Annotated in this window: 41 protein-coding genes and 1 pseudogene (1 of these 42 running past the window's edge); 17 read left to right on the forward strand and 25 right to left on the reverse strand. The window is 61.0% G+C overall.

The features are described from left to right. The 9 genes from AC5RK6_RS06655 to trpD all read right to left on the reverse strand — a co-directional run. The coding region (locus AC5RK6_RS06655) for a BspA family leucine-rich repeat surface protein (RefSeq protein WP_493926381.1) at positions 1 to 1,439 on the reverse strand (1,439 nt) is incomplete at its 3' end. A 621-nt stretch (positions 1,440 to 2,060) separates the two neighbouring features. Then, positions 2,061 to 3,386 (reverse strand): hemolysin family protein, encoded by a 1,326-nt coding sequence (locus tag AC5RK6_RS06660; RefSeq protein WP_320757532.1) that lies wholly within the window; start codon positions 3,384 to 3,386, stop codon positions 2,061 to 2,063. Positions 3,387 to 3,929: 543 nt separating this feature from the next. After that, a complete protein-coding gene (locus AC5RK6_RS06665) occupies positions 3,930 to 4,199 on the reverse strand; it encodes a DUF3017 domain-containing protein (protein WP_320757533.1) in 270 nt (89 codons plus the stop codon). A gap of 80 nt (positions 4,200 to 4,279) precedes the next feature. Further along, a complete protein-coding gene (locus AC5RK6_RS06670; RefSeq protein ID WP_320757534.1) occupies positions 4,280 to 5,683 on the reverse strand; it encodes an alpha/beta hydrolase in 1,404 nt (467 codons plus the stop codon). Positions 5,684 to 5,750: 67 nt separating this feature from the next. After that, entirely contained in the window at positions 5,751 to 7,124 is a 1,374-nt protein-coding gene (locus AC5RK6_RS06675; RefSeq protein WP_320757535.1) for a cell division protein PerM, read from the reverse strand. 141 nt (positions 7,125 to 7,265) lie between these two features. Beyond that, complete coding sequence (gene trpA, locus AC5RK6_RS06680) at positions 7,266 to 8,063, reverse strand: tryptophan synthase subunit alpha (protein ID WP_320757536.1); 798 nt, start codon at positions 8,061 to 8,063, stop codon at positions 7,266 to 7,268. After that, the gene (gene trpB / locus AC5RK6_RS06685; protein WP_320757537.1) at positions 8,056 to 9,288 is read right to left on the reverse strand and encodes a tryptophan synthase subunit beta; all 1,233 of its coding nucleotides are present in this window, start codon (positions 9,286 to 9,288) and stop codon (positions 8,056 to 8,058) included. The genes trpA and trpB overlap by 8 nt, the downstream gene beginning before the upstream one ends. 2 nt (positions 9,289 to 9,290) lie before the next feature. Then, entirely contained in the window at positions 9,291 to 10,154 is an 864-nt protein-coding gene (gene trpC / locus AC5RK6_RS06690; protein WP_320757538.1) for an indole-3-glycerol phosphate synthase TrpC, read from the reverse strand. Beyond that, on the reverse strand, positions 10,147 to 11,166 hold the full coding sequence (trpD, locus tag AC5RK6_RS06695) for an anthranilate phosphoribosyltransferase (RefSeq protein WP_320757539.1): 1,020 nt from the start codon (positions 11,164 to 11,166) through the stop codon (positions 10,147 to 10,149). The genes trpC and trpD overlap by 8 nt, the downstream gene beginning before the upstream one ends. Positions 11,167 to 11,823: 657 nt before the next feature. Between trpD and AC5RK6_RS06700 the strand changes: the two genes are divergently transcribed. Genes AC5RK6_RS06700 through AC5RK6_RS06715 form a run of 4 tightly spaced genes read left to right on the forward strand, consistent with a single transcriptional unit; the run spans position 11,824 to position 15,596 of the window. Continuing rightward, positions 11,824 to 12,789 carry a metal ABC transporter substrate-binding protein gene (locus tag AC5RK6_RS06700; protein WP_320757540.1) on the forward strand — a complete coding sequence of 322 codons (966 nt, stop codon included), beginning with the start codon at positions 11,824 to 11,826 and terminating at the stop codon, positions 12,787 to 12,789. Between the two features lie 3 nt (positions 12,790 to 12,792). Next, positions 12,793 to 13,542 carry a metal ABC transporter ATP-binding protein gene (locus tag AC5RK6_RS06705; RefSeq protein WP_320757541.1) on the forward strand — a complete coding sequence of 250 codons (750 nt, stop codon included), beginning with the start codon at positions 12,793 to 12,795 and terminating at the stop codon, positions 13,540 to 13,542. A gap of 12 nt (positions 13,543 to 13,554) precedes the next feature. Further along, the gene (locus tag AC5RK6_RS06710; RefSeq protein ID WP_320757542.1) at positions 13,555 to 14,628 is read left to right on the forward strand and encodes a metal ABC transporter permease; all 1,074 of its coding nucleotides are present in this window, start codon (positions 13,555 to 13,557) and stop codon (positions 14,626 to 14,628) included. Next, positions 14,625 to 15,596, forward strand: a complete 972-nt coding sequence (locus AC5RK6_RS06715) for a metal ABC transporter permease (RefSeq protein ID WP_320757543.1) — start codon at positions 14,625 to 14,627, stop codon at positions 15,594 to 15,596. Before AC5RK6_RS06710 ends, AC5RK6_RS06715 begins: the two co-directional genes overlap by 4 nt. Here AC5RK6_RS06715 and AC5RK6_RS06720 read toward each other — a convergent pair. After that, complete coding sequence (locus tag AC5RK6_RS06720) at positions 15,535 to 18,171, reverse strand: UvrD-helicase domain-containing protein (protein ID WP_320757544.1); 2,637 nt, start codon at positions 18,169 to 18,171, stop codon at positions 15,535 to 15,537. The genes AC5RK6_RS06715 and AC5RK6_RS06720 overlap by 62 nt on opposite strands. Before the next feature lie 140 nt (positions 18,172 to 18,311). Beyond that, entirely contained in the window at positions 18,312 to 19,691 is a 1,380-nt protein-coding gene (locus AC5RK6_RS06725) for an aldehyde dehydrogenase family protein (RefSeq protein ID WP_320757545.1), read from the reverse strand. 92 nt (positions 19,692 to 19,783) lie between these two features. Between AC5RK6_RS06725 and AC5RK6_RS06730 the strand changes: the two genes are divergently transcribed. After that, entirely contained in the window at positions 19,784 to 20,557 is a 774-nt protein-coding gene (locus AC5RK6_RS06730; RefSeq protein ID WP_320757546.1) for a DUF981 family protein, read from the forward strand. 183 nt (positions 20,558 to 20,740) lie between these two features. On the opposite strand, the gene pflA is transcribed toward AC5RK6_RS06730, so the two are convergent. The 3 genes and pseudogenes from pflA to guaA all read right to left on the reverse strand — a co-directional run bounded on the left by pflA (position 20,741) and on the right by guaA (position 26,009). Then, positions 20,741 to 21,619, reverse strand: coding sequence for a pyruvate formate-lyase-activating protein (gene pflA, locus AC5RK6_RS06735; protein WP_051278118.1), 879 nt, complete (start codon positions 21,617 to 21,619; stop codon positions 20,741 to 20,743). Positions 21,620 to 21,622: 3 nt separating this feature from the next. Further along, positions 21,623 to 24,013, reverse strand: a pseudogene (gene pflB / locus AC5RK6_RS06740) (formate C-acetyltransferase). Positions 24,014 to 24,431: 418 nt separating this feature from the next. Continuing rightward, positions 24,432 to 26,009, reverse strand: a complete 1,578-nt coding sequence (gene guaA, locus AC5RK6_RS06745; protein WP_016443034.1) for a glutamine-hydrolyzing GMP synthase — start codon at positions 26,007 to 26,009, stop codon at positions 24,432 to 24,434. Between the two features lie 155 nt (positions 26,010 to 26,164). On the opposite strand from guaA, the gene pta reads away from it, so the two are divergent. Beyond that, entirely contained in the window at positions 26,165 to 27,859 is a 1,695-nt protein-coding gene (gene pta / locus AC5RK6_RS06750) for a phosphate acetyltransferase (RefSeq protein WP_435730681.1), read from the forward strand. Between the two features lie 70 nt (positions 27,860 to 27,929). Further along, a complete protein-coding gene (locus AC5RK6_RS06755; RefSeq protein WP_320757548.1) occupies positions 27,930 to 29,105 on the forward strand; it encodes an acetate/propionate family kinase in 1,176 nt (391 codons plus the stop codon). Between the two features lie 170 nt (positions 29,106 to 29,275). Here the strand turns inward: AC5RK6_RS06755 and AC5RK6_RS06760 are convergent, their stop codons facing one another. The 3 genes from AC5RK6_RS06760 to AC5RK6_RS06770 form a co-directional block, all read right to left on the reverse strand. After that, a complete protein-coding gene (locus tag AC5RK6_RS06760) occupies positions 29,276 to 31,123 on the reverse strand; it encodes an FAD-binding protein (protein WP_435730680.1) in 1,848 nt (615 codons plus the stop codon). Between the two features lie 459 nt (positions 31,124 to 31,582). Continuing rightward, complete coding sequence (locus AC5RK6_RS06765; protein ID WP_087070574.1) at positions 31,583 to 33,283, reverse strand: sodium:solute symporter family protein; 1,701 nt, start codon at positions 33,281 to 33,283, stop codon at positions 31,583 to 31,585. 3 nt (positions 33,284 to 33,286) lie between these two features. Then, entirely contained in the window at positions 33,287 to 34,306 is a 1,020-nt protein-coding gene (locus AC5RK6_RS06770) for a Gfo/Idh/MocA family protein (protein ID WP_087070573.1), read from the reverse strand. 141 nt (positions 34,307 to 34,447) lie between these two features. On the opposite strand from AC5RK6_RS06770, the gene AC5RK6_RS06775 reads away from it, so the two are divergent. The 6 genes from AC5RK6_RS06775 to AC5RK6_RS06800 all read left to right on the forward strand — a co-directional run bounded on the left by AC5RK6_RS06775 (position 34,448) and on the right by AC5RK6_RS06800 (position 40,461). Beyond that, a complete protein-coding gene (locus AC5RK6_RS06775) occupies positions 34,448 to 34,816 on the forward strand; it encodes a GntR family transcriptional regulator (protein WP_026428239.1) in 369 nt (122 codons plus the stop codon). Continuing rightward, the gene (locus AC5RK6_RS06780; protein ID WP_087070571.1) at positions 34,813 to 35,694 is read left to right on the forward strand and encodes an ATP-binding cassette domain-containing protein; all 882 of its coding nucleotides are present in this window, start codon (positions 34,813 to 34,815) and stop codon (positions 35,692 to 35,694) included. The genes AC5RK6_RS06775 and AC5RK6_RS06780 overlap by 4 nt, the downstream gene beginning before the upstream one ends. Next, on the forward strand, positions 35,687 to 36,592 hold the full coding sequence (locus tag AC5RK6_RS06785) for a hypothetical protein (protein WP_087070570.1): 906 nt from the start codon (positions 35,687 to 35,689) through the stop codon (positions 36,590 to 36,592). The genes AC5RK6_RS06780 and AC5RK6_RS06785 overlap by 8 nt, the downstream gene beginning before the upstream one ends. Before the next feature lie 101 nt (positions 36,593 to 36,693). Beyond that, a complete protein-coding gene (ald, locus tag AC5RK6_RS06790) occupies positions 36,694 to 37,833 on the forward strand; it encodes an alanine dehydrogenase (protein WP_087070569.1) in 1,140 nt (379 codons plus the stop codon). Between the two features lie 4 nt (positions 37,834 to 37,837). Further along, on the forward strand, positions 37,838 to 40,033 hold the full coding sequence (locus AC5RK6_RS06795) for an NAD(+) synthase (RefSeq protein ID WP_087070568.1): 2,196 nt from the start codon (positions 37,838 to 37,840) through the stop codon (positions 40,031 to 40,033). After that, positions 40,030 to 40,461: a GNAT family N-acetyltransferase gene (locus AC5RK6_RS06800; RefSeq protein ID WP_087070567.1), complete on the forward strand. Its 432-nt coding sequence runs from the start codon at positions 40,030 to 40,032 to the stop codon at positions 40,459 to 40,461. The genes AC5RK6_RS06795 and AC5RK6_RS06800 overlap by 4 nt, the downstream gene beginning before the upstream one ends. 61 nt (positions 40,462 to 40,522) lie before the next feature. Here the strand turns inward: AC5RK6_RS06800 and AC5RK6_RS06805 are convergent, their stop codons facing one another. The 4 genes from AC5RK6_RS06805 to AC5RK6_RS06820 all read right to left on the reverse strand — a co-directional run bounded on the left by AC5RK6_RS06805 (position 40,523) and on the right by AC5RK6_RS06820 (position 44,689). Further along, positions 40,523 to 41,638, reverse strand: coding sequence for a GuaB3 family IMP dehydrogenase-related protein (locus AC5RK6_RS06805; RefSeq protein ID WP_087070566.1), 1,116 nt, complete (start codon positions 41,636 to 41,638; stop codon positions 40,523 to 40,525). 147 nt (positions 41,639 to 41,785) lie between these two features. After that, positions 41,786 to 43,039, reverse strand: a complete 1,254-nt coding sequence (locus AC5RK6_RS06810) for a lipid II:glycine glycyltransferase FemX (protein ID WP_087070565.1) — start codon at positions 43,037 to 43,039, stop codon at positions 41,786 to 41,788. Positions 43,040 to 43,162: 123 nt separating this feature from the next. Beyond that, complete coding sequence (locus AC5RK6_RS06815; RefSeq protein WP_087070564.1) at positions 43,163 to 43,819, reverse strand: response regulator; 657 nt, start codon at positions 43,817 to 43,819, stop codon at positions 43,163 to 43,165. Between the two features lie 36 nt (positions 43,820 to 43,855). Next, the gene (locus AC5RK6_RS06820) at positions 43,856 to 44,689 is read right to left on the reverse strand and encodes a sensor histidine kinase (protein ID WP_234984479.1); all 834 of its coding nucleotides are present in this window, start codon (positions 44,687 to 44,689) and stop codon (positions 43,856 to 43,858) included. A gap of 183 nt (positions 44,690 to 44,872) precedes the next feature. On the opposite strand from AC5RK6_RS06820, the gene AC5RK6_RS06825 reads away from it, so the two are divergent. Together AC5RK6_RS06825 and AC5RK6_RS06830 are read left to right on the forward strand one after the other, a co-directional pair. Then, positions 44,873 to 45,622 carry an ABC transporter ATP-binding protein gene (locus AC5RK6_RS06825; protein WP_159455009.1) on the forward strand — a complete coding sequence of 250 codons (750 nt, stop codon included), beginning with the start codon at positions 44,873 to 44,875 and terminating at the stop codon, positions 45,620 to 45,622. A 94-nt stretch (positions 45,623 to 45,716) separates the two neighbouring features. After that, positions 45,717 to 46,379, forward strand: a complete 663-nt coding sequence (locus AC5RK6_RS06830; protein ID WP_143231863.1) for a hypothetical protein — start codon at positions 45,717 to 45,719, stop codon at positions 46,377 to 46,379. Positions 46,380 to 46,849: 470 nt separating this feature from the next. On the opposite strand, the gene AC5RK6_RS06835 is transcribed toward AC5RK6_RS06830, so the two are convergent. Next, positions 46,850 to 47,146, reverse strand: coding sequence for a hypothetical protein (locus AC5RK6_RS06835; protein ID WP_087070560.1), 297 nt, complete (start codon positions 47,144 to 47,146; stop codon positions 46,850 to 46,852). A gap of 126 nt (positions 47,147 to 47,272) precedes the next feature. On the opposite strand from AC5RK6_RS06835, the gene AC5RK6_RS06840 reads away from it, so the two are divergent. After that, complete coding sequence (locus AC5RK6_RS06840) at positions 47,273 to 47,959, forward strand: exonuclease domain-containing protein (RefSeq protein WP_087071180.1); 687 nt, start codon at positions 47,273 to 47,275, stop codon at positions 47,957 to 47,959. Positions 47,960 to 48,180: 221 nt separating this feature from the next. On the opposite strand, the gene guaB is transcribed toward AC5RK6_RS06840, so the two are convergent. From guaB to glmS, 3 genes are all read right to left on the reverse strand, one after another. Further along, entirely contained in the window at positions 48,181 to 49,689 is a 1,509-nt protein-coding gene (guaB, locus tag AC5RK6_RS06845) for an IMP dehydrogenase (protein ID WP_026428247.1), read from the reverse strand. Positions 49,690 to 49,963: 274 nt separating this feature from the next. Beyond that, positions 49,964 to 52,639 carry a 5'-nucleotidase C-terminal domain-containing protein gene (locus tag AC5RK6_RS06850; protein WP_087070559.1) on the reverse strand — a complete coding sequence of 892 codons (2,676 nt, stop codon included), beginning with the start codon at positions 52,637 to 52,639 and terminating at the stop codon, positions 49,964 to 49,966. Positions 52,640 to 52,743: 104 nt separating this feature from the next. After that, positions 52,744 to 54,810 carry a glutamine--fructose-6-phosphate transaminase (isomerizing) gene (glmS, locus tag AC5RK6_RS06855; protein WP_234984478.1) on the reverse strand — a complete coding sequence of 689 codons (2,067 nt, stop codon included), beginning with the start codon at positions 54,808 to 54,810 and terminating at the stop codon, positions 52,744 to 52,746. 353 nt (positions 54,811 to 55,163) lie between these two features. Here glmS and AC5RK6_RS06860 point away from each other — a divergent pair, with 353 nt between their 5' ends. After that, on the forward strand, positions 55,164 to 57,671 hold the 5' portion of the coding sequence (locus AC5RK6_RS06860; protein ID WP_159455008.1) for a LamG-like jellyroll fold domain-containing protein. It continues 474 nt past the right edge of the window; only the first 2,508 of its 2,982 coding nucleotides appear in the window; it begins with the start codon at positions 55,164 to 55,166; its stop codon lies off the right edge, out of view.

Genomic DNA, 57,671 nt, shown 5'->3' on the forward strand with positions numbered 1-57,671 from the left:
TATGGGGTCGTGGTCACAGTCCGGGTTTGCGTGACTTTCCGGGTATTACAGTCCTTGGCACCATCAACCCAACTACTTGTCTCTATGTTCGGCTCGGGTTGCTGACCTGGAATTCCTTTAACAACTACGACGGAAGGAGTGAACCTGAAACCATACTCCGAAGCCTTCTCTGGAATTAGGCCGAGGGTGCCCTGCGTAATCGGGTATTCCCCGGGAGGGTCTCCAGGCTTATAGGTGGTGGAAAGCTCCCCTTGAAGATTAGAACGCTCAGAACCCGGATTTGTACGATATGTGAGAGGCGGTAGCGGATCACCCACATTGAGGAAAATAGGATTAGCACTAGCCGCAATAAATGGGTCAGGACTAATAATATAAGTAATAGGTTTAAAACCGGAAGGTGCGACGCATTGCCAAATAAATACGTCGGCCCCGGTGCCTATTACGTTCCTACAGAAGCTTTCATCGTCTACCTCCGCGAGAACTGCCACACCATCAATTTCTTCGTATACATTGAATCTCGTTTCTTCGTCGAAAATAAAAAAATCACCCTTACTGTTAAACTCCGCAATTATCCGATCTTTAGCAGTTTCCGAGAAGCGTACTGTGGTCTTCCCTTTAGTATTAAAGGCGTACCGTATCCCCTCGTAGTTTCGGTAGAAGCGCTTCAGTGGCCATTTTGCTATATCGAGATATGAAGCCGAAACCGCACCACGAAACATCTCCCTCATACTCCGAATGTTCGGTAGCTCCCATTTACTAACGTCGGGGTCGGCAGAAACAGCATCTCTAAACATCGATTCAGCATTTACTACATTTTTCGTATCCCAATTATTAACGTCGGGATTAGCCACCGCTGCCTTCTTAAACATTGACGATAAATCGCTTACGCTTCCAGTTTTCCAGTTACTAACATCTGGATTGGCCTTTTGCGTGTATGCGAACATACCTCGCATCCTGATGACGTTCTCCGTATTCCAGTTACTAACATCCGGATTTGCGATAGCTGCTTCCGAAAACATTCGACTCATATCGGTCACAGCGCTGGTATTTATACCGGAAGTCGGAAAATCTATCTCCGCAGAGACACATTTAGAGAAAAACGAGCTAGAGTTTGCCGGAAAACTAATTTCCTTATTACGATCCGGCGTGAAAACTATTCTTTTGGGCTCCGTTTCGCCACTCGTGTTACAGTGCCGTTCTTTCAGATCCATCCACTGTTTACGGTCGAGTTCACCATGGCCGGCGACGGTGAGTGTTTTTGTGGTGGAATCCCATGTGGCGGTGAGGTTGGGGCCGACGGGGTACCTGCTGCGCTCTGTTGCGCGTATTTCTCCCCCATCTGGAGTATCGGGTGACGCGAGGCTAGGAGCGGCTACCCCCCCCCCCGCTAAAACAGCAAGCGCGGCAATAACAGCAGCCGCTCGTTTGATCAGCTTCACTACTAACCCCTCACCAATTGATACCGTTACAGGCAGATCTCCCACACCCGTCGCGAAACCATTTTCACGTTCAATAAGGAATAGGAATGAATACGACCGCATAGTCGCTTTCTTGATTTACCTTAGCTAATTTCTACAGCTTTCACCACGTGTCACATTCAGGATAATTCCAGCACCAACCATGTAGTAGTCAGACTTTTCAGCTTATTTACGCGGTAATAGATAGCTACTTGTGACTAAAGTCTCGAGTGAAACGTCTTTTGTAACCAAAATTCAACCGAGCTGAAACGAGCCCACTATAGCTCGATTACCCGCCGAATACGCCGTCGATTTATACATAATAATTAGTTTTCTATACATTCCGACAGTAACTATTTCTATCTATTATTTTTACTGTCGCGAAAATTAGAAACGCGCATAACTCCGTAAAAATGGTATTTTTTACTTTTCTACACTTAGGTTGCAAGACTGCAAGTAGCTCCGTGAAGGTATATCCAGGATTCAACAGCACCGCTACCGCGAGCGCCGGGGGGCGAGCCACCGTCAGCCACCGTGCGATTCCCGCTTCCCGTACGATTCCGCTCGCGCGGGATCCGCTAGTGCTGGCGGCACGGCGGCAGGCTACCGCCCGGCTTCGCTGTGGCCTTCCATCCGGGCCATAGCGATATCCTCCGATTCGGTCACCTGGTCTACCCGCACCCGGTCAATGCGCCGCCCGTCCAGAGATTGCACAGTGAGCTCCACCGCGCCCAGGCGGGTGGAATCGCCCACCTTGGGCATGCGCCCCAGCTGGGCGATGATGTAACCGGCCAGGGTATCGAAAGGCCCTTCGGGTAGCTCCACCCCGAGCATTTTGAGCACTTCGGGGCGGGTGGATAGCCCGTCCATATCCCGCACTCCCCCGTGCACCTGCACCTTGGGAACCTCGCGGTCGTATTCGTCGCGGATTTCGCCCACGAATTCTTCCATCACGTCCTCAATGGTGACGATGCCGTCCGTACCGCCGTATTCATCCACCACGATGGCAAGGTGAGCATGGGCTTTCCGCAGATCCGAGAGTGCTTCCAGCACATCTTTACCCGTCGGGAAGAAGGTCACCGGGCGCACCAAATCGCTCACCCTTTGAGCCGTGGGAGCGGGAGCGAGCATATCGCGGATGTGAAGGAAGCCGATTACGTCGTCGTCGTTCCCACCCCGGCGCACCGGATAACGCGAGTGCTCCAGGGCCGTAACGAGGGGGCGCGCGTCATCGAGGGAAAGTTCCGCGTCGAGGAATTCCACTTCGGTACGCGGCGTCATGACCTCCTGAACGGTGCGGTCCGAAACGGATAGCATCGAGACGACCATATCGCGTTCCTCGGTCCCGATTGTTTCTTGGCTGGCTACAAAGGCACGCAATTCCGCCACGCCCATTTCTTCGCGCTGCTCTTTCGGGTCGCGGCGCAGCAGCCGCAGCACCCCGTTGACGCTCGCGCCCAGGAACCAGATGACCGGGCGCAGCACCGCGGTAATAAAAGCGAGAGGCCGGGCAGCCACCGTGGAGATCGTTTCCGCCGATTGCAGGGCGATGCGCTTGGGCACCAACTCCCCGAACACAATGGAAATATAGGAAATCACGAGCGTGGTGAGTACAAAAGCCAGAGTGGTGGCCCCGTTTTCCGACATCCCCCAGGCGCGGAACGTAGGGGCGATCTCCGGGGCGATGGAGGCCGCACCGAAGGAGGCGGAGAAGAACCCGGCCAGGGTTACGCCCACTTGAACGGCGGAAAGGAACCGGTTGGAATCCGCGGTCAGGCGCTGGATAGTTTTCCCGGAGGGGGAATTTTCCGCCATTTCATCGATTTGTGTTTGCCGCAGGGAGACCAGCGCGATTTCCGAAGCGGCAAAAAACGCGCCGATCAGCGTGAAAACAATAACCCAGATGATGTTCATAGCTAAGGGACTCACTCCACCAGTATGGACGAGCCCGCGCACACTAGCCCCACCGCGTCTCAGAAACAAGCGGCAAGCGAACACGCGGGAGAGGTGGCGCCCTTCCCGCGAGAGCCTCATGAATCTCACATACTTCACTAGTCACACCCAGCAGCTGGGGAGAGGGCATCTGTTTTCAGAACTGTACTTCTCTTGTCGTACATGCGCAGTACATCCAGGAAAAACATACCCTCCTCGCCGGCGCGGCGGCGGAGATGGGGTAAGTCGCCGGCGCGGCGCGAGGCCTTGATCGGCGTTTCAGCACGGCGATCCAGCGCAGTCGTCCAGATCTGCGGGTCAGGCGAGGCGGTCCGGCTAGGCACAGTGTGAGTCCGGGCCATCGCCTCCCGCAGGATGTGCATAAGAGACACAAAATCGCCCTGAAACGGTACTCTCGCGCACACTTTGTTTTCGGGCACGGTTCATGCAGTTCCGGACCGGATCAAAGCCAAGGACACGCAGTCATGAGATCCACTTTTGGCTATTAGCCCTGTGCACCGGGGCGCTGCGGCGTCGTTCTTAAATAACGGGAGGCGTGAGGGCGAAACGCGCCAGGAAAAAGAGTGCTGCGGCGAGGAGAAGGAGGGTGGCGGCGTCCGTGATGCGCGAGCGCACCGAGGGGACGTAGCCGGTGGGCAGGGTCAGGCGCGCCACCGCGAGAACCACGAAGCTACCCGCGAGCGCGAGGATGGCCACGTGCGGATCAGCAAGGAAAGCCAGGGCGATAACGATGCCGATCCAGGCCGCGCAGGCCCAGTAGACCACCGGGTGGGAAAAATGCGCATTCACATCGGCCAGTATATCCCGAGCTCGTGCGGTTATCCGCGGCCTGCGCATAAGGCCCGCCCAGCGCGGAACGCCGCCCGACGCTACATGGTGAAGAGATGGAAGAAGGCACCAATAAAGCGGATGTCCTCAACCGTATGTGTTTTCAGATTGACGGTGAGGAGCAGGGCCACGATCCCCCAGGCGACCGTGAGGCTCACCCAGGTCCAGCGCCGTATCCGGTAGCGCCCCTTGCCGCGCGGCAGGGCGTGCCGGCGGGTCTGCACCGCGTGCCGGGGCACGTAGAGGGGGCGGCGCACCAAGCTGCGCCCGCGCACAACGCTTCCGGCTGCCAGAAGTGCGAAAATCACATAGGCGCCGGCAACGGTTGTTTTTTGGGTCATCCAACCGCGGGTGGCCACCACGCTTTTCGTTCCGCCCGCCTGATCACCATTCCACCAGTCCAGCGCCCCGGGGAGCTGTTTTTTCCACGTATCCCAGGAATGCCCGCCGTTCGGGTCGAGGTGCACGGTGGTTTTCAGGCGCGGGTTATCGACTTCCTCCACGCCGCGAGCCAGTTCCACCGGGTCGTTATCGGTACGGGTCCCGGTGAAGTACATGGATTGCGGCCAACTCGCCTTTTTCATGAGATTGCTGACGGTGAATTGTTCGCGCAGGCCGGGGGCTTGGGTCAGGCCAATAACCGGCACGTTGTACCCGGAAAAGGAAATCACCGAGGCGAACGTTTGCGGATTGTAAAGCCCGAGCACCGGCGCGCACCAACCCCCGTAGGAGGCCCCGGCAATGGCCCAATCGCGCCGATCGGCAGAAACCGAGAAATTCTTGCGTACCATCTGCACGACGTCGCGGTTCACCCAGGTTCCCACCGCGGGCCGCCCGGATAGATCCACGCAATCGGGTTGTTGGTTATCAACATTGAGGGAGGGAACGACGACGATAGTATCCGGCGCGCTCGCCGGCATTGTATGTTCCAAATCCAGCACGCCCGGGATTTTCTCCGTCTGGGAGGGGAATCCCTGGATCATAACGATCACCCGGTAGGTACGGTCCGGGGAATAATCCGGGGGTAGGTAGACCCATACGGGCAGTTCGAGGCCGGACTCAGGGCCGCGGAAGACCGTGCTCACCACCCCACCTCCGGCGGGGGTGAAATCGGTTTTCCATTCCTTCCCTTCGGGCATGGGGATCTCACCGGATTGCCCAGCGTATGTGGGCAGCTCGCTCGTTACTGCGGTCACGGATGCCTTGCCCCCACTTTTCGTGAAAATGGTTTTGACATCGCTCCACGTGCTCGCGTACTGCAAGTTGAGGTTCATCCCCACCCCAATAGCGACGACGCCGCATACCGCCGATATCACCATGGCGAACACCGGAATCGCGGTAGCCAGGCGACGGGTGCGCGGGATAGTGCGCACCCCCAGCGCCAGGAAGGCCAGCGAGCACAGGCCGGCAGCTAGGAGCGCCCCGTGCGTATTGGGTTGAAGCATAGGTAAAATTTTAGGCCGCTCAGGCGGAACCGCGCGCCATTATTTCACTCTATACCCAGCTCTCCTGTTATTTTTCCTCACTTTTCCCACTCTCTTCCCAGTCAGCGGCAGCGGGCTGGGAAGTTGCGGCTTCCGAAGCGGTCGTGGCGGTAGGAGCAGTGGGTGCGGTGGTGACGGCCGGTGCGGCCGGCACGGCCGGTGTGGCCGGCGCCGTGGCTGCCGTGGGCGCGCTCTCCCCTCCCCGTGCTTCGGCACCGGAGGGCGTTACCGTGACCGCGGAAGTAGGCTCTGTGAAGTGGGCGGCGTCGTCGTGCCCCGTCGCAGTGGTGCCACGCAGGGCGCGCCGCACCCGGTAACGCTCCCAGCAGGCGCGCACCCACGTCCAGAAGTCACGCGCCCCGTAGCCGAGGGCGAAGGGTAGCAGCACCGTGAGCGCCACGCAGCCGGTGAGGAGCGGGGCATCTGTGCCCACCTCCAGCATGCGGCCCGGGCCGATCCCGCCGGTGGCGAATTGCCCGGCCAGGGCCACAATGACCAGAAGTTCCAAGGCGCCCACCGCGGCGCTCACCCACTCGCGCGGGCGCAGCGAGCGGATAACACCCCATGTCAGACCGATGAGGATGGGAATGATGAGAAGCCAGGCGGGGCGCAGCGCCGGATCGGGCAGCAGGCCGAAAACGGGAAGGCCGGGGATGGGAGCAAAACTACCTCCCAGGGCCGAAAAGACGGCTCCGCTGCCCACCGTGAAACCAGCACCGGTCACGTAGGCCAGTGCCCATACCGCCAGTGCGGGGGCGAAAAGCAGCTGGGTGAGAGTGAAGAGAATGGTGCCGGTGAGATCGGTCAGGTAGGCGGCGTGCAAGGCCCGGACCTGCCCGAAACCAAGCGCCAGCGCGATAAGAACCAGGAGGAGGCTTACCGCGCCCAGGGTAGCGGCCAGCGGCGCAATGAGGCGCCAGCCGCGTTCGAGGATAGCTACGCCGGGCCAGGCCGGCCGCTCCAGCCAGGCGCATTGGCTAGCGAGGAAACCGAGTACCGCGCCTCCCACGAGGGCGTGAAGCAGGGAGGATTGCGGGAGGGAGAAGAGGCAGATCACCGCGGCGCTTCCCGCCCCGCTCAACGTTGCGATAGCAACGTCCCACCAGTCTTCCACCACGATGGCACGCAAGAAACGCACCGTGAGCCAAGCGATGAGCGCAGTGAGGAGCAGCGGCATGAGGCCGATATGCCCACCCGCGGTTACCAGCGGTGAGCCGAGCGCGAGCAGCCACAGGGAGCCGCCCAGGCGCGCAGCGCCCTGCCAGGTCACATCTCCGAGCAGCGGGGAGGCCGCGGTGAGGGTGTAGCCGAGCAGGCAGATGAGCACCACCGTGATCCAGGTGAGAACCACGGGCTGGATAACAGCCAGAGCGAGCGCCACGCGGCGCGAATACGTTAACATCCCTTCCATGGTGACGCGCGGAGCGGGCCGGGCCGCGGAAGAGAGCCCGGCGTGTTGCTCACCGCACTGTCCTCTCGCGGCCGCTGCGCGCACCCGGACCTTCGCTCCGCCACGCGCACCGGCGTTCTCACTCCACGCTGCCTAGCCCAGCGCTCCCTTGAGTTCACTCACCCGGCTGGCAATATCCGCAGCAATCTCCTCCGCGCTGTTTCCGGCGGTGGCCAGTTCGTGAATACGGGAAACCAAGGCCGAGCCCACAATCACGCCGTCGGAGAGGGCGCCCATACGCGCGGCTTGCTCCGGGGAAGAAATCCCAAACCCGATTGCGCACGGGGTATCGGTGACCGAACGAATCTTCTCCACGATGGCACCCACATCGGTGGTGATATTCGAGCGCATGCCCGTCACCCCCATGGAGGAAACCACATAGAGGAACCCGCGCGCCGCTCGCGCAATCGCTGCAATCCGATCCTCGGAAGTGGGCGCGATTAGCGAAATAAGATCCACGTTGTGGGGCGCGAGTGGTGCTTCGAATTCGTCCTTTTCTTCAAAAGGCACATCGGGGAGAATCACGCCGGAAACCCCCACCTCCGCGCAGCGACGCGCGAAACGCTCCGGGCCGTAGGAGAAGACCACATTGGCGTAGGTCATAATGACGAAAGGGCACTCCAGATCCGGGCGCACCTGGCCGATCATCTCAAAAATTTTGTCCGTTGTAGCTCCCCCGCGCAGCGCACGCTCCGAGGATGCCTGGATGACGGGGCCCTCGGCGGTCGGGTCGGAGAAAGGCACGCCGAATTCAATGAGATCCGCACCGGCCCGGCCGGCTGCTCGAATGATCTGCGCCGTCGTACCTAAATCCGGATCCCCGCAGGTAAAGAACGGAATAAAAGCTTTGCCACGGGAAAAAGCCCGGGCGATGGGTACCTGTTTAGTCATGGATATCTTCTCCCCGGTAGCGCGCGATGGCCGCGACGTCCTTATCCCCGCGGCCCGAGAGCGTGACAATGATAATTTTGCCCGGCATCTCCGGGGCGATTTTCATGGCGTGCGCAAGAGCGTGCGCCGATTCAATCGCGGGAATAATCCCCTCGGTACGCGAAAGATACTCGAAAGCGCGCACTGCCTCCGCATCGGTGACCGGAACGTATTCCGCGCGCCCGATATCGTGCCAGTAGGCGTGCTCGGGGCCGATCCCCGGGTAATCCAAGCCAGCAGAGATGGAATACACCGGGGCGATCTGCCCGAATTCATCCTGGCAGAAATACGATTTCATGCCGTGGAAAATACCTTCGGTGCCGGTGGCGATGGTGGCGGCGGTATCCGGGGTATCCACGCCCCGCCCGGCCGCCTCCGCGCCGATGAGACGCACGCCCGCATCATTCACGAAGTTATAGAAAGAACCGGCCGCGTTCGAGCCCCCGCCCACGCAGGCGATGACCGCATCGGGCAGGCGCCCCTCGGCCTGGAGAATCTGGGCGCGTGCCTCGCGGGAAATCACCGCCTGGAAGTCACGCACGATCGTGGGGAAAGGATGCGGACCCATAACTGAGCCGAGGCAGTAGTGGGTGTCACTCACTCGGCCCGTCCATTCGCGGAAAGCCTCGCTAGCGGCATCCTTGAGAGTGCCGGTCCCCGATTTGACGGCCACCACGTCCGCACCCAGCAGCCGCATCCGATAAACGTTAAGGGCCTGACGGCGGGTATCTTCCTCACCCATGAACACCACGCACTCCATGTTGAAGAGCGCCGCGGCCGTGGCGGTGGCGACCCCGTGCTGACCGGCCCCGGTTTCCGCGATGAGGCGGGTTTTGCCCATTTTCTTCGCGAGCAGCGCCTGTCCGAGCACATTATTGATTTTGTGGGCGCCGGTGTGGTTGAGATCCTCACGTTTGAGGTAGATCTTCGCTCCCCCGAGGTCGCGCGTCATCCGCTCCGCGTAGTAGAGGAGGGAGGGCCGCCCCGCGTAATTATTGAAGAGCTCGGTGAGTTCGGCATTAAATTCCGGGTCATCACGGTAGTGCCGGTAAGCGGCGTCCAGTTCTTCGATAGCCGGCATAAGAGTTTCGGGGATGAACTGCCCGCCGTGGATCCCGAAACGACCCGGGCGCTCAGGGGTGCCGGTTTCCGGCGCGGAACTTCCCATCGTGTGTTCTGCGGTCATGATTACTCTTTCTCCTGTGCGGGGGCGACGACGCGCGCCGCGGCCTGGCGCCACTGGGCCAATACACCTACTTTATCCGCGCTGCGCATGAGAGCCTCCCCCACGAGCACCGCGTCGGCACCGCCGGCCGCGAGCGCCTCCACATCCGCGGCCCCGCGCACCCCCGATTCAGCGACGACGAGCGCTGTGCTATCGATACGGGTACGCAACTGACCCACCGTGGCCAGATCCACCGAAAAATCTTTGAGATTGCGGTTATTAATACCGATAATGCGGGCGCCGGCAGCCTGGGCGGAATCAATTTCCGCGGCGTCGTGGGTTTCCACCAGGGCTGAAAGCCCGAGGGAATGCGCCAGCTCGAGGTACTCGCGCAGAGTCGCGGTATCCAGGAGCGAGCAGATGAGCAGCACCGCGCTGGCTCCCAGCACTTTCGCTTGGTAGATCTGGTAAGATTCCACCACGAAATCTTTGCGCAGGCAGGGCGTGGTCACGGTGCGCGCAATCTCCTCCAGATAGCGGTCCGAGCCGAGGAACCATTGCGGTTCGGTCAGCACGGACATCGCCTCTGCCCCGGCTGCTTCGTAAGAACGGGCGATATCGAGGTAGGGGAAATCTTCGGCAATAATTCCCTTCGAAGGCGAGGCTTTTTTCACCTCGCAAATGAAACTGAGTCCGGGGCCGCGCAGGGCGGCCTCGAAGGGGAAACTGGCCGGATCGCTCCCGAGTGCGGGCGCGGCGGCAGCGGGTGCGGGTGCCGCGGCGAGCCCTTCGGCGAGTTCACGCATGCGAGCCGCGGGTATCTGTTCTTTATCGCGGGCCACTCGCTTCCGGGTAGCGGCGGCGATCTGCTCCAAAATATTAGGCACGTGAAGCCTCCACGAATTCGTCGATCTTGCGGTAGGCACTACCGTCGTCAATAAGGTCGCCGGCCATATCCACGCCCGCGGCGATGGAGCGGGCCTTGCCGGCGATATAGAGACCGGCGCCAGCATTAAGCTGAACTACATTGCGCTTGGGGCCGGTGATGTTGCCGGAGAGGATATCGCGGGTGATCTGGGCGTTTTCTTCCGGGGTGCCACCGAGCATATCAGCCGGGGTAGCACGGTTAAAACCAAACACATCCGGGGACATCTCGAAGGTGCGGTATTCCCCGTTCCGTACTTCGCAGACCGTGGTGGGTGCGGAGAGGGAAATCTCATCGAGCTTGTCCTGGCCGTAGACCACGAGACCGTGATGGACACCCAGGTCATTGAGGACGCGGGCGAGGGGTTCGACGAGGTATTCGTCGTACACGCCGAGGACCTGGTATTCGGGGTGGATCGGGTTGGTGAGCGGTCCAAGGATATTGAAGACGGTACGGAAACCGAGTTCTTTGCGGATTCCCCCCACGTTCTTCATGGACTTGTGGTAGAGCTGGGCGAACATGAAGCACATACCCACCTCATTGAGGAGGCGCCGGCAGGTATCCGGATCCTGGTTGATATTCACCCCGAGGGCTTCCAGGCAGTCAGCGGTACCGGAAAGCGAGGAAGCGGCACGGTTGCCGTGCTTGGAGACCTTAACTCCCCCGGCGGCCAGCACGAACATCGAGGTCGTGGAGATGTTGAAGGAATGGGCGTTATCCCCGCCGGTGCCCACGATTTCCAGGGTGGGGAAGGGTACCTCGAAGTAATCAGCGTGCTCACGCATGGCGGTGGCGCAGCCGGAAATCTCATCGGTGGTCTCTGCGCGCGCATTCTTGGTGGATAGCGCGGCCAGGAAAGCTGCCGTTTGGGTGGGGGTGCTTTCCCCGCCCATGATCTCATTCATAACGGTATAGGCCTCGTCGTAGGTGAGATCCTGCTTGGAGACAACTTTAATAATGGCTTCTTTAATCATGACAACTCCGTACGTGTGGAAAGACTTTTGGACTGCATTTTTCTGGACTGCGATGCTAATCGGGCTGTACCAAGTTAAGCGGGCTGTGCCATCGCCCCCTGGCGGCTTTCCACCAGCGGCAGCGCAGCTGCGCGTGGGTGGAGGTAGAAAATGTGGTGGTAGCCAAGCGATACGTGGATATCACATCGGGGACATGGTGCTCAGGTAGATGCGGTAGGTCCCGGTGCACGGGATTCTCCTCTCAAGTGGTTGGGGCGGCGTGGTTGCGCCGCAGGACGCGCTTCTTAGGCGCGCCACCATCGCCAGGCCGCACCGGCCCGGACCCGTACCTTGAGATCCTGCTGCATAGCTGTGAGCTTAGCCCACCCCGAACATAGCCCCCACCCCGGTCCATCATGCGGACAAGCAAGGGCGAAGATGAGCTAGCGACGGCGGCGTTCCACTACAAGCGAGCCACGGTGCCGCACCTACGCGAGCCGGACCGCAGCTACCAGGCACGCAATTATCATTATTGACTTTTCACCCAGCGATTCCCGGGATTTTTCGCGATGTTTCGCAGATTCACCCTAGTGCTTTATGCGTGCATCAGTTAACATATTCGAGTCCCGAGTAAAGAAACCCATACCTTACATGCTTTCGTGATTGAAGAAGGACACCATGAAACATTCTGTTAAGTTGGCCGCGATTGCCGCGGCCGGGGCTTTGGCACTCGCATCTCTAACCGGCTGCGCTACCGAAAATAAGGGCGCATCCGATTCGGCTTCCTCCGACTCCTCAAAGGCCGCGGGCCTGTCGGTGGTGGCAACAACCGGTTACCTCGAGGACGTTATTCGCAACGTCGCCCCCGAGGCTAACGTAACCACCCTGGTCAAGCCCGGCGGTGATCCTCACACCCAGGAACTGACCACCCAGGATACCCAGGCCATTGAAAAGGCCGATCTTGTAGTGTGGACCTCCCACGATATGGAACACAAGATGATGGGCCAGCTTGAGAAGCTCGGTGACCGCCAGATCGCGGCCGCCGAAGCTATCCCGGAAGCTAAGCTCCTCCCCTGGGAAGAAGACGGCAAGATCGAAGGCCACGATCCGCACGTGTGGAACTCCCCGGAGAACTGGCAGTACGTGGTGACGGCCACCGCCGCCAAGCTCGGTGAGATCGACGCTGCCAACGCGGATCTCTACAAGGCCAATGCGGAAAAGTACAACAAGAAGATCGCTGCGGCCGCTGAAGAAGCCAAGGCAAAGTTCGATAAGATCCCGAAAGAAAATCGCGTACTTATCACCGGGCATGACGCCTTTAACTACCTGGGGGCTTCTTTCGGTATTGAAATTCACGCCACCGATTTTGTTTCTTCCGAATCGGAAATGTCCGCGGTGGAGCTCAACGAGCTCGCCACCCTCATTGCCGAACGCAAGGTCCCGGTGATCTTCCAGGACAACCTCAAGAACCCGGAAGTCATTAAGCACCTCCAGGACGCCGTGCGTGAAAAGGGCTGGCACGTTAAAGTCTCGGATAACGAGCTTTTCGCTGATACCCTCAGCTCCGAAGCCCCCACGAATACCTACCTGGGTGCTTTCAAGTACAACGTTGACTCCATCGTCAGCGCGCTCTCGCAGAAATAGGTGATGTTGATGGGATCCGCTACCACGCTGGCCTGTCAGATTGACCACCTGAGCGTCGCCTACCAGGATATGATCGCGGTGAGCGATGTTTCGCTCCGCGTCAGTCCAGGCCAGGTGGTGGCGCTTCTCGGTCCGAACGGCGCGGGGAAATCTACCGTCATGAAGGCTTCCCTGCGTCTCGTTCCCGCTCTCGCCGGGGAGGTCACCTTCTTCGGCGAACCTCTCCCCCGGGTACGTTCACGTCTTGCGTACGTGCCGCAAACCGCCACCGTGGATTGGGATTTCCCGACCACGGTGGGCGACGTCGTGCTTATGGGCACCTACGCCCAACTCGGCTGGCTGCGCCGGCCGGGCGCGCGCCAACGCGAAGCGGCTGCCGCGGCAATGGAGCGCCTGGGGATTTCCGATCTTGCTCACCGCCATATTAACGAGCTCTCCGGTGGCCAACAGCAGCGAACCTTCGTGGCACGTGCCCTGGCCCAGAACGCTGAGCTCTACCTCATGGATGAACCCTTCGCGGGCATTGATATCACTTCCCAGCAGGCGATTATGACGCTGTTGCGCGAACTCGTAGCTGAGGGGAAGACCGTCATGATCGTGCATCACGATTTGCAAACGGTTCCTGATTTCTGCGATAGCGTGGTGCTGCTTTCGAGCGGCAAACTGGTGGCGAGCGGGAGCGTGGAAAAGGCCTTCACCGCGGATAATATTGCGCGGGCGTACGGCCTTTCAGTGGCGCTCGAACGCAAGTGAGGGCACGGGGCAATGATTGATTTTATTTCCCCGCTGGAATTGTGGGGAACCTACATTTTCCGCACCATGCTGATCGGCACCACCCTCATCGGGGTGTTTTCCGGGGTGGCGGGCTGCCTGCTTTATTTGCGCCGCCAGTCACTGGTTTCCGATGTTATCGGGCACAGCTCCATTCTCGGTGTTGTTGCCGCGTTCACCGTGGCGACGCTGCTGGGCACTGATGGGCGCTCGATGGTGGTCCTAGTTCTCGGGGCGAGCGCGGCGGCGATGTGCGCCGTCGTTCTCACCAATATCATCGTGGCGCATTCAAAAGTGAAGCCGGATGCCGCCATGGCGATCTGCCTCTCGCTGTTTTACGGGGGCGGGATGGTGTGCCTGCGCCTACTTACCCATTCTCACCTGCCCAATCGCGGCGGGATCGACAGCTACATGTTTGGGAATGCGGCGAATGTACGCGCCGGGGACCTGGTGACCATCACCGTGTTTGGGCTGCTCACCGTTGCCGTTATCCTCGCTTTCTTCAAAGAAATCAAATTGGTAACTTTCGACCCGGTCACGGCACAATTGCAGGGTTTCAGCCCGCGGGTGCTCACTCCGCTCATGCTGGTGCTCGTCACCATCGCCATCGTTATTGGGATTAAGGGCGTGGGGCTTATTCTCATGGTGGCTTTCGCAATTATGCCGGCCGCGGCCGCGCGCCAGTGGACGCACCGCATGTCCTCGATGATGGTGCTGGCCGGTATTTTCGGTGGGGTTGCGGGCGCGGCGGGTGCGTACCTATCCGTGTGCCTGGGGAAGGTTCCCACCGGCCCCGTTGTGGTCATCCACCTTTTCGTTATTTTCGCCTTGTCTTTGCTGGCCGCGCCGCGCCGCTCCATCGTGGTGGTGGCATTGCGTCAGCGGCGTTTGCGTGAAGATCTAGTGGCGCGGGCACGCGCTGCTACCGCGGATCCGGTTACGGGAACGGTAACAGCCACCGCAGCGGTGCAAAAATCGGCGACGACGCCGGCGCCTGCGGCGCCGGCCGGTGTGGCAGCGCCCGCTGGTGTGGCAGCGCCCGCTGGTTCGGAAAGGAGTGAGCGATGAGTTTCATCGTGGCAGTGATGTTGCTTGCGGTGGTGACCGCGGTAACCTGCGCACTTCCCGGGGTTTTCCTGGTGTTACGTGGCCGGTCCATGCTGGTGGATGCGATGTCCCACGCGGTGCTCCCGGGAATTGTTATCGGCACAATTCTTTCCGGTTCCACGCATTCCCCGGTGATGGTGGTGTGCGCGGCGCTCATGGGTTTGGTGGTGGTGCTGGGTGCCCAGCAATTGGACCGCACCCGGTTGCTGACCGGGGATGCCAGCCAGGGCGTGATTTTCCCGGTACTTTTCGCCCTGGGTATTTTGTTGCTCTCGACCACACTTTCCCACGTCCATATTTGCCAGGACACTGTGCTGACCGGGGATCTCAATCTCATGGCCCTCAGCCCAGAACATATCATTATCGGCGGTTATGATATCGGCCCGCGCACCATGTGGCAGCTGCTCGCGGTGTGCGCGCTCAACGCTATTTTCATCGCGGTGTTTTTCCGGGTGCTCAAAACCGATACCTTCGACAGTGATTTCGCGGCGACCATCGGGTTCCCGGTGCGGGCGGTGGAGCTGGGGCTCATGATGCTGGTCTCGCTGACCGTGGTGGCAGCTTTCAACGCCGCGGGGGCGATCCTCGTGATCGCTCTTATGGTGGTTCCGGCCGCCACGGCGATTCTTTTCGCCCGCTCGCTGCGCCACCTTCTGGTTCTCACCATGATTATTGCGGTGGCTGAAGCGCTCCTTGGTTTCGTGCTGGCCCTCTACCTGGATTTGGCTACCTCGGCGATGATGGCTTTCACCGACGGGGTGGTGTTCTTGAGCGCGCTGGCCTGGCGCAAGCTAGGCGGGCGAGCAGCGGCGCGCAGCCACCGCCGCACCCTGAGCGTACCGGCTAATACCGCTGTGCCCCTTGGGGCTACCGGGGTTGCTTCTCCACTTTCGTCAAGGGAGCGAAGCGCAGCATCAAACGTTTCGTGACCGAGCCGAAAGCTACCTTCGCGGTGGTGGACTTTCCCCGGCCTTCAAAGCCGAGGATGGTCCCCCGCCCGAAGGAGCGGTGCTCTACCGTGTCACCTACCGCGAAGCCTTTGGTATCCGGCACGGTATCTGCCGCGCCGGCGGAGCTACCTGCGGCGCCCGCGGACTTTTCCGAAGCACCTGCGGCGCCCGTCTGTGGGCCAGCCGCGTTAGCCACGTTGCTTTCCGAGGAATCTGCTTGAGAAGCCGAGTTCGCGGCGGCGGGTACCCCGAGTTTCCCGGGTTTAAATTTGCCCGAACCGATAACTGGTCCAGCGTCGTCGTCAAAGAACGATGCGGAGTGCCGCTGCCGACTCCCCCACCCGTATCCAGAACCGATACCGGATCCGATGCCGGCCCCGCGCACGAGATCCTGAGAGGACTGTTCCCGGCGCCAGTCAATAAGTTCGGGCGGGATTTCTTCAATGAAACGCGAGGGCGGGAATTCCTGAGGGGCGCCCCAGGAGGAGCGCGCTGCTGCCCGCGATATATAAAGGCGTTCGCGTGCACGAGTGAAGGCCACGTAGGCGAGACGGCGTTCCTCAGCCAATTCGCGCCGGTCATCCAGGGAGCGCATATGCGGGAAGGTGCCATCTTCCAGGCCGGTCACGAACACAACCGGGAATTCCAGACCTTTCGCGGTGTGGACCGTCATGAGGGTGGTTTCCCCTTCGGATTCGCTACCTTCGGGAAGCCGATCCGTATCTGAGACCAGCGAAATCTGGTCCAGCCACTCCCCCAGCCCAGCATCCGGATTTTGGGCGGAAAATTCCACCGCGACCGCGTGTAATTCGGCCAGGTTTTCCACCCGGCTGAGATCCTGCGGGTCTTTGGATTCTTGTAGCACGGCCAGGTACCCGGATTCGTCCATGAGGTAATCGAGGATATCCGCGGGTTTACCGCCGGACTCCGCTTCAGCGCGGGCCTGTTCCAGGATGCGGGCCAGAGCGGCGACGGCGCTGCGGGCCCGGGCCGTCAGCCCCGCAACCTCACCACGCTCCGGGTGAGGATTGGCCACATCCGCTACCGCAGCGCCGAAGGAAATATTCCAGCGTTGGGCATGGGTGGCCAGATGGCCCTGTGCGGTATCCCCCACCCCGCGTTTCGGTTCGTTAATAATGCGGCGCAGCGAGACGGTATCATCCGGGTTCGCCACCGCGTGCAGGTACGCGAGGGCATCCTTGATTTCTTTACGTTCGTAGAAGCGGGTACCGCCGATCACCCGGTAGGGAATCCCGGAGCGCACGAACATTTCTTCCAGGGCACGCGCCTGGGAATTGGTGCGGTAAAACACAGCGACATCCCCGTAGCGCACCCCGTTATCATCCCGGAGCCGGTCAATTTCCGTGACAACGAAATGGGCTTCATCGCTTTCCGAATCGGCCACGTAGCCGGTGATCTTTTCCCCGCTACCCGAATCCGTCCACAGTTTTTTGGGCCGGCGCCCTTCATTGTGGGAGATCACAGCATTGGCAGCCGAGAGAATATTTTGGGTGGAGCGATAGTTTTGCTCCAGGACCACGCTGGTGGCATCCGCGAAGTCCTTCTCAAAATCCTCAATATTGCGGATAGTGGCCCCGCGGAAGGCGTAAATGGACTGATCGGCATCGCCCACCACGGTGAGGGAGGAGCGTTCCGGGCCTTGCCCGGCGAGGGTGCGCACCAGAACATACTGGGCGTGGTTGGTGTCCTGATATTCATCCACCAAAATATGGCGGAAACGCGTGCGGTAGCGTTCGGCAATATCCGGATGGGAGGTGAGCACCTCCACCGTACGCATAATAAGATCATCAAAATCCAGCGCATTGGCACGCTCCAGGCGATTCTGGTAGGCGGCATATGCCTGGGCCAGCACCTGGCCATCCCGATCGGTGGCGGCCGCGGCCTGCGCAGCCGGGGTAACCAGTTCATCCTTGAGATTGGAGACCTGGCGACTGAGCATTTTGGGTGGGTAGGCCCGGATGTCAATATTTTCTTCCCGGCACACCATGGTCATGAGGCGCTGGGAATCTGCGGCATCGTAAATAGTAAAAGTGGAACGCATCCCGAGCGCGCGGTGTTCGGCGCGCAGAATCCGCACGCAGGCAGAATGGAAGGTGGAGATCCACATACCGCGGGCCAGGCCGCCGAGCATTCCCTCCAAACGTTCGCGCATTTCCCGGGCGGCCTTATTGGTGAAAGTAATGGCGAGGATATTGGCCGGATGAGCCTGCCCGGTGGCGATGAGATAGGCAATACGCGAGGTAAGTACCCGGGTTTTCCCCGAGCCGGCCCCGGCGACCACGAGCAGCGGACCGCCGGTGTGGACCACGGCTTCCCGCTGGGCGCTATTGAGGCCGGTGAGAATACGCGCCGCCGCGCCCGAAACCTCCGGCATATTCGCAGCCTCCGCCCTGCCCTGACCTGTAGGCGCACTTTCACCGGCCTGGGCTGGTGCGGGCACACCCGGGCGCCGCCCCACGGTAGCCCCGGCTTGCTGTGCGGCCGCCACGCGTTCCCGCAGCCGCGCGATTGTTGACTTGTACGATTCCTCCATAGCCCTTCTAGGGTACGACACCACCCCGACACAAAAAACGCCCCCGAGCTTCGCGTTGCTCTCACTCCGGTCACAGGCGGATGACATGCGGCACCTACCTGCCCGGCCGGCCCCGCGCCAGCTAAGCTGCGGCGTCGTACCTACCGTGCCGGGTGGACTCGCACCGCGTGTTCATTAGTGAAGGCACGCAAGCCCCAGGCGCCTTCCTCCCGGCCGTAACCGGACCGGTTAATCCCTCCGAATGGCCACGTGGGCGCCGATTCACGGTGCTTATTGATAATGGTCATCCCGGCGGCGAGCCGTGCCGCGAAGCGCTGCGCTTTCTCCAGATCCTGACTCCACACCGAGGATTGCAAACCGTAGGCGGTGCTATTGGCCAGCGCGAGGGCTTCTTCCTCATCCGCGACCCGGTAGAGCGCCACCACCGGCCCGAATACTTCGTTGCACGCGATATCGTGGCCGGCGGGGATATCGGTAAGCAGTGCCGGGGTCATATAGGCCCCGGGACGGTCAATTCTTTCACCACCGTAGTGGAGGTGCGCTCCAGCGGCGACGGCGCTCTCCACCCGCCGCACCACGTCATCACGTGCCGCAATCGAGGACAGCGGCCCCATATCCGTGGCCGGGTCATCATAGGGCCCCACCACAATGCTTGCGATCTCCGTGCGGGCCGCCGCGAAGAATTCCTCAAAAACGCTCTCCAGCACGATAATGCGCTTATTCGAGGTACAGACCTGCCCGGCATTGAAAACGCGTGTGCGCACCGCCTCGCGCGCTACCGCGGGGATATCAGCGGCATCTAGGACCACCATGGCGTCATTACCGCCCAATTCCAAGAGGGAGCGTTTCGTGTACTTCCCGACCAACTGCGCAACCGAGGACCCTGCTCGGTCCGAGCCGGTGAGCGATACTCCTTTAACGCGCGGATCTGCTAGCACATGCTCCGTATCCTCGATATCCAGGTAGATATTCTGGTACACCCCGGAGGGTAGGCCAGCCTCCCGCAGCAGCGCTTCAAAAGCAGCCGAGGAGCGCGGGCAGATCTCTGCCTGTTTCATGAGGACGGTATTCCCGACCATGAGTTGGGGTAGTGCGAAACGGGCGATTTGAGAATAGGGAAAATTCCACGGCATGATTCCCAGCAGAACACCCAGCGGCTGATGGAGCACGTAGGTAAGAATGCCGTCCTCAGCATCCAGCGTGGTGGGTTCCAGATAGCGCGGCGCGTTATCCGCAAACCAGTGGGCATGGTGGCTGACCGTGGCGAGTTCCGCGGCGCCGTCGCGTAACGGTTTACCCATTTCGCGCCCGATGAGCTCAGCAAGTTCATCGGAGCGCTCCGTGACGAGTTCCCCGAAGCGGTGCAGGATCTCGCTACGGCGTGCCATTGGGGTATCCCGCCACGTGGTAAAAGCATCCCAGGCAGCTCCGATCACGCCGGGGATAGCAGCGGTGGGAAGGGAGGCGAAGCGTTCTTCCACCTCGCCGGTATTGGGGTTATGCACGCGGTAGTGACTCATAGCCCTAGCTTACTGTGTTGCGGCCCACTGCAGCGGGCGAAGCCGGCTATCATGGGGACATTAGTCCTAGCTAAGAGAAAGGAGTGGTGAACGTGGGAGATTTCTTTACCGGGGAAAGTACCCCGGGAATGATTGATTGGGCTTCGATGCCCACCTACAACACCATTATGGCCATCGCGGCCGGGGTGGGCTTGATGTTGGTTGGCCGGCTGCTGGTGCAGTTGCGCAGCGCGGTTCCAGCGGAAGTTGCGGGAGCTGGAGCGGATACCGATAAGGCCGTGAGCCTGGATGGATACACCCTGGGCTTCTTCGTGACCGGCCTAATCCAGACGCTGACCGGCCTGCATATGTCCCTCACGTGGCCGCTGGCCGCCGGGGGCTTCCCCTTTGACAATATTATCTTTGGAGAAACCTGCCTCGGCTTCGGGGTGCTCTTGCTGGCGGCGAGTTTCATCCTGTGGAAGCGCGGGGATCGTATCCTCGCTTCCGACGCTCCTTTCCGCACTTTCGCCCGGATTGCCCGCCCCGTCTCCATTTTCGCGCTGGCAATGGGCTTGGCGTTATTGGCAATTATGTGCGCCGGGATGGTCTATCAATTCTTTGCGGCGCCTCCCCAGGAGCCGATTTCTGGGTCCTTCGCGGCTTACCCCTGGTTGGAATCCATCGCCCTCTCCGCAGTCTTTGGCCTGGCCGGTGTGGGCGCGATTCTCTTCTTTGCCGCGGTGCGGCCGAATGCCCGCGGGCAGGTGCGCGACGGCGTAGTGAACGCCGCCTACTGGTGCCTGGTTATCAGCGGGGTGATCTTTATGCTCTTCGGTGCGATGAACTTCTATACTCATATCGGGCTCGTGGTCAATACCATGTAGCGCTGCCACACTGGCGCGCCGCCCGGTGTAGCTGCGGCCGCCCGCGGTGGCCGCAGCTGCGGCGTCGTACCTCACGTTTTAGGTACGACGCCGCAGCACCGAGCAGTGCGTACCCCACGCAGGCACGCACACGAAAGGGCCGCATCCCTCGCGGGACGCGGCCCTTAGCGTCATCCGTAGCCTTTAGAAAGCCGGGGTATTAAGCCCCAAGCGCCGGAAGTGTTCCCGCGCTTCTTCCACGGCTTGTGGTGACGGCGGTACGACGTCTTCCAGTTGGTAGTCGTAGCCAAGTGAATGCCACTTGTCTCGACCCATCTGGTGGAACGGTAGGACTTCAACGCGGCTGACCGCGTTCTTCCACCGTGCAACGATCTTCGCAACGTTCTCCACGTTCTCCGGATCGTCTGTCAGCCCGGGCACGAGTACGAAACGTACCCAGATTTCCTTGCCCGCAGCAGCCAATCGATCACCAAAATCAATGGTCGGTTGCAGTTCGCGGCCGGTCGTGCGCTTGTAGACTTCTTCGGATCCGGATTTAACGTCGAGCAACACCATGTCGATATAGCTCATCATTTCGTCATCGACGTTACGCCCAAGATATCCGGAAGTATCGATACACGTATGGATTCCCATTTCCTTGGCGCCGCGGAGCACGGTCTTGAGGAAGGCGGGTTGCATTAAGCATTCGCCACCCGAGATCGTGATTCCACCGCCAGTCGCCTTGAACATACGACGGTAGCGTTTCCAGCGCCGCAGCAATTCATCAGAATCCACCGGCTGACCATCCTTCATAATGAAGGTGTCAGGGTTGTGACAGTACAGGCACCGCAGGGGGCATCCTGCCATGAAGACTGTCATTCGGGTTCCGGGCCCGTCCACCGCGGTCACAAGTTCCCACGAGTGGACGGAACCGAGGGTTCCCTCGCGCATCTTGCGAAGCCGTTCTTTACGTTCGATGTCGTCGAGGACATCGATTCCTCCGAGACCGGCCCCCTGCAACCGACCGGTCGGCGCTTCGAAATCTTGAAGGCCGACCGGTGCTAGTCGCAACTCAGCAGACAATTGTTATGCCGAGTGATGGAAGGTACGCGACAGAACGTCGAGCTGCTGTTCGCGGGTCAGCTTCACGAAGTTGACAGCGTAGCCGGACACGCGAACGGTCAGGTTCGGGTACTTCTCGGGGTGATCGATCGCGTCCTCGAGGGTGGAACGATCCAGCACGTTGATATTGGCGTGGTACAGACCCTGCACCCCACCGTTATCTTCGCGAGCAGCCTTCATCGACTCGAGACGCTCTTCGTAGGTCTTAGCCATTTTTTACCTTCTTTTCTTTGTTGGGGGTTGAATCTTAGAGTTTTAGTCTTCTTCAGCCATGAAGCCGGCATCCATAATTCCGACCAGGTTCTTGACCTGCTCTTCCTTATTGCGGCCGAGACCGGCCGGCGTAATGGTATTCGTCAAGGAAATACCATCGAGGGCATCCTTGTAATCCAGCTTACCAACGGACATCATGGACGCCACCATACCGTGGGTATCCATGCCGTTCTCCGGGTTCGCGCCCGGGGAGAACGGGGTGCCAGCCTTGTGGCCGGACGGGAAGGAACCCGTGGCCTTGCCGTACACCACGTTGGAGGTAATGGTCAGCACCGACTGGGTCGGGATGGCGTCGCGGTACATCGGGATCGCCTTGATCTTCGACATGATGGTGTGGACCACGGTTGCCGCGATGTCATCAGCGCGGTCGTCGTCGTTACCGTAGATCGGGAAGGTGCCTTCCGTCTTGTAATCGACAACGAGGCCGGTCTCATCACGAACCGGGTAGACCTTCGCGTACTTGATCGCGGAAAGCGAGTCAGCCACGATGGACAGGCCGGCAATACCGCAACCCATGGTACGGATGATCTCCGAATCGTGGAGAGCCATCTCCACCGACTCGTAAGCGTAGCGGTCGTGGCAGTAGTGGATGATGTTGAGAGCTTCAACGTAGGTACCAACTACCCAGTCGAGCATCTCTTCGTACTTCTGCCAGACTTCGTCGAAGTCAAGCGGGCCGTCGCCTTCGATCGGGGTGAACAGACCCGGTTCGGTCACCTGCTTGCCGGTCATTTCATCGCGGCCGCCGTTGATGGCGTAGAGCAGGGCCTTCGCGGAGTTCACACGAGCACCGAAGAACTGCATCTGCTTGCCCACCCGCATCGGGGAGACACAGCAAGCGATGGCGGCATCGTCGCCCCACTGGTTACGAATCTGTTCGTCAGATTCGTACTGGATGGACGATGTTTCGATGGAGATGGCCGCGCAGAATTCCTTGTAGCCTTCCGGAAGCGCCGGATCCCAGAAAATGGTGATATTCGGTTCCGGAGCCGGACCCAGGTTACGCAGGGTCTGGAGCAGACGGAAGGAGGTCTTGGTAACGAGGGTGCGCCCGTCATCACCGAAACCGGCATCCGACCAGGTGGCCCAGTAGGGATCACCGGAGAAGATCTGATCGTAATCGATGGTGCGCAGGAAGCGGACGATACGCAGCTTCATGACGAGGTTGTCAATCATTTCCTGCGCATCGGATTCCGTGATGGTTCCGGCAGCCAGATCGCGCTCGAAGTAAATATCGAGGAAGGCGGACAGACGGCCGATGGACATGGCCGCGCCGTCCTGGCTCTTCACGGAAGCGAGGTAGCCGAAGTACAGCCACTGCACGGCTTCACGCGAGTTCTTCGCCGGGCCGGAGATGTCGAAGCCGTAGATCTCACCGAGGGTCTTGAGCTTCTTCAGGGCCTTGATCTGCTCCGCGTGTTCCTCACGGAAACGAGCCCAGTGCTCGGAGAAGGGCTGAGCGGCCACGGAATCCTTCATGGCCTGCTTCTCTTCGATGAGCTTATCCACACCGTAGAGCGCCACGCGGCGGTAGTCACCAATAATGCGACCACGGCCGTAAGCATCCGGAAGGCCGGTAATAATGTGCGAGGACCGAGCCGCGCGAATACGCGGGGTGTAAATATCAAAGACCGCGTCATTGTGAGTCTTGCGGTAGCGGGTGAAGATCTTCTTGATCTCCGGGTTTACTTCCTTGCCCGCTTCCTTGATGGCGGTTTCCACCATGCGCCAGCCACCGTTGGGCATCATCGCGCGCTTGAGCGGAACATCGGTCTGCAGGCCGACGACGACGTCGTCATCTTCGGAAATGTAGCCGGCGGGGAAAGCGTCAATATCGGCCGGGGTGTCGGTGTCGACGTCGTACACGCGACGACGACGCTCCTCGGAGAGGTAATTTTCCTCAAGAGACTCCCACAGCCGAGTGGTCTTCTCCGTCGGGCCGGCCAGGAACGAAGCATCCCCTTCGTAGGGGGTGTAGTTCTTCTGGATGAAGTCACGAACGTCAATGGCTTCATTCCAGGTGCCGGACGTGAAACCCGCCCAGGCTTCCTCTGTTGGGGTATCGGTAGCAGTGCGCTCCATGTGCGTCTAACTCTCCTTGTGTCGTGTCAGTACCCGTTATTATCCAAGCATAAAGCAATTCACAACGGAACAGAGATTCCGTAAGAAATTGCCGCACGCTTGCGTCCGCACCGTATCCACGCCCTTGCGCGAATCGCTACGGCACCGAGGTAACAAGTCCTGATTCTTTTACCTGTTGTCCGTATTAATCGGCCAGGCACAAGCGACTCTCGATTGTATTGTCCGGCACGGGCGGCGGGCGTTTACCACTCGCTGTCCGCGCCTACATTTATCCTAACGCGCTTCTGTGAAAAAACATTCCCAGACACGTGAGACGAGTGGCGCACAATCCCGCGGCACCCCCGGCGGGCGCGCCGATACGCGACTTCACGTCACCACTCGTCCCATATGTGTGAGAAATCACTTTTAATAGGAAGTCCTATTCCCATTCAATCGTTGCCGGCGGCTTGGAGGTTACATCCAGAACCACGCGATTTACTTCCGCAACAGAGTTTGTGATGCGGTTGGAAATATGGGCGAGCACGTCGTAAGGAACGCGCGCCCAATCTGCCGTCATCGCATCCTCGGAAGATACCGGGCGCAGCACAATGGGATGCCCGTAGGTGCGGTGATCCCCCTGCACGCCCACCGAATGAACCTCCGCCAGCAGCACCACCGGGCACTGCCAAATCTCGGCGTCCAAACCTGCCGCGGTAAGTTCTTCGCGAGCGATAGCATCCGCTTCGCGCAGGATGCGCAGGTTATCTTCGGTAACTTCGCCGATCACGCGGATCGCCAGACCCGGCCCCGGGAAGGGCTGGCGGGCCACGATTTTCTCAGGCACGCCCAGTTCGCGCCCAATAGCACGCACCTCATCCTTGAAGAGGCTGCGCAGGGGCTCAATAAGCTCGAAATTCATATCCTCGGGCAAGCCACCCACATTGTGGTGGCTCTTAATATTGGAGGCGCCTTCTCCCCCGCCCGATTCCACCACGTCGGGGTAGAGAGTACCCTGAACAAGGAATTTCACGTCCTCCCCGCCACCGAGCTTATCGACTAGCTGACGCTGCGCACTTTCGAAAGAGCGAATAAATTCCCGCCCGATAATCTTGCGCTTTGTTTCCGGATCGCGCACGCCAGCCAGCGCGGAGAGGAAGCGCTGCGATTCATCAATAGTGAAGATACGAATGCCCGTACTTTCCGCGTAATCGCGTTCCACCTGCTCACGTTCACCGGCGCGCAGCAGCCCGTGGTCGATAAAGAAGCAGGTGAGCTGGTCACCAATGGCTTTGTGTACAAGGGCAGCCGCAACCGAGGAATCCACCCCGCCGGAGAGTGCGCAGATCACTTGCGCGGAACCCACCCGCTCGCGAATCTGGGCCACTTGCTCGTCAATAATGGAGGAAGGAGTCCAGTTCGGACTAATCCCCGCGCCCTCGTAGAGGAAGTTTTCCAGAGCGGCCTGACCTCGTTGGGAGTGGAGCACTTCCGGGTGCCATTGCACGCCGAAGAGCCGGCGCTTGCGATCTTCAAATGCGGCCACCGGAGTTTCATCGGTAGCGGCGGTAACGGTAAAGCCTTCGGGAGCTTCGCTCACGGCATCCCCGTGGCTCATCCACACAATTTGCTTATCTTCCAGGCCGGCGAAGAGGCAAGAATCACCGGCGGTACGGGCTTCCGTACGTCCGTATTCGCGGGTGCCAGTGCGCCCCACGCGCCCGCCCAGTGCCTGGGCCATCGCCTGGAACCCGTAGCAGATCCCGAGGATGGGCACCCCGGCCTCAAAAATATCCTTATCGATTGCTGGAGCGCCCTCCGCGTACACGGATGCCGGGCCACCGGAAAGAATAATGGCCGCGGGTTTTTTCGCCAGCATATCCGCGGCGGACATAGTATGCGGAACAATTTCTGAATAAACGTGTGCTTCACGAACGCGCCGCGCAATGAGCTGAGCGTACTGCGCACCAAAATCGACAACAAGAACCGGGGAATTATCGCTGGTATTCACGCTGTTCATTCTAATGATTAAAACGCGCCGGCGCCTACTGAGCGCCAGACCCCACCCGGAAGGTTTCTAGGACCTTCGTCACCGGAATGCAGCGACGGCGTTCCCCCGCCCGCACGGACCTGAGCTGGGCATGCACATCTGCCCGCAAGATGTGAGATTATTTGATGGGATATCCCGGCGTGGATACGCCTATTTTTTCAAGGGTCCTCACGGGCCGGAAGGATAAGAAAGTGACCTACAGCGTATATTTCACCGCGGTAGAAGGCAATGCGGGCACCCAGGCGGTTGCCAGCGCCTACGTTGATGTACTCACCTCCACTTACAAGAACGTCGGGGTGTTCCGGGCGTTCACCAACGGAAATATCGAAAATGACTCCGCCTTCCTTCAGCTGCTCGACCAGGTTGGCCGCGGCGAGGATCGCGATATCGCCTGGGGTTCGAGCCGGCAGGCTTACGTGGCTGACGAAGAAGAGGCCATGACCCAGCTGGTGAATCGCTACACGGATTACGCCCAGAACTTTGATGCGGTGCTCATTCTCGGCATTCTGGACGGGGATCCCATCAATCCCGGGATGCTTTCGCGTACCGGCCGCACCATCGCCAACCTGGGAACCACCGGCATCGTTGCCGTTTCGGCGGCTCAGCGCAGTGCCGCGCAGGTGGAGGTTGTTGCCCAGCTTTCCGCGAAGGAAATCGCGGATCGGTACGGCACCCTGAGTGCGCTTATTGTTGTCGATGCCGATGACTCCGTTCCGACTACCATGCGTGACCTGGGCATTCCTACTATTTACCTCCCCGATGGTGAGGCGCGTTCCTTTACCGATGCAGACCGGGCCATTCTCATTGCCGCGATGGAAGAGGAATCCTCGGTTATTACCCCGCTATCCTTCCAGGCCTCTCTGGCGGCCCGGGCCCGCAAGGCAAAGAAGCGCATTGTTATGCCGGAAGCCGAAGATGACCGCATTTTGCTGGCCACCGCACAGATCCTGGCTCGCGATATCGCGGATATTACGCTGGTCGGGGAAAAGGATGAGGTTCTCGCCCGCGCAGCTGAGCTCGGGGTGGATGTATCCGGTGCGGAGATTATTTCCCTGGGCGATCCGGAGCGGGTGCGCCGCTACGCGGAGAAGTTCGCCGAGCTGCGTGCCAAGAAGGGCGTGACCTACGATCAGGCCGTAGAGAAGATGAAGGATCCTTCCTACTACGGCACCATGATGGTCTACATGGGCGATGCCGATGGCATGGTTTCGGGAGCGAATCACACCACTGCGAATACCATTGTTCCCTCCTTCCAGACCATCAAGATGAAGCCCGGCACGAAGACGGTCTCCGGTGCTTTCCTCATGCTCATGGATGATCGCGTCTACGTGTACGCCGATTGCGCGGTCAATACCAATCCCACCCCGGAAGAGTTGGCCGGCATCGCCATCGATTCGGCCCGCACCGCCCAGCAATTCGGTATTGAGCCGCGCGTGGCCATGCTCTCCTATTCCTCGGGTACCTCCGGGAAGGGACCGGATGTGGATGCGGTTCGGGAAGCCACGGAGCTCGCAAAGAGTCTCGCCCCCGAGGGTGTGCTTATTGACGGACCGCTCCAGTACGACGCTTCGGTGGATGCCGCGGCCGCGAAGAAGAAGTTGCCGAATTCCCCGGTAGCCGGCCGCGCCACGGTCTTTGTTTTCCCGAATCTGAATGCCGGCAATATCGGCTACAAGGCCGTGCAGCGTTCTTCGGGCGCGGTGGCCGTAGGCCCGGTGCTCCAGGGCCTGAATAAGCCGGTCAATGACCTTTCCCGCGGCGCGCTCGTGGAGGATATCGTCAATACCGTGGCGATTACCGCGATCCAGGCGCAGGAATAAGCTGTATCCAGCATTACACTGAAGTTATAGGGGTGGGCGTCCACCCGGTCACAGACACAAGGAGATCATTTTGTCCGTTCTCGTAATTAATTCCGGCTCCTCCTCGATCAAGTACAAGGTCGTGGACCCCGAATCGGGTGAGGAACTCGCCTCCGGCCTCGTGGAGCAGATCGGCCTGCCCTCTGGCCACGTCAAGCACGAACACGGTGAGGACGTGCGCGAATGGGAAGGCCCCATTCCCAACCACGAAGTCGGTATGGAGAAGGTGCTCGAATTCTTCGACGCCGCCGGCCCGTCCCTGCATGATGGCTCCATTCGCGCCGTCGGGCACCGCGTGGTCCAGGGCGGGAAGTATTTCGATGGCCCGGCCCTCATCACCGATGCGGTACGCCAGAAGATCGAAGAGCTCCAGCCGCTCGGTCCGCTGCACAACCCGCCGGCCCTGGAGGGCATCAAGGTGGCGCAGCGCCTGCTCCCGAACGTCCCGCACGTGGCGGTTTTCGATACCGCCTTCTTCCAGAGCCTGCCGGAAGAGGCCGCGCGTTACGGCCTCAACCGCGAGATTGCCGATAAGTATGAGATCCGCCGCTACGGCGCTCACGGCACTTCGCACCAGTATGTGTCCGGTGAGGTAGCAAAGTTCCTCGGCCGCGATGATCTCAAGCAGATCGTGCTGCATATCGGTAACGGTGCTTCGGTTTCCGCGGTGGATTCGGGTCGCGCGGTGGAAACGTCGATGGGCTTGACCCCGCTGGAGGGTCTCGTCATGGGTGGGCGCACCGGTGATATTGATCCGGCCGCCGTCTTCCACCTGGCTCGCGAGGCGAAGATGTCCATCGATGAGATCGATAAGCTTTTCAACCGCCAGTCCGGTATGGCGGGGTTGACCGGCTCTTCCGATCTGCGTGACGTGCACGCCATGGTGGAGAAGGGCGATGAGAACGCGAAGGAAGCGGTGGATATTTACGTCCATCGCATCGTCAAGTACATCGGCTCCTACACCGCGATTCTTGGCGGCCTGGATGCCCTGACCTTCACCGCCGGTGTGGGTGAGAATGACGATATTATCCGCAAGGAAGTCCTTGACCGCCTGGCTCCCTTCGGTGTCAAGTACGATGCCGAAAAGAACGCCACGCGTTCGAAGAAGGCGCGGGAGATCTCCACGGAGGATTCCACGGTACATGTGCTCGTGGTTCCGACCAATGAGGAGCGGGCCATCGCCCAGCAGGCTATGACGCTCGTCTAAACACGCGCCCGTTATTTTCGGGTACGACGACGCAGGGGGAGTAACCGTTCCGGTTACTCCCCCCACTTATTGGGCTGTGTGGTGATTGAGGAGGAATTGCTAACCGAGGCTGGCACCTATTTCCGGGGCCGCGGCTATTAATTCGCTACCGTGTTCGGGCGCCGGCGTAGCTACCGGCTTTCCGGAGCCGGGGCCGCTACCCGCTTTCGGATCAGGGTAATGAGCTCGGGAAGCACCGTGTAGAGGTCTCCGACGATTCCGTAATCGCAGAATTCGAACATTTCCGCTTCGGGATCATTATTGATCACCACGATGACGCCGGAATCCGTAACTCCCGCGGTGTGATGCGGTTGGCCAGAAATGCCGATGGCGATATACAAATCCGGGGCGATAACCGTGCCCGAAAGCCCAACGTAGGAATCACGCGGGAGCCAAGCATCGCCTTCGGCCAGCGGGCGGGTTGCTCCTTCCGCGGCGTCGAGCACCTCAGCTAGTTCATGGAAGAGCCTCAGATCTTCCTTGGCGGCGAAACCGCGGCCGGCACCGACCACTCGGGTGGCGGTGGCCAAGCGCCGCTCGGACACATCTTCCGATTCGGCTGCGGTGATCCGCGCCGGCGCTATCGCGCCGGCCGGGGCCGCCACCTCAGATACCGCGGCGCCACCAGCGCTCGCTGCGCCGCCACAGCCCGAGGCAGCGCCAGCACATGCAGCCGTACCGGGAAGCGAACCGATAACGCCCACGAAGGTCACTCCCGCGCGCGCGTAGGTTTCCAAGGAGATAGCACCGAAACGCCCGCTAACCACGTGCTCGGCACTAACTTCACGCACATCGGTGAGGATGGGCCAGCCGCGCCGGCCGGCGATTTCCCCACCCAGCGCGCGTTCACTCGGCTCATTAGGAACCAGCACAATATCCCCGGGCCGGGCATCCACAAGCTCGGTGAGCACCGCGCTCAGGGCCTCGGGCGGCACGTCACTGGGGTGCGTAATAACCTGCACGCTGGTCGCATCCGGGAAGCCGGGCAGTTGCCCACTTTCCGGAGCCGTTTCACCTTCGGGGACAAGGGCAATCACATGAACTGCATCGAAGCGGCGCAGGGCCGGAAGGAAAGGCGAAATAGTGGCACCGGCCGTGATCACCCATACCGCGTGCTCCGGGGCGGCGCCGGTAGTCGAAGATGCCTCTGCCGCGGGAGTGCCGGCAGCGTGAGGAGCGGCGTCGTCGCCAGAAATGCCCGTGGAACCGGCGTTCGGCAGCAGGCCGCGCCGATCCAAGATCCCGACGAGTTCAGCCACGGCGCCGGGGCCGTCGAGGATTTGGTGGAGGCGAGGTTGGACGGGCGGAACCGCGCGCGCGATGGGGTCAAGGGTGCGCCCTTCCATATCGCCGAGGTCGGCGGCGGTAAGAAGTTGGGCGGGCTTTTTGGCAGCGTCGAGGATATCTTTCATGGCCGGGACTTTGACGGCCGCGGCATCGGACGTGACAGCGATAACCACCGGGCCGCTCACGCGCACCTCGCGGCGCTGCCCGCCGGTGTGCTGGGTGAGGAGGAGATCCTCCCCCGCCGTGTTGATGGCTGAAACATCCTGGAAAGACGGCCAGCCCAGCGCCCCGGCGATCACACCGGAGACCATTTTCGAGCCTTCGTCGGTGGAACCCGGGCCGGTGATAAGCGCTGTGATGGTGCCGTCGCGCTGCACTACCCGCGCCAGGGCTTCGCCCACCGCGGTGGAATTCCAGCTGGTGGTGGCATCATCACTCACCACGAGCAGGCGGTCCGGGCCTTTGGACAGCGCGTTTTTGCGCAGCGCCGGGGTGCCGATGGAGTCGGGGCCCAGGGTGATACCCACAACCTCGGTGCCCAGGGAGTCGCCGAGTTCCCGCGCTGCCCGCATGGCAACGGCGTCGTCGTCGCTAATGGAGAGGCGCGCGCCGCTCCAATCCACCACACCGGAATCCAGTACGTGCGCTGAACGTGGATCGCCGGCAATTTTGTAGGCAACCGCAATGGTCATAAGTGTCCCCTGACGTAGGCGTTAGGCTTGCACATAATCTTAGCTCTCCCGCGGCGCGGTGGGCTGCGCATCCTCATCGGGCAGGCGCGAGCCGAGCGCTTCGGAGAGCACCTGCGGGGCGGCGGCGCTGCGGCCGGCAAAGAAGAGCGCCACGATCATCATGGCCAGGCCGGTCCACAGGTTGAGGTTGATGCCCGCGGCTTTGGCCAGGTCCTCCTCGGTCACGAAGAAGAGCCCGTAGCCGGCCAGCATCGTTCCGAAAACCCCGAACATGATGGCGATCCAGGTGCGCAGGTCGAAAAGCGAGAGCCGCCCGNGGCGCGCCNCGGGGAGGTGCGGCGCCGGCGCCGAAGCGGACTCGCCGCCCGCTGCACCCGCGTGGCCCGATTGCACGGGCGCCGAAGCTGGCGCGGCGCTCCGCCGAGCTGCGTCGTCGTTCATAGATTCGTATCCCTTCATTTACAGCACCACATTGAGGACCGTGCACACCGCGAGCACCGCGATGCCCAGCGGCACCGGTTCTTCCCACCAGTGCAGTTTTTCGCCGGTGAGGGCGCGTTCGCGGGCTTCGGCCACCCGGGCTTCGTGCAGTTTCGGGGCCGGCTGGGCGCCCTTAATATCCATCTTGACGCGCCCCCACACCAAGCCGTCGAGTTCCTCGATGGGCTTGGGGCGCGTGACCTTCGTGACGAGCACCGACACGATGAAATCGGCAATAAAAGCGACACCGGAAGCCGTGAAGGAAGCCGCCTGGGAAGAATTGAAGTCCAGCAGCCCGTTCGCGTAGCCCAGCTGGATAAACCCGGCTCCGGCCGCGCCGGCCACCAGGCCCCACAGCCCGGCCTGCGGGCTCATGCGCGCCCAGAACATTCCCATAATGAAGGTGGCGAAAAGCGGGGCGTTGAAAATGGACTGCAACATCTGGGTGTAGTCCTGAATATTGGAGAATTCCGCCGCGATAAAGGCCGCCCCGATGGCGATAAGCACCCCGATAATCGTCAGGCGGCGCCCGATTTTAATGTAGTAGGTGTCCTTGCGGCCCGGGCGCACGTACGTTTCCCAAATATCGTAGGTGACCACGGTATTGAAAGAAGAAACATTCGCCGCCATTCCAGCCATAAAGGCCGCGATCAGCCCGGCCAGCGCCATGCCCAGCAGCCCGTGCGGGAGCACCTCCCCCATAAGCGCCGGGAAGGCTTCGTTATGCGTGATCTCGCCGGTGTGCAGCTGCGGGATGAGAACCGCGGCAATCAGCCCGGGCACGATAATAATGAGCGGCAAGAACATTTTCGGGATCGCCGCGAGGATCGGGGTCAGGCGTGCGGAACGCATATCTTTGGCGGACAGCGCGCGCTGCACCTCGGTGAAATTTGTGGTCCAATACCCGAAGGAATTCACGAAGCCCATCCCCAGCAGCAGCGCGATCCAATTCCCGTACGGGTTCGTGGTGTTCCCGAGTCCGGTTCCGCCCCACACATCCAGGCCGTTCGGGCCGAGCACCTGGGTTTCGTTGAGGGCGTTGACCAGCCCGGCCGGTCCGCCCACCCGCGCCAGCCCGGCGATGGTCAGCGGGGTGAGCACCGCAACGATGAGCAGGAATTGCAGCACCTCGTTGTACATGGTGGCGGTGAGCCCGCCCATCACCGTGTAGACCAGCACCACGCCGGCCGCGATAATAATCGAAGCCCACAGCGGCACCCCGATAAGCACATTAATGAGGAGGGCGAGGGCGAAAAGATTGATGCCGGCCACCAGGATGGTCGCCACCGAGAAAATCACCGATTGGTAGAGGTGGGTGGGCCGGTCGAAACGCAAACGCAGGTATTCGGGAACCGAACGGACCCGCGAGCCGTAATAGAAGGGCATCATAATGAGCCCGAGGAAGATCATGGCCGGCACCGCGCCGATCCAGTAGTAATGCACCGTGGGCAGGCCGTATTGGGAGCCGGAGGCCGCCATCCCGATGAGTTCTACCGCCCCGATATTCGCGGAGAGGAAAGCCAGCGCGCAGATCCACGCCGGCAGCGAACGCCCGGAGAGGAAAAAATCCTCCGAGGTAGTGACTTTGCGCCGGGTGACCACGCCGATGACGAGGACCAGCACCAGGTAGAGCACCACGAAGCTGTAGTCGAAAGCGCTCGCGTCGAGCCGCAAATCCATGTTTTAGCCCTCAATTTCGGCCAGGGATACCACGCGGTGCTCGCGTTGCGATAACCGCACGGCTTCCGCGATGCGCAGGGAGGCGACGGCATCGTCCACCGTGGCAGGAATCTCCCCGCGGCCCGCAACCACCTCCAAAAACGCCTCGATTTCGCGTTCGTAGCAGGCGGCGAAACGGGCGATGAAATCCACCCAGGCGGACTCCTCCGGATAGGACACCCCATCCTCGAGGGAGCGCACGGGGAGTTTGCTATCGAAGCCGACCGCGAGGGTCTGCTCGGTGCCGTGCAGCTCCATGCGCACGTCGTAGCCGTGGCCGTTGAAACGCGAGGATTGCGCGGTGGCGAGCACATCGCCTTCCAGGCGCAGCACCGCCGCGGTTTCGCACACATCGCCGAAGTCACGGAAATCGGCCAGGCCCAGATCGGTGCCGAACGCCATGACCTCGGTGACTTCGCGCCCGGTGACCCAGCGCAGCATATCGAAATCGTGGATGAGGCAGTCGATGTAAATTCCGCCCGAGGCCGCCAGGAATTCGCGGGCGGCCGGGGCCTGATCCATGGTTCCCATGCTCAGGCGGCGCAGCTCGCCCAGGCTTTTTTCGCGCACCGCCGCGCGGGCCCGGGTGTAGGCGGTATCGAAGCGGCGCTGGAAGCCGACTTGGATGCGGGCTCCGCGCGCGCGGGCGGCTTCGCGCACTTTCAGGGTCGAGGCCAGCGAGGTGGATACCGGCTTCTCGGTGAACATAGGAATGCCCAGCTCCATGCCGCGCAGCAGCTGTTCGGCATGCACATCCGTGGGGCTGGTGAGGACCAGGGCGTCCAGGGTGACATCCGTGAGGGTAGCCTCCACGCTGGCTTCACTGATGCGGGCGCGAGTTGCAGCCTCACCTTCCAGTTCGGAAACGACGGCGGCACTGCGCTCAGGTTTCGGTTCGGCAATAACAAGTTCATCAACACGGTGGGCGAGAATGCGCGCGTGCATCAACCCGGCGCGGCCCGCTCCCAGTAAACCAATTTTCAACAGGGATTCCTTCCAAACGTGTCATTAGCCTAGATCAATTCCCCCGAGGCGTGCGAGATGTGAGTCATACCTCATAGCACTTGCAGCAGAGTCGGTTCTGTGGTTCATTAGTTATGTAACTAACCAAGGAGGGAGGGCGTGATGGAGTTCAGTTCAGCGGTGCCAATCTATGTGCAGCTGGCCGAAGATCTGCGTCGTCGTATTCTCTCCGGCGAACTCGGGCCCGGAGAAAAGGTCATGTCTACCACCGAATACGCCGCCACCTACCGCATTAATCCCGCCACCGCGAACAAGGCTTTTTCCCTCCTCGTGGAGGAAGGAATCCTGGAAAAGCGCCGCGGGATCGGCATGTTCGTGACCGCGGGCGCCCAGGCAGCCCTGCGCGAGCGCGGGCGCGCCACCTACCTGAGTGACACCCTCGCCCCGGCGCTCGCCGCGGGCCGGGCACTAGGGCTCAGCCCCGCGGAAATATCCGCACTCGTCTCGACCTATTGGGAGGAGAACCAATGATTAGCATCGAGAACCTGAGTTTCAGCTACCGGCGCGGGGCTCGCGCCCTCGATGATCTCAGCGTGGAGATCGGCCACGACACCATCACCGGCCTTTTCGGCCGCAACGGCTCGGGCAAATCCACGCTCGGGATGCTCATCGCCGGGCTCCTCCCGATTCGGCGCACCCGTGGGCGCGCCGCGGGAAGCATTTTTATTGACGGGCATCCGGTGGATGAAAACCCGGAGGTCATGCCGGGGGTGGCCTATATTCCGGCCCGCGTGGAGGTGATTTCCGGTTCCCCGCTCGCCATGACGATGGATCTGTGGCGCATGGCCCGCCCCACCTGGGATGAGGATTTCGCCCGGGAGCTATTCGAGCTTTTCGAGCTGGATCCCACCCGCGTGATTGACGGGCTATCCGTAGGCCAGCGCTCCACATTTTCCGCGATTCTGGGCCTGGCATCCCGCTGCCCCATCACCATTTTCGATGAGGTCCACCTGGGGATGGACGCGGTGATGCGCGAACTGTTCTACCGGGTTTTGCTCAGTGATTTCGCCGAGCACCCCCGCACCATCATCCTCTCCTCCCACCTGCTCGAGGAGGTGGAGAACCTGGTGGATACCGTGGTGTTCCTGCACCGCGGGAAACTGCTCGAGGCCGGGGACGCCGATGAGGTTCGCGCGCGCCACTCCACGGATAGCCTCGCTTCCCTCACCGATGTTTTAGTTACGACGACGCTCTCCCCCGCCCAGCGCGCCCGCCTGGCACAGCCGCTGGGCGCGCAGGCGCCCCGGGCCGGAAGCCTGCTGGCCCCCGCGGCGGCTGCCGGGGAAGGCACCCAGGAAGCCACCGCGGAAGCATCCACCCGCACCCAGATTGGAGTCGATCATGATTAAGCTGTATCGCCGCGCGAACGCTCTTATCTACCTGGCGGCGCGCCGCGCGATTGGGCGGCGCGGACCTTTCTCCTATTTTTATCGCAGCTTCTGGTTGATTGCGGGATGTTTCCTGGTCGTGGCAACACTGTGGCTCCCCTTCACCAATACCGAGACGCATCTACCCATCGGAGGCATCGACAACCCCGTTCTCAACTGGGTTGCGCTGGCATGGTTTGTGCTCAGCGGGAGCCTGATCTTCGGTGGGGTGATATGCACCCTCTCCATGCGGGCGCATCTGCAAGCGGGGAGCACGCGGCGGCAATTCTTTAGCAACCTGACGCGCAGCGCCGCGCGGATGAGCGCCGAATACCTGGCGGTTACCGCCGTGATTATCCTCGTGGTGCTCACCATTGTGCGCCGCCCGGATGGTTCCTGGGCTCTGGATGCCGCGTTTTCCCCTGAAGGTACCGCTATGCGATCGGGCAGTGTGTGGTTCATGTTCCTACCTACCTGGCTCTGCTGTATGGCCGTGTTCTTCGGGGCGGTGCTGGTGACCACCTTCTTGCTGCGCTGGTCGCTGAGCACGGTGGTACTGGCTGTCGCGGTGGTTATCGCTTTCTTCGCCGGGCTCTCCCTGGTGGGCTACCTTGTTGGTATCACCGGGCTGGCCGGATTCATCTACCGGCTCTGGATTCCCCATTGGGAAAGCTTCTACGCCTGGGCCGCCCGCACCGGCACCGATTTCGCGCATTGGGTGGGGCGGGTGAGTGACTCGACCGGCTTCACGGATTTCCTTACCGCCAATCAGGGCTTCATCGGGCTCCTCGCCTTCTCCCTCATCTTCGGCACCTGCGCGGTGATCGCCTGGGCGCTGGCGCGGCGTTCCACCGGCCGCTTGCATCTACTGCGGCTCTAACTGGGAGCGGGACCGTGCTGCGGGGCGCGCGGTGGCGCGGCCCGCAGCGCCGTCGTCGTACTACCTAGGAGCAGCGCGCACGCGCGCCGTAGACTAAGCACATGATTATTGGCGTTCCCACAGAATTGAAGAATAACGAATACCGGGTCGCGCTCACCCCGGCCGGTGCGCGCGAACTGGCCGCGGCCGGGCATACCGTCCTGGTGCAGGCCGGGGCCGGGGCAGCCTCCGGATGCGCCGACGCCGCCTACGCCGCCGCCGGGGCCCGTATCTGCCCGGACGCGGCCGAGGTGTGGGGCGCCGACGCGGTTCTCAAAGTCAAGGAACCCGAAGCCGAAGAATACGGGTATTTACGCGAGGACCTGGTGCTTTTCACCTATTTGCACCTGGCTTCCCAGCCGAAACTGGCCCGCGCGCTCCTGGATGCCGGCACCACCGCCATCGCCTACGAAACCGTGCGGGAACGGAAAGCGCTGCCGCTGCTCGCGCCTATGAGCCGGGTGGCCGGGAAACTCGCCCCCATTGTGGGTTCGCATTACCTCCTCGACGCGCAGGGCGGGGCCGGGATTCTCATCGGCGGAGTGGCCGGAACCCGCAAAGGCAAGGTGACCGTGATCGGCGCGGGTATCGCCGGGGAATCCGCCGCGGTGATGGCCGCCGGTATGGGCGCGAACGTGACGATTCTGGATATTAATATCGAGCGGCTCGCCCAGCTGGAAATGCGCCACGCCGGGATGCTCACCACCCTCGCCTCCACCGCGCAGACCATCGAGGAGCAGGTGACGGATGCCGATTTGGTGATCGGCACGGTGCTGGTGCCGGGTTCCTCCACCCCCAAGCTGGTGACCTCCGCGATGGTGGAGGGTATGCGCCCGGGCAGCGTGCTCGTTGATATTGCTATTGACCAGGGCGGATGCTTCGAGGATTCCCATCCCACCACCCACGATGAGCCCACGTTCACCGTGGACGGCAAGATTTTCTATTGCGTGGCTAATATGCCCGGTGCGGTTCCGCGCACCTCCACGGAAGCTTTGACGACGGCGACACTCCCCTATGTGGTGCGCCTGGCCGCCCAGGGGTGGCGCGCGGCCGCCAGCGCGGATCCGGGTTTCGCTAGCGGCGTGAATATTAGCGGCGGGAAAATCACCCACCGCGGGGTTTTTGATTCGCTGAGCGGGGCGCTGGGACTGCCCGAATCTGAGTTTGACGATTCCTGCGTGTCGAAGGCAATGGCAGACTAGACCCATGAGCGATTTCTCCTCGATTTACAGTCACGGTTACGTGCGCGTGGCCGCCTGCTCCCCGGAAGTGGTGGTGGCCGATCCGCAGCGCAACGCCCAGGCCATTATTGCGGCCGCCCGGGCGGTGAGCGCGCGAGGTGCGGTGCTGGCCGTGTTCCCGGAGCTGAGCCTCACCGGGTATTCCGCGGAGGATCTGTTCCTCCAGGATGCACTGCTGCGTGCCACCCTGGAAGCCCTGGAAACCGTGCGGGCGGCCAGCGCGGAATTCGACGCGGCCCTCATTGTGGGGGCGCCGCTGCACTGGCGCAACCGCCTCTATAATTGCGCGGTTGTGCTCCACCACGGGAATGTGCTGGGCGTGGTTCCCAAGTCCTATATCCCCAACTACCGGGAGTTTTACGAAAAGCGCCATTTCGCTTCCGGGGCGGGACTGCGCAATGCGGATATTGAACTGCCCGGGGTGCGTACGGATGCAGCCTGGAGCACCGGGCTTAGCGAAGAGCAGCGGGCCGAATTCGCCCACACTGAGGAAGCCTGGGCCTATACCCTGGGGCGGAATACTGTTCCCTTCGGGCCGGATCTGATTTTCTCCGCCAGTGATATTCCCGGTTTTGATTTCCACGTGGAGATCTGTGAGGACATGTGGGTGCCGATCCCGCCCTCGGCGCGCGCGGCCCTGGCCGGGGCGCAGGTGCTCGTCAATCTATCCGGCTCCCCGGTCACGGTAGGGCGTGAAGATGACCGCGATCTGCTGATCCGCGGGGCTTCGGCGCGCTGCGCGGCCGCCTATATCTACGCGGCGAATGGCGAATGGGAATCCTCCACGGATCTGGCCTGGGATGGCCAAACCGTCATCTACGAATGCGGGGAGAAAATCGCGGCCGGGCAGCGTTTTTCGGCCGGCCACAGCGCCACCCTGGGTGATATCGACCTGGATCGTATCCGCCAAGAACGCCAGCGCAACGGCTCTTTTAATGACAATGCGCTCACCCAGGGCACCGAGCGCGATGAGTATTCCAACCCGGGCACGGATTCCTTCCGCACTATTAACTTCACCGCCGGCATCCCGGATATGAGCGCGCTTGACGCCGCGGAGCAGCGCCTGCACCGCGAAGTGGTGCGTTTCCCCTTCATGGGCGGCAGCGAACGCAATCCGGATCGCGATTGCTTCGAAGCTTTCTCCATCCAGGTGTACGCGCTCATTACTCGGTTGCGGGCCACCGGCTCCGCCAAGGTGATTATCGGGGTGTCTGGCGGGCTGGATTCCACGCACGCGCTGCTGGTGGCCTGCCGGGCCATGGATCTTCTGGAGCGCCCGCGCACGGATATCCTCGCCTATACCCTGCCCGGTTTCGCCACCTCCCAGCACACCAAGAACAACGCCTATGCGCTATGCGAAGCCCTGGGGGTGCCGCTGGAGGAGATTGATATTCGCCCGGCGGCCCGGCAGATGCTGGCCGATATGGGCCATCCCTTCGCGGCTGGCGAGCCGGTCTATGACCTCACTTTTGAGAATGTGCAGGCCGGGCTGCGCACGGATTATCTGTTCCGGTTGGCCGGTTTCCACGGCGGTATCGTGCTGGGCACCGGGGATCTTTCCGAGCTCGCCCTCGGGTGGTGCACCTTCGGGGTGGGTGACCATATGAGTCACTACAACGTGAATGCCGGGATGCCGAAAACCTTTATGCAGCACGTGCTGCGGTGGATGGCTCGCCAGGACTTCCTAGCCGGCGCGGCGGCGCAATCTCTTATCGATATTCTCAATACGGAGATTTCCCCGGAGCTGGTTCCCGCGGATGCCGGCGGGGCGCTGCAATCCACCCAGGAGAAAATCGGCCCCTACGAACTCCAGGATTTCACCCTTTATTTCGCTTTGCGCTACGGCTTCCTGCCCTCGAAAATTGCTTTCCTGGCTCGGGAAGCCTGGGGGGATGCTTCCCGCGGCTTCTGGCCGGAAGGTATTGAGGGGGATGCCCGCCACGCCTATAGCCTGGCGGAGATCAAGACGTGGATGGAGCTGTTCTACCGCCGTTTCTTCTCCCAGCAATTTAAACGTTCCACTCTCCCCAACGGCCCGAAGATTCTTTCGGGTGGCTCGCTTTCCCCGCGCGGGGATTGGCGCATGCCTTCCGATGCCACCAGCCGGGTGTGGCTGGCCGATCTGGAGAATATCCCCAGCACTCCCACGGAGGACGCATGATTTCCCTGCAAGAAAATGTGACCGAGGATTTCCTGGCTGCCTGCCAGCGCCTCATCCCCCAGCTCTCCTCAAGCAGCGCGCCGCTTTCGCGCGCTGCTGCGGAGGAATTGCTCGCCCAGCCCGGGGTGTACCAATTGGTGTACCGGGTGGAGGAAGGTGCCCCGATCCTCGGGATGCTCACCCTCGTTACTTTCCAGATTCCCACCGGAACGCGGGCCTGGATTGAGGACGTAGTGGTCGACGACGCCGCCCGCGGCCACGGCGCCGGCCAGCAGCTCGTGGAAGCTGCCCTGGCGCACGCTGCCCAGCTCGGCGTGAAATCGGTGGATTTGACTTCGCGGCCCAGCCGGGAAGCCGCCAACCGGCTCTACCGGCGCTGCGGTTTCGAAGCGCGTGATACCAACGTGTATCGGTATCACGCGCAGTAAAGGCGGAGCACAGGAGCGCGCGGCCGCGTGGTGAGTAGCGCCATCGCTGCGAGAAGCGCGCCTAGCGCGGGGTGACCACCAGCTGGGCGCGCTGGAATTCCTTGCAATCGGAGTAGCCGTTAGCGGCCATGGCGTGGCGCAGCGCCCCCATGATATTGGTATGCCCGCGGGCGCTCGAGGTGGGCCCGACCAGAATTTCTTCCAGCGTGCCGGCGGTGCCCACATAAACGCGTTCCCCGCGCGGGAGGCGCGGGTGGCGGGCTTCCGGTCCCCAGTGCCAGCCGCGCCCGGGTGCTTCGCTGGCCCGCGCCAGAATGGTTCCGAGCATCACGCCGTCCGCCCCGCAGGCCAGGGCTTTAATGAGATCCCCGGAGCTGCCCACCGAGCCGTCCGCGATCACATGAACGTAGCGCCCGCCCGATTCATCGAGGTAGTCCCGGCGGGCGGCAGCGATATCGGCTATCGTCGTCGCCATCGGGGCAGCAATCCCCACGGTACGTAACGTCGCAGAAGCGGCCCCTCCCCCGTAACCGGCCAGCACCCCGGCCGCGCCGGTACGCATGAGGTGCAGCGCGCTCTGGTACGTGACCGCGCCGCCCACCAGCACCGGAATATCAAGATCGTAAATAAGGCCGCGCAGGTTGAGCGGTTCGCGGGTGGTGGACACATGCTCGGCGCTCACCGTGGTGCCGCGGATGACCAGGAGGTCCAGGCCGGCATCGGCGGCCGGCGGCACAATTTCTTTGGCGTGGCCCGGCGAACAGGCCCCGGCCACGGTGATCCCGGCGGCCCGCAGTTGCGCTACCCGGTAGCGCACCAGGCCGGTATCGATGGGGCGCTCGGCGTAGATCTGCTGGAGGCGCGCGGTAGCGGATTCGGGCGGCAGCGCGGCAATTTCTTCGTACAGCGGGGTGGGATCCTCGTAGCGAGTCCACAAGCCCTCAAGGTCCGCCACGCCCAATCCCCCGGCCCGCCCCAGGCGGATCATCATATCCGGGGAAGCCACCGAATCCATGGGGGCGCTGAGCACCGGAATATCGAGGTGGTAGGCATCCAGCTGCCAGGCAGTGGAGACTTCGCGAACGTCCCGGGTGCGCCGGGTGGGCACGATGGCGACGTCGTCAAAGGTATAAGCTATCCGCGCGCGTTTGCCGCGCCCAATCTCGATTTCGCTCACGTTCTCCACTTTACCGGCAAAGAAAGGCGCGCGACCGGGCCGCGGCGCACATCCGCGCGGCTAAGGCAGCGAAGCGCGGGGCCGCAACCGTTCTGCGCTGCTCCCGTGTCAAGGTCCTACCGCGTCACGCTCCACCACATCACGCGCTTACCGCGTTTCCGCACCCAGCGCGCGGGCGAGGAAACGCGGCGCGAACGTCTTTTCATAGGTGCCCACAAATTCTTCCACCTGCCCGTTGAGCCAGCGCTTGAAAGCGAGAATATTGGCATCGGCCGCGTCCTCGGAAAAGTCCCCGGAAATGCCGAACGTATTGTAGGTATCCAGGCTCTCATCGCAGGCGTATTTGAACATGGCGCGCTCAACCGGATAATCCCGCGCGTAGGCGGATAGCGTTTTATCCATCCCACCGAGCAGCAAAATCAGTTCGGAACCGACCCGGAATCCGAGCGCCGCGTTGAAGGGAATCTCCGCGTCGCCGCGCTCGGTCAGGGTTTCGCGTGCCATTTCTTCCTGGCCGTCGAGCACTTCCAGGCGCTGGGCGGCCTGCTCAAGTTCGCGCTCCCGCGCTTTCGTTTCTTTACGCCCGCGCAGCACCTCGATCCGCTCGTGTACTTCCGCGCGCTCAATCGCGATCTGATCGAGGTAGCGGCGCGGAGACACATAGGCCACCGCGAGCAGCGCGCGTTCGGGACCCATGTCCGCCATGAGATCGCGGTAGAAACGCACCGCGGAAGCCGAGAGAGCAGGCATGCCGTCGGTACGGTCGCGGGTACTCGCGTAGAGCTGCGCGAATACATCGAAATCTTCCGGCCCGAGGAAACGGGTCTGCACCCCGTAGCGGTTTTCGTTATTGAAACGACGACGCAGCCCCTTGGCGAGAGTTGCTTTGGCTTCTTCGAAGTTCATCCCGGAGATCGTCTTGGTGTAAATCCAGCGCAGTTGAATATCGGAGCGCTCCCCGAATTCATAAGGAAGGTGGCGCCAACCATCGCGTTCCAGAGCTTGGGAGACCGCGCCGGCCACCGGATTGTCCTTGAGCGGCGTAATATCCGTGTACCAGCGCCGTGCCAGAATCGGGTTAATCCGGGCGGTGAGCAAGCGCGGCTGGGAAGCGAAATGCCGGTTGAGCCCGCTGAAGAAAGCGGAAACAACCTCGCTGCGGCTCCAATCCAAGGTGGGCCCGTAGGCGAGGGAAGCCCGTGTGAAGATCTTCTTCCAGGGTTGATACATAACGAGGCCGGCCCCGCAAATATTTCCGGCATTGTTACGCACGCCCACGTATTCCACCCGGTATCCTTCGGCCGCACGCACCCGCCCGTAGCTCACCGTTTGGGAAATGAAACACCGTTGCGTGGTCATGTAGTCGTTGTACTCATTCTCGGATAACACCGCGAACTGCATTGTGTTCCTTCCTGCCGGGCAGCTCAGAGCTGATTCGCCACCTGCCTATTAGAGTAACTTAAGCTGAAACAGCCCTGGAAATGGGGGCGGAAAGCTTCCTCAGTTCGGTGCGAATAATCCGTCTTAGCTAAATGTCACCAATCCGGCTCGGAAGGCCAGGACGATGGCCGCCGAGCGGTCGCGAGCGCCCGTCTTGCGCAGTATTGCGTTGATGTGGCTTTTGAGAGTACCTTCCGAAATATAGAGTTGCCCCCGAATTTCTAGGTTAGTTAAACCGCTACCGATGAGGGTCAAGACTTCTAGTTCCCGTGCGGTCAAATTCTGTAATTCAGGTACCTCACCAGGCGACCGGCCCCTTTCGTGGAGGTAACACTGTACTACGTGGTCTAGGACCTGGCGGTCGAGCACTCTGTTTCCCACCGATACCTGGCGGATTGTCGAGATAATCGTCTCGGATTCGCTATCTTTGAGAAGGTACCCGTCAGCGCCCAGGCTCAAGGCCTTTCGCAGATACAGGTCATCCTGATACATGGTCAGCATGACAATGCGCCCAGGGAAGCCATTCCGTTTCAGCTCCTTGAGTACGTCCAGTCCGTCCATGAGAGGCATGCGAATATCCAGCAGCAGAACGTCAATATCCGTCTCACGCACCATACGGCAGGCTTCCACGCCGTCTCCGGCGCTGCCCACCACGCGAAAGTCCTCCTGCTGCTCGAGGAGAACCGCGAGGCTTTCCCGAAGTAGTCCCTGATCATCTGCAATCGCAATCCGAATCATCATGTGCTACCTCCTCATACATACCGGGTATTACCGTTCTCACTCGGGGTACATGCATAGTTTCCACCCGGCGCCCACTGGCCCGGCGCCCACGACATAGCCGCATTCGGCGGCGCGTTGCCGAAGGTGATCCAAGCCAATCCCGGAGCCGATGATGGGCTGCCAATCCGGTGCCGGCCCCTGATCTACTAGTTCGAGGCTCACGCCCTTGCCTTTTTCTTCAATCTGGAAGGTGACGGTGGTGGGTCCGGCATGGCGGGCGGTATTCGCTAATCCTTCCCGGCAAGTTGCGATGAAGAGCTTACGCAGCTGCGGATTCAGCCTTTGGATAGTTGCGAGCACTTCGGCAGTGCCCCTGAGTTCCATACCGTGCCGTTGCGCTGCCGCAAAAATTTGTTCTAGATCCGGCATCCCGGGAGGACTAATATCACGGCCCTGCAATCGGTCAAGAACGGTACGCATCTGAGCGATAGTTTGCTTATTAGAGTCCCGAATATCACTCAACGCTGCCAATGCTACCGGATCAGTCACTTCTTCGAGAGCCCGGGTGAGTCGCAAATGCTGTAATCCCAAGCCGTCGGAAACTATATCGTGCAACTCCGCGGCGAGAGCTAAGCGATCTCCCGATAGGATTTTTTCAGTTTCCGCCTGTGCTTGTAACTCACTATTGCGTCTTCTTTGCACAAGCCACTGCCAATACCACCACCCCAGCAGCGCCCCGCAGAGCGCAAATATCGCTAGGCGCCACCAGATTTCGTATTTTTCCGGAACTGCCACAAAAACCATAAGTCCCAGAACAAGCAGCGGTAGCACCGCCCTGCCCAGCACTCCCCAGCGGTTTTCCTTCTTCTGCGCCGTGTGACCGGCGGTCACGCGAATGGACGCGGGACGCGATGGAGAGGTGGTAGCGCACATAGCGCATATGCTACCCGTGCAGCGCTCCCATTCCATCGGCCCGCGGGCTGATTTTTCCCTCGGAACCCAGGCTGAGCTAGGGCCGCGAGTATCGAACACGAGGCCGATGTGCTCCGCATGATGAGTCGCCAGCATAGAAGCATGACAACACTTCCCATAGAAACCAAGGATTTATCCAAAATTTATCGTGGTCAAAGTGCGCTCCATAATCTAACGCTGAGTTTCCCTCCCGGCCAGATCGTGGGTTTAGCTGGCCATAACGGTTGCGGAAAATCCACACTCATACGCCTCTTAGTTGGCCTGGAACCACCCACCCATGGACAAGCTCTCATCTTTGGGCATCCCTACCGACAACTGGACTACCCGCTTCGCTACGTGGGAACCCTCCTGGGTGGTTCGGGGGCAACTCGCTCGCGTACTGTGCGCCAGCATCTGGCATGGATCGCAGCGACCCATCACTTCGCGAGCCAGCGCATTGACGAGGTACTGCATACGGTTGGTTTGGATCGCGTGGCCACTCGAAAAGCCGGAAAGCTCTCTCTGGGCATGAATCAGCGTCTCGGTTTAGCGGCCGCGCTTCTCGGCGACCCTCCTGTGCTGCTACTAGACGAACCTTCCAATGGTCTTGACCCGCAAGGAATCGAGTTACTGGCGCAGCTGATTGCAATGTGGCGGCGTGAGGGAAAAACGGTTGTGCTCTCCAGTCATCTGTTGGATTTCCTTGCCGATACCTGTGATCGTCTGGTGGTCCTGGAACAGGGCAGCGTGGTGTACGACGGCGCAGCCACGTTGGCTCACGGCAACCTGGCATCCGGCCGATGGCCGTCCCACCCGAATACAACCGAAAAGGCTACCGGAGCCGCGAAGCACGAAGGAGACACAGATGCTTAGGTCATTTTCGCGGTTAGTGCGCGCACAATGGGTACTCTGGTGGACCTCACGATCTGTCCGAATCGCATTGTTGGCATGTTTCCTGCCTGCGGCATTGTTCTTATTCGTACAGTACAGCGACGGGAAACTCTGGCACGCCGATTATTCTCTATTCTCGCAGGCGCTCCTTATGCTCTCCCTTGCCCCCATTATTTCCGGGGTGGGATCCATCTCCGAAAACTTGGTTCCCCTGGAGCCCCACCACGCTTCCACCCGAACTCTCATCGCGGTAGCGGTGCCACGTCGTTTCGCCTGGGCGGCTGCTCATCTACTGGTAGGTTTCTTCTTTGTCGTCATCTACCTCAGCCTTGCCCTGCTTGTCGGCTTTGGCGTGGGTGCCTTCCAGTGGAGCAGCTTCAATGTACAAGCTTTATGTGGCCTCCTCATCTACTGGAATGTACTGTGCTGGTTAGCCTCCTTCCTCGCCTCAGTATTCCAATCCGGGACGATCCCTCTTCTCTTCCTCCTGCTCAATCAGTCAGTTGTTCCACTGTCGTTCCTTTTATCTCGGGTAACGCCCCTCGCCCGTTGGAGTCCGGACCTGGCTGCTTACGGCCTTATTTTGCAGGGTGATATGCTCGCCAATTCGGCTATGTCACCAGAACTTGCTGCGGATGTAGCCGCTCATTGGAGCACAAATATCTTCGTTCTGCTCGCGTGGATGATTGTCATTGCACTCGGATTTTTCTGGTCCGAACGCCGTAAGGCCGCGGCATGATTAGCTCTTTGCGTGCCCACGATAGGGCGATCTGGCACCTGCGCGGTGCGCTCATTCAGGTGGCTTCACAGGTACGAATCGGTGTCGTTCTCGGGCTGTGTGTAGTTGCCGGGAACATGATGACCGCACTGCAACTACTCCCCCGCGCCGGCGAACTTCCCGCTGGTTGTGCAGGTTTATCTACCGCCATCGCGGTCAGCATTGTTTTTGCGCAGCCCATTGCGGCTGTCCTACCGTGCGTGTTGCTAAATTTCGATGATCAACCGCGTTACCGCGATATCACTACCTTGGTTCTCCCCGCCACACCACTGACCCTGCTCGCCCGAGCCATATGCAGTGGCGTGACTGTGTGTTTGTGGGGATCGGGTCAGGCCATTGGCGCCGTGGTGATGTATAGATTTCTGGCACCGCGCGGTATAGATGCCTCAACTCTAAGTGCCACAGAGTATCGCGAGCTGTTGTTAGCCTCGCTACCTTCGGTAGGCGCGGTACTCGTGTATCTTGCCACCCTGTGCATATTCTGCGTGAGTATCTGCCTTATTTTCCGATCCCGATATTCCAGCGTGGCCGTTCTGCTCACGATTGTGGCGATTATCGCTCCGCTTGTCCAAACCCTTCTTCCCGAGGTAGGAAAGTACCTTCCCGGAATTGCCGGTATCAGTATCCTCAGGGGTGACGATTCCGGGAATATGCTTCCACCCGGAATCGGGCTTCTCGTACTGCTCTTCTCCAGCTTGCTGCTCATCGGTGTCGCCGCGTTGAAACATTGGATACCCTTACGCCGCGGACGTAGCCGCAGATAGGAACCGGTACGTTTTCGTGTCGTAGGGGCGGATTAGACTACGAAGCACCAGCACAGAAGCGCGGCGCGGGCCGCGGAAAGGATGGGAACCGTGTGGACCACGCTGCCGCTTATCGGCTTTGATACAGAAACAACCGGGGTGGATCCCCGGCGCGATCGCCTCGTCACCTGCTCGCTCGTGCGGGTGGATAGTGAGGGAACCTCGCGGCGGTATTGGCTGGCGGATCCCGGGGTGGATATTCCGGAAGCAGCCAGCCAGGTGCATGGCATTACCACGGAGCAAGCCCGCGCGGAGGGCCAGCCCATCGCGGAAGTCCTCGGTGAGATCGCGGATATTTTGGGGGCGCAACTAGCGGCCGGCCAGCCGGTGGTGGCTTTTAATGCCTCCTATGATTTCACCCTGCTCGAAAGTGAGCTGGCCCGCCACGGGCTGCCCACCCTCAACCAGCGCTTGGGCGGTGAGATTTTCCCGGTTATTGATCCCTATCTGCTGGATCGCGGGGTGGATCGCTACCGCAAGGGGAAGCGGCGCTTGGAAAACCTCGTTATGCATTACGGGGTTTTCCAGGATGATTCTTTCCACAATGCGGAAGCTGATGTGGTGGCCACGCTGCGGGTACTCGGGGCCATGTTGGAGAGATTCCCCCAGCTGCGGGAAAAGGAACTGCGGGAAATCGTGGATATTCAGATCGCGGCCGAACGCGAATTCCAAGAGTTTTTGCGCAAAGTAGGCCGCTCGGATGGCCCCAAGGAAGGCTGGCCCGTCCCGCGCAACTAGTACTCGCTAGTTACGTTGCTGGTCCGGCTGGGCGAACCCAAGCGGACAACGCATCATCCAGTATGCGCATAAACCCAGCCACGCGGGAGCCGGGCTGCGGCGTCGTACTTTGCGGTACATAGCGAAAGGCCGGGAACGCGCTCTTACGTTCCCGGCCCTCGTTACCACCCCAGCGCTGCCACGCGTGGCAGCGAGCTAAAGGAGATTATGAGTAGGAATATTTAGGACTTGAGCCCGGAGTAATTCGGGGCTTCCACGGTCATTTCCACGTCGTGGGGATGCGATTCCTTGAGGCCGGCGCCGGTCATGCGGACCATGCGGCCCTTTTCCTTGAGCTCGGCAATGGTGGAGGCACCCGAGTAGAACATGGTCTGGCCCAGGCCGCCCACCAGTTCGTAGAGCACGGAGGCCAGCGGGCCGCGGAAGGGAATCTGGCCTTCGATGCCTTCCGGAATGAGCTTCGCATCGGAGGTGACGTCGGCCTGGAAGTAGCGGTCCTTGGAGTAGGACTTCTTGCCACGCGAGCTCATCGCACCCAGGGAGCCCATGCCGCGGAAGTGCTTGTACTGCTTGCCGTTCACGAAAATGACTTCGCCGGGGGTTTCCACGCAGCCAGCAAGAAGCGAACCGAGCATCACGGTATCAGCACCGGCCACGATGGCCTTGCCGATATCACCGGACCAGTGCAGGCCGCCGTCCGCAATCAGCGGGATACCGGCCGGCTTGCAAGCGCGCGCCGCATCCACAATCGCGGTCACCTGCGGTACGCCCACGCCGGCCACCACGCGGGTGGTGCAGATGGACCCGGGGCCCACCCCGACCTTGACCGCGTCCACCCCGGCGTCGATGAGTGCCTGGGCGCCGGAGCGGGTGGCGATATTGCCACCGATAATCTCCACGCCGTCAAAACCGGAATCGGCACGCAGGCGACGAATCATATCGAGGGCGAGCTTCGCTTCCCCGTTCGCGGAATCAATCACAAGCACGTCCACGCCGGCATCGGCAAGCATCCCGGCCCGCTCCCAGGAGTCGGTCAAGTACCCAACGCCCGCGCCCACGAGAAGGCGGCCCTGGGAATCCTTGGAAGCATTGGGGTACTGCTGGGTTTTGACGAAATCTTTGACGGTGATAAGGCCGGTGAGGCGCCCATCCTCATCAATAAGGGGAAGCTTTTCAATCCGGTGGCTCTTGAGGAGCGCCCGGGCATCCGCGCGGGACACACCCGTGGGTGCGGTCACCAGCGGCATGCGGGTCATCACATCCTCGACCCGGGTGGTGGCGTACTCATCTTCCGGAACGAAACGCAAATCACGGTTGGTAATAATGCCGAGCAGGTGCTTCTGCTCATCCACAACGGGAAGGCCAGAGACCCGATACTGCCCGCACAGGGCATCAAGCTGGGCGATCGTGGCATTCGGGGCTACGGTCACCGGGTCGGTGATCATGCCGGATTCGGAACGTTTGACCTCGCGAACCTGCTGGGCCTGATCTTCCGGGGAGAGATTGCGGTGAATAATCCCAATACCGCCCTGGCGTGCCATCGCAACAGCCATATCGCGCTCCGTGACCGTATCCATAGCCGCGGAAGCCATGGGGGTTTTCAGCACAATATTGCGGGTCAGGTGGGAAGAGGTATCGACTTCGGAAGGAATAACATCAGTTGGTTGCGGAACAAGCAACACATCGTCATAGGTTAGAGCAAGAGGAGCAAAATCGTTCACGAAATCCATTTTCCCATGTTATCGCGCCAAGCTGATAACTCCAATGTGGCCGGCACGCGAAAATCGACACAGCTCGCGCGCGCATACCCAACCGGCAGGCACATATACATAAGCCCAGCTCACAGGCCCGTGACTAGCAAGTCACCCGTGTGCAACTAGCCCGCACGCCGCACGGCTCACTCATGAGCACGGCAGCATGCGGGCTAGCGATGCACAGCACTACCGGCAAATATTGCTCAGCGGCGCTGCGCCGGAATTCCTTAGCGAACCCTCCGCAGAATCCTTAGCGGACCCGGTGGACGGCCGGAGTATCGACGCCGTCGCCATTCCAGTCACCCAGGAGGTGCGTATCGGTGTGCTTCCCGAAGGAGTACACCGCGCTGGCCGGCCCGGAGCTCAAGGAGCCGGCAACGTAGTAGGCGTTACCGCGGACCACCACGATGGTGTCCTTCCCGTCCCCATCGGTATCACCGGCAAGGGCAATATCCGAGGCACGGCCGAAGGAGAAGGCGGCACCGGCAGCCCCGCCCAGGGAGTCCTGGACGAAGAAAGTATTGCCGCGCTGGACCGCTACTTCGTCACGGCCATCGCCGTTGAAATCACCAGCCAGGTAGGTATCCCCGTGGCGTCCGAAGGTGAAGACGTGGTCCGCCGCGCCGCCGCGCAGGGAATCCACCGCATAAATGGTGTTTCCGCGCACCACGGCCACGGTGTCCTTACCGTCCCCGTTCCAGTCGCCGACGAGTACCCGGTCACCGGCCTTCCCGAAAGCGAAGACCTCGGTGGCATTCCCGGCAAAGCCGTTGCTCAGGAGGAACTGGTTACCGCGCACGACGCCGAGGCTATCTACGCCATCGCCATCCCAATCCCCGTAAATGAAGCTTTCGCCAGCGCGCCCGTAGGCGGCATCAATGCTGCCAGCACCCGAGTTCCAGTTATTGGTGGCGATGAAGCGGTTACCCGTCGGAGCGCCCGGCTTCGCGGGTTGTTCCGGGGTGGGGTTCGGGGTTCCGGGCTCCGTGGGTTCCGGTTTGCCCGGTTCCGTAGGTTCCGGCTTACCAGGCTTACCCGGCTCCTCGCCCGCACCCGGATCCGGCGTCACCGCTGCGGGAGCAACGGCCACCTGGAAGGACAGATCGGTGGGCCCGGCCACCACCCGCAGCACGGAATCCGCGGGGGCATCGGCAGGCACCGTGACCTTCACGGTGGCACGGCCGGTGTTATCCAGCGAGGGCGTCACGGTGGTATCCAGCGCGCCGCTGCCCACTTCCACCCCGTTGAGGTACACGGTGACTTTCTCACCCTTGGGCTCGGTGGAGGTGTGAGCCAGCGAGGAGAAGCTCAGCTCCGCGCTTTCCCCAGCCTTGAGAGCCTCTTCCCCGGTGATACCCACCGAGGTCTGGTTATAACGCACCTGATAGCCGGGGTTGGCCTTGAGGAAAGCGTTGAACACATCGTTATCGATCAGCCCGGTATCGGCGTAATTGCTACCCTCGCCGAGCACCGTGAAACCGTCACCACCGGCCAGGATGAACTGGTTGGAGGCCACGGTATAGACCTTCTCCCCCGCCCGATCCAGTTTTTCACCGTTGATGTACACGGCCTTGACGCGCTGGCCCGGGGTGGCATCCGCGGCGGCGTCGAAAACGTAATGCATATTGTAGGAAAGCCCGAGGCGCAGCATGGGCCGGGAGGCGCCTTCCTTGTCATTCCACTGCTGTTCGAGCATGGTGTAGATCTGCGCTTCGGTCAGGTCCACAGTGGCGTAGGAATTCCCGAAAGGCTGCACTGTGTAGGACTCTTCCAGGGTGACGATGCCGTCGCCGTTGGGGTCCAGATCCGCGCGAATACCGCCCGGGTTAATAATCCCGAAATCGGCCTTCTTTTCCATGCCCTGGGAGTACTGGTAGAACGCTTCGGCGATCATATTGCCGGCCGAGGATTCGGTCCCGCGATTCGCCCCGGTATCGGTGCCGTTATTGGTGCCGCGGTTCGCGATTCCCTTAATGGTTCCGATCTGCTGGGCGCCCAATTCCTTCGCTTTCGTTTCGGCAGCCTGGTACATCGCCTCAATATCGGCGGACTTGGGGGCCTGGGCATTCTTGTAGTCAATAGCAACGTTGGCGGCGGTGGCGCTCACGAGCTTCTTAGCTGCGGCGTCGTACACAAAAGTGTAACGGCCGTACGTGCGCCCGTATTCGCCCACTTCCAGAACCGGTGCGCCCGAAGGCGTGGTCACGCTATCCACGGTGAGGTGCGTATGACCTGCGACGACGGCGTCCACATCGCTTCCGAGCGTTGCCGCTACCGCATTATTGGCATGCATGAGGGCGACGACGATATCCGCCTCGCCGTTGCTTTCGTCCCCATCCTTGAGCAGGGCAGCCTGCGCATCCACGGCCTTGACGGGATCCTTAATATCCAGGCCGGTGATCGCGGTGGGAGACACCAGGGTATTGAGCTCATCGGTCACGCCGGATACGAAAGCCACCCGTACCCCGCCCACGGTTTTCAAGGCGTAGGGGGTGATCTTTGCAGTGTCGATCCCGCCCACGCTCGCCAGGGTCCACGGGAATTCAGAGGCCGGGACGATGCGGTTTTCGAAATCCTTGACGCCCTGGTCGAATTCGTGATTGCCCGCCCCGGAGAGGTCAAGCTGCATGGCGTTGAGAATATCGAGGGTGGGCTGGTCGTTCGCGATGGAGGACACGTAGGCCGAGCCGCCCACCAGATCGCCGTTCCCCACGAAAATGGTATTCGGGTTGGCCTTGCGCAGCTCATCGATCTGGTAGTCGAGGGCAGCCGCGTTCTCGATATGGCCGTGGAAATCGGAGATCGCCGCGATATCGATAGTGACGTGGTCGGCTGGCGCGGCCTGGGCCGGCGTGGTGAGCACGCCCGCGCCCAGCACCGCGACCGCACCGAAAGCGGTCATGCGCCGCAGGGAAAATATGGTCATGGTGTTCCTTCATCCGAGGGAAATAGGACACCGTCACCATAGGAAGCGCGGGTAAACACCCGGCTAATTGAACGTGACTGGAAAGTGAGCGCGGGGTGGCGCGATTATTCGACCGTCACGGATTTGGCCAGGTTGCGCGGTTTATCAACGTCGTAGCCGCGCACCGCCGCCATCTCCGAGGCGAAAATCTGCAGGGGGATCACGGTGACGAGCGGCATCATGAGGGTGGGCGTGCCGCGGGGTGCCCAGAATACCGAGGTGGCGAAATCGCGCACGGCGTCGTCGCCCTCCTCCGCAACCACAATGGTGCGTGCCCCGCGCGAACGGACCTCTTGCAGATTCGACAGCGTTTTCGCGTGCAGCTCGGGGCGGCGCGGGGTGGGGACGATCACGAAAATCGGCAGGTTGTCGGTCACGAGCGCGATGGGGCCGTGTTTGAGTTCCCCGGCGGCGAAACCTTCGGCGTGCACGTAGGCGATTTCTTTGAGTTTGAGGGCGCCTTCCAGGGCGATGGGGAAACCGACGTGCCGGCCGAGGAAAAGCACCGAGTTTTCGCCCTTGAGTTCGCGGGCCATGGCGCGGATTTGCGGTTCTTGGGCGAGCATTTTTTCCATGCGCGCCGGCATTTTTTCGAGTTCGTCGAGGTAGCCGGTGATTTCGTCGCGGAATTTATTGCCGCGGATTTGGGCCAGGTAGAGCCCGAGCAGGTAGGACGCGGTGATCTGGGCAACGAAGGCCTTCGTGGAAGCCACCGCGATTTCGGGGCCGGCGTGGGTGTAGAGCACCGCGTCGGATTCGCGTGCGATGGTCGAACCGTAGGTATTGACGATGGCGAGGACTTTCGAGCCCTGTTCGCGCGCGTGGCGCACCGCCATAATCGTGTCCATCGTTTCCCCGGATTGCGAAATGGCGACGACGAGCGTCTTCTCCCCCACCACCGGGTCACGGTAACGGAATTCGGAGGCGAGTTCCACCTCCACCGGGATGCGGCACCAATGCTCGATGGCGTAGCGCGCCACCTGCCCGGCGTAGGACGCGGTTCCGGCGGCGATCACGATGATTTTATCGATGGTGCGCAGCACCGCTTCGCTGATGCGCATTTCGTCGAGTTGGAGGGAATCATTGACCACGCGCCCGCGCAGGGTATCGGCGACGGCGCGCGGCTGCTCGTGGATCTCTTTGTCCATGAAGGTGGTGTATCCGCCTTTGACAGCGGCCGAGGCGTCCCAATCCACCGTGAATTCCTTGCCCGCGCGCGGCGAACCGTCGAAGCCGAGGAGCCGCACGGTATCCGCGCTGATTTCCACCACGGTATCCTGCGGGACTTCCAGGGCGCGCTGGGTTTCGGAGATGAAAGCGGCCACGTCGCTACCCAGGTAGTTCTCCCCCTCGCCCAGGCCGATGACCAGCGGGGAGTTCCGCCGGGCCGCCACCACGGTATCGGGGTGATCGCGGTCGATAGCGACGAGCGTGAAGGAGCCGTCAATGATATTCGCGGTAGCGAGCATGGCGCGGAAGAGGGCGGAGCCTAAGCCGGGCTCCGTGGTGGTGGCGGTGCTGGCCGCAGCACCGGCCGCGGCGTCGTCGGAACCGGACTCCGCAACGCTCGCATCAACCGTGGCGCCATCTTGTTCAACCGCAGCATTCGCATCAACCGCGGCGAGCTGCTGGGCGAGGATATGCGCCGCGATTTCCGAATCGGTATCGGAAACGGGCGTAATGCCCGTGGCCGCGAGGCCCTCCGCGAGTTCGCGGTAGTTTTCGATAATGCCGTTGTGGACGATAGCAACCCGGCCATCAAAAGAAACGTGGGGGTGGGCATTGGTATCCGAGGGCGAACCGTGAGTCGCCCAGCGAGTGTGCCCGATAGCCACCTGCGCGGGCGGCAGCGGGGTGTCCTGCAGGGCCTGGCGCAGGTTATCGAGGCGCCCGGCGCGCTTGACCGCACGCAAGCCCTCCGGCCCGGCCACCGCCACCCCGGCCGAGTCATAGCCGCGGTATTCCAGGCGGGCTAGGCCTTCGAGCACCACCTGCAATCCGCGTTGCGTGGCGCCGGTCGAGGCGCCCGTGGTGGCTTCGTTTGTGGCGCTGGTGCCTGCCGTTTCGGCGCCGTTCGTTCTTCTCTGTTCTGCTCGCGAGCGCGGGCCCGCGTACCCAACAATTCCGCACATGGAAGTTAAAGTACTGCGCCGGCGGCTCCGAGAAAAGAGTCAACACCCGCACAGCGCGCACATTTGCGCAGGTCAGACAAATTTCGCTCACGGCCCCCGGGGTCTTTTCGAACGACGACGCAGCTACATGCCTTCCCCGCCACCACACAACCCGAGTGTATTTCACCTCACAAAAAGTTGTCAGACTTTAGGACCAAAAGGCACTTACTCCCGCCCGGCCACGCTCCTAGTATGTTCAGAACAAGAACCGGTGATCTTGTACACGAGCACGGCAACCCCTGGCCTGGGTTGCAGCGGAAGCAATGTCGCGGAAGCTCCGTGCTCAGAACTGTCAAATTCATCGAAAGCGAATAGTGGTGAAACGTTTATACCAATTTATATCTGTTGCCGGTGCGTTACTCCTTACCTTGCCGGGCGGCGGTACCCTCATCGCCCACGCATCACAGGCAGCTACCCCCATTCATAAGTACACCTTCGATACGGATCTCGCGGATTCCGCGGGGCAGCGCAATCCAGATCAGGCACAGGCGCCGCTGGTGGATGGCGTATCCGGCACTGCCTTGCGGGTGGAGAATGGCCACGGCCTCAGCTTTTCCCAGCCGATATCGATTTCTGAAAATGACCCGTGGTCGGTGAGCTATTGGGTGCGCTCGGATGCAGCACCCCGGGAGCGCACCTCGGTGCTCATGGATAACAAGAAGGATTTTTCTTTCGATCTAAAATTGGCTGCGAACCGCCAGGCTGGATTCCATGTAGGTAAGGGCCGCGGCGATGTGCTGACCTTCAAATACGATTTTTCCGGTGGTACCTGGTATCACCTTGCGTGGACGCAATCGAAAACCGCTGGGATGACGATGTACGTCAATGGCCAGGCTGTTGATAAGAATTCCTGGACGAAGAACCATCGCGTGCTCATCCCCGCGGATGTTATTGGTGGAACTGGTTTCACCGGTGCCATTGACGAACTGGCCGTCTACAACTCCGCGCTGAGCGCTGCTGAGGTGAAAGCTCTCTACGATAAGGAACGGCCGCAGGATTCCGCGCAAGGCAATCCGGACCAGGGAAAGCCGACTCCCGGCCAGCCCGGTCAGCCCGGTCAGCCCGGTCAAGATACCCCCGGCAAGGGCGAGCCCGGCAAAAACGAACCCGCCCAGCCCCAGCTCCCCCTACGCAATACGATCCCGGAATACAAGCTCGATGATGCCAATATCAGCACGGTGATGCGCCAGCCGGGTGGAAATCGCCAGTATTTGGGGCAACCCGATCTGGTGCAAACAAAAACCGGGCGGCTGATTTCCGCGTTCCCGGCCGGGCACGGCAAGGGCCCGCTGGTCATGATGATCTCGGATGATCAGGGGAAAACGTGGACGGAAAAGACCGATACCCCGAAGTCGTGGACGGGTTCGCAGGAAACTCCTACCCTGTATTCCCTCATCCGGGAGGATGGCGCGGAGCGTCTCATGCTTATCACCGCTAATCCGGGGTGGGGTGTTGATAATGCCGGCCACCGTTACGGGTGGAATACCTCCTATTCGGATGACAATGGCGAGACGTGGAGCGAGTACACCAATTTCCACCCGGTGCGTCAGCATGATGGGAAGGATAATGCCGCGATTGTTGCCATGGCTTCCCTGGTGCAATTGCGCGACGACGCCGGCCAGCCAATCCAAAAATGGATGGGTGTCTATCACGATTACGATTTCGTCAATTACAAGACCTACCTCACTTTCGAGGACGGCGTGGAGAAGTGGTCTGATCCGGTTCCCTACCTGGCCGAACACCGCGATATCGAAAAGTCCCATCAAATGTGTGAGATCGGGATGTTCCGTTCTCCGGATGGCAAGCAGATTGTTGGTTTGGCGCGCAGCCAGTCCCATGCACATCTGCCCACGATGATCGTGTCCAAGGATGAAGGCAAGACCTGGTCGAAGCCGGTGGAGCTTCCCGGTTCCCTTGCCGGCGAGCGGCATAAGCCGGCCTATGATCCCGTCTCTGGCCGGGTGGTGGTTCCCATGCGGGAAATCCGCTATGACCTCAATGGCAATGGCCGCCACGATGGTGCCAGTGATTGGAAGGCCGGGAACTGGGTGGCCTGGGTCGGCACCTTCGATGATTTGATGCACCAGCGCCCGGGCCAGTATCGCATCCTGCTGGAGCGGGACTGGTCGAATAATCGTTACGGCGGGGATACCGGGTATACGGGTATCACCGCACTGCCCGATGGCACGTTCATCATGCACTCGTATGGCCACTGGGATAAGGACTTCTCGCATTCCTGGAAGGGAACGGCCGGGCGCGGGTACGATGTGCGCACCGATCTTGCGTATATCAAGCAAGCGAAATTTACCTTGGCCGGCCTTGAGCAATCGGCAGGTATTGCGCAGCAAGATCCAAAACCCACTCCTTCAGTAACGACGACGCCCACCGAGAAACCGGCCCCTTCGCCACAGCCCGTTCCCACGGCCACGCCCACTCCCCCGGTGAAGCCGACGCCAACGACCGAGCCGACGCCTACGGCCGAGCCGACGCCAACAGTAAAGCCAGCGCCTACTGAAAAACCGGATCCGACAGTGCAGCCAACTCCTACGGTGGCCCCAGATCCGACACCGGCGCCTACCCCGAGCACAACTAACGTTCCGGCGAAGCCGGGTAACACCGGCAATACGTTCTATCTATCCAACGATTGGGACTCCATAGCAACCCAACCCGCTTTTTCCTACGGGCGAGCCGGTGACGAAGTCCTGGCCGGGGACTGGAATGGTGATGGTCAGCAAACCTTGGCTGTCCGCCGCGGTAACCAGATCTTCATTCAGAACAGCCTCACCGGTGGAGTGGCCGATGAAGTGATTTCCTTCGGGCGC

The organism is Actinotignum sp. usb-actsch-213, assembly GCF_059085665.1.

Coding starts and splice junctions, on each gene's coding strand:
- AC5RK6_RS06720 (WP_320757544.1), bottom strand. CDS start 18,171: ATGGAGGAATCGTACAAGTCAACAATCGCGCGGCTGCGGGAACGCGTG.
- AC5RK6_RS06810 (WP_087070565.1), bottom strand. CDS start 43,039: ATGCAGTTCGCGGTGTTATCCGAGAATGAGTACAACGACTACATGACC.
- AC5RK6_RS06705 (WP_320757541.1), top strand. CDS start 12,793: ATGTTGATGGGATCCGCTACCACGCTGGCCTGTCAGATTGACCACCTG.
- AC5RK6_RS06760 (WP_435730680.1), bottom strand. CDS start 31,123: ATGACCATTGCGGTTGCCTACAAAATTGCCGGCGATCCACGTTCAGCG.
- glmS (WP_234984478.1), bottom strand. CDS start 54,810: ATGTGCGGAATTGTTGGGTACGCGGGCCCGCGCTCGCGAGCAGAACAG.
- AC5RK6_RS06670 (WP_320757534.1), bottom strand. CDS start 5,683: ATGCTTCAACCCAATACGCACGGGGCGCTCCTAGCTGCCGGCCTGTGC.
- AC5RK6_RS06700 (WP_320757540.1), top strand. CDS start 11,824: ATGAAACATTCTGTTAAGTTGGCCGCGATTGCCGCGGCCGGGGCTTTG.
- AC5RK6_RS06765 (WP_087070574.1), bottom strand. CDS start 33,283: ATGGATTTGCGGCTCGACGCGAGCGCTTTCGACTACAGCTTCGTGGTG.
- AC5RK6_RS06795 (WP_087070568.1), top strand. CDS start 37,838: ATGAGCGATTTCTCCTCGATTTACAGTCACGGTTACGTGCGCGTGGCC.
- AC5RK6_RS06785 (WP_087070570.1), top strand. CDS start 35,687: ATGATTAAGCTGTATCGCCGCGCGAACGCTCTTATCTACCTGGCGGCG.
- AC5RK6_RS06725 (WP_320757545.1), bottom strand. CDS start 19,691: ATGAGTCACTACCGCGTGCATAACCCCAATACCGGCGAGGTGGAAGAA.
- AC5RK6_RS06780 (WP_087070571.1), top strand. CDS start 34,813: ATGATTAGCATCGAGAACCTGAGTTTCAGCTACCGGCGCGGGGCTCGC.
- pta (WP_435730681.1), top strand. CDS start 26,165: ATGGGATATCCCGGCGTGGATACGCCTATTTTTTCAAGGGTCCTCACG.
- AC5RK6_RS06825 (WP_159455009.1), top strand. CDS start 44,873: ATGACAACACTTCCCATAGAAACCAAGGATTTATCCAAAATTTATCGT.
- AC5RK6_RS06800 (WP_087070567.1), top strand. CDS start 40,030: ATGATTTCCCTGCAAGAAAATGTGACCGAGGATTTCCTGGCTGCCTGC.
- AC5RK6_RS06835 (WP_087070560.1), bottom strand. CDS start 47,146: ATGTTTCAACGCGGCGACACCGATGAGCAGCAAGCTGGAGAAGAGCAG.
- ald (WP_087070569.1), top strand. CDS start 36,694: ATGATTATTGGCGTTCCCACAGAATTGAAGAATAACGAATACCGGGTC.
- trpA (WP_320757536.1), bottom strand. CDS start 8,063: ATGACTAAACAGGTACCCATCGCCCGGGCTTTTTCCCGTGGCAAAGCT.
- trpD (WP_320757539.1), bottom strand. CDS start 11,166: ATGATTAAAGAAGCCATTATTAAAGTTGTCTCCAAGCAGGATCTCACC.
- AC5RK6_RS06675 (WP_320757535.1), bottom strand. CDS start 7,124: ATGTTAACGTATTCGCGCCGCGTGGCGCTCGCTCTGGCTGTTATCCAG.
- AC5RK6_RS06775 (WP_026428239.1), top strand. CDS start 34,448: ATGGAGTTCAGTTCAGCGGTGCCAATCTATGTGCAGCTGGCCGAAGAT.
- AC5RK6_RS06815 (WP_087070564.1), bottom strand. CDS start 43,819: ATGATGATTCGGATTGCGATTGCAGATGATCAGGGACTACTTCGGGAA.
- guaB (WP_026428247.1), bottom strand. CDS start 49,689: ATGGATTTCGTGAACGATTTTGCTCCTCTTGCTCTAACCTATGACGAT.
- AC5RK6_RS06715 (WP_320757543.1), top strand. CDS start 14,625: ATGAGTTTCATCGTGGCAGTGATGTTGCTTGCGGTGGTGACCGCGGTA.
- trpB (WP_320757537.1), bottom strand. CDS start 9,288: ATGACCGCAGAACACACGATGGGAAGTTCCGCGCCGGAAACCGGCACC.
- AC5RK6_RS06710 (WP_320757542.1), top strand. CDS start 13,555: ATGATTGATTTTATTTCCCCGCTGGAATTGTGGGGAACCTACATTTTC.
- guaA (WP_016443034.1), bottom strand. CDS start 26,009: ATGAACAGCGTGAATACCAGCGATAATTCCCCGGTTCTTGTTGTCGAT.
- AC5RK6_RS06850 (WP_087070559.1), bottom strand. CDS start 52,639: ATGACCATATTTTCCCTGCGGCGCATGACCGCTTTCGGTGCGGTCGCG.